47 protein-coding genes (1 of these 47 running past the window's edge) are annotated in these 57,671 nt (G+C 64.3%); 24 read left to right on the top strand and 23 right to left on the bottom strand.

Annotated elements, in window-relative coordinates:
- The 3 genes from WBR68_RS12895 to WBR68_RS12885 form a co-directional block, all read right to left on the bottom strand.
- Positions 1-1,496, bottom strand: the beginning of a protein-coding gene (locus WBR68_RS12895) for a c-type cytochrome (RefSeq protein WP_230694437.1). It extends 1,648 nt beyond the left edge of the window; 1,496 of the gene's 3,144 nt are visible here — the first part of the coding sequence; it begins with the start codon at positions 1,494-1,496; the stop codon falls past the left edge of the window.
- Positions 1,493-2,062 (bottom strand): (2Fe-2S)-binding protein, encoded by a 570-nt coding sequence (locus WBR68_RS12890; protein WP_050445662.1) that lies wholly within the window; start codon positions 2,060-2,062, stop codon positions 1,493-1,495. Before WBR68_RS12890 ends, WBR68_RS12895 begins: the two co-directional genes overlap by 4 nt.
- A 94-nt stretch (positions 2,063-2,156) precedes the next feature.
- Positions 2,157-3,314 carry an FAD-dependent monooxygenase gene (locus WBR68_RS12885; protein WP_230694436.1) on the bottom strand — a complete coding sequence of 386 codons (1,158 nt, stop codon included), beginning with the start codon at positions 3,312-3,314 and terminating at the stop codon, positions 2,157-2,159.
- A gap of 270 nt (positions 3,315-3,584) precedes the next feature.
- Between WBR68_RS12885 and WBR68_RS12880 the strand changes: the two genes are divergently transcribed.
- From WBR68_RS12880 to WBR68_RS12855, 6 genes are read left to right on the top strand one after another with little or no spacing between them, the layout of a single operon-like run.
- A complete protein-coding gene (locus tag WBR68_RS12880) occupies positions 3,585-4,361 on the top strand; it encodes a maleate cis-trans isomerase family protein (protein ID WP_050445660.1) in 777 nt (258 codons plus the stop codon).
- Entirely contained in the window at positions 4,358-5,194 is an 837-nt protein-coding gene (locus WBR68_RS12875) for an alpha/beta fold hydrolase (protein ID WP_230694435.1), read from the top strand. The genes WBR68_RS12880 and WBR68_RS12875 overlap by 4 nt, the downstream gene beginning before the upstream one ends.
- Before the next feature lie 39 nt (positions 5,195-5,233).
- A complete protein-coding gene (locus WBR68_RS12870) occupies positions 5,234-6,307 on the top strand; it encodes a 2,5-dihydroxypyridine 5,6-dioxygenase (RefSeq protein ID WP_127185894.1) in 1,074 nt (357 codons plus the stop codon).
- Positions 6,304-6,990 carry an isochorismatase family protein gene (locus tag WBR68_RS12865; RefSeq protein WP_230694434.1) on the top strand — a complete coding sequence of 229 codons (687 nt, stop codon included), beginning with the start codon at positions 6,304-6,306 and terminating at the stop codon, positions 6,988-6,990. The genes WBR68_RS12870 and WBR68_RS12865 overlap by 4 nt, the downstream gene beginning before the upstream one ends.
- 41 nt (positions 6,991-7,031) lie before the next feature.
- Complete coding sequence (locus tag WBR68_RS12860; RefSeq protein ID WP_230694433.1) at positions 7,032-9,338, top strand: xanthine dehydrogenase family protein molybdopterin-binding subunit; 2,307 nt, start codon at positions 7,032-7,034, stop codon at positions 9,336-9,338.
- Positions 9,339-9,352: 14 nt separating this feature from the next.
- Positions 9,353-10,387 (top strand): XdhC family protein, encoded by a 1,035-nt coding sequence (locus WBR68_RS12855; RefSeq protein ID WP_230694432.1) that lies wholly within the window; start codon positions 9,353-9,355, stop codon positions 10,385-10,387.
- Here WBR68_RS12855 and WBR68_RS12850 read toward each other — a convergent pair.
- Genes WBR68_RS12850 through WBR68_RS12840 form a run of 3 tightly spaced genes read right to left on the bottom strand, consistent with a single transcriptional unit; the run spans position 10,384 to position 13,545 of the window.
- On the bottom strand, positions 10,384-10,929 hold the full coding sequence (locus tag WBR68_RS12850) for a GAF domain-containing protein (protein WP_230694431.1): 546 nt from the start codon (positions 10,927-10,929) through the stop codon (positions 10,384-10,386). The genes WBR68_RS12855 and WBR68_RS12850 overlap by 4 nt on opposite strands.
- On the bottom strand, positions 10,929-12,281 hold the full coding sequence (locus tag WBR68_RS12845) for an MFS transporter (protein WP_050445653.1): 1,353 nt from the start codon (positions 12,279-12,281) through the stop codon (positions 10,929-10,931). Before WBR68_RS12845 ends, WBR68_RS12850 begins: the two co-directional genes overlap by 1 nt.
- Positions 12,282-12,315: 34 nt before the next feature.
- Positions 12,316-13,545, bottom strand: a complete 1,230-nt coding sequence (locus tag WBR68_RS12840) for a metal-dependent hydrolase family protein (RefSeq protein ID WP_230694430.1) — start codon at positions 13,543-13,545, stop codon at positions 12,316-12,318.
- A gap of 210 nt (positions 13,546-13,755) precedes the next feature.
- On the opposite strand from WBR68_RS12840, the gene WBR68_RS12835 reads away from it, so the two are divergent.
- A complete protein-coding gene (locus tag WBR68_RS12835; RefSeq protein ID WP_230694551.1) occupies positions 13,756-14,706 on the top strand; it encodes a LysR substrate-binding domain-containing protein in 951 nt (316 codons plus the stop codon).
- Positions 14,707-14,715: 9 nt separating this feature from the next.
- Here WBR68_RS12835 and WBR68_RS12830 read toward each other — a convergent pair whose 3' ends face one another.
- Positions 14,716-15,846: an FUSC family protein gene (locus tag WBR68_RS12830; RefSeq protein ID WP_230694429.1), complete on the bottom strand. Its 1,131-nt coding sequence runs from the start codon at positions 15,844-15,846 to the stop codon at positions 14,716-14,718.
- A gap of 165 nt (positions 15,847-16,011) precedes the next feature.
- Here WBR68_RS12830 and WBR68_RS12825 point away from each other — a divergent pair, with 165 nt between their 5' ends.
- From WBR68_RS12825 to WBR68_RS12815, 3 genes are all read left to right on the top strand, one after another.
- Complete coding sequence (locus tag WBR68_RS12825; protein ID WP_127185901.1) at positions 16,012-17,028, top strand: amino acid ABC transporter substrate-binding protein; 1,017 nt, start codon at positions 16,012-16,014, stop codon at positions 17,026-17,028.
- Positions 17,029-17,214: 186 nt separating this feature from the next.
- Positions 17,215-19,350, top strand: coding sequence for an ATP-dependent helicase (locus WBR68_RS12820; protein ID WP_230694428.1), 2,136 nt, complete (start codon positions 17,215-17,217; stop codon positions 19,348-19,350).
- A gap of 187 nt (positions 19,351-19,537) precedes the next feature.
- Positions 19,538-19,819 carry a peptidylprolyl isomerase gene (locus WBR68_RS12815; protein ID WP_050445647.1) on the top strand — a complete coding sequence of 94 codons (282 nt, stop codon included), beginning with the start codon at positions 19,538-19,540 and terminating at the stop codon, positions 19,817-19,819.
- A 93-nt stretch (positions 19,820-19,912) separates the two neighbouring features.
- On the opposite strand, the gene WBR68_RS12810 is transcribed toward WBR68_RS12815, so the two are convergent.
- From WBR68_RS12810 to WBR68_RS12795, 4 genes are all read right to left on the bottom strand, one after another.
- Positions 19,913-20,653, bottom strand: a complete 741-nt coding sequence (locus tag WBR68_RS12810) for an ATP-binding cassette domain-containing protein (protein WP_127185903.1) — start codon at positions 20,651-20,653, stop codon at positions 19,913-19,915.
- Between the two features lie 62 nt (positions 20,654-20,715).
- Positions 20,716-21,678, bottom strand: coding sequence for a sugar ABC transporter substrate-binding protein (locus tag WBR68_RS12805; RefSeq protein ID WP_050445645.1), 963 nt, complete (start codon positions 21,676-21,678; stop codon positions 20,716-20,718).
- Between the two features lie 18 nt (positions 21,679-21,696).
- Entirely contained in the window at positions 21,697-22,638 is a 942-nt protein-coding gene (locus tag WBR68_RS12800; protein WP_127185904.1) for an ABC transporter permease, read from the bottom strand.
- A gap of 145 nt (positions 22,639-22,783) precedes the next feature.
- Entirely contained in the window at positions 22,784-24,397 is a 1,614-nt protein-coding gene (locus WBR68_RS12795) for a xylulokinase (protein WP_230694426.1), read from the bottom strand.
- A gap of 216 nt (positions 24,398-24,613) precedes the next feature.
- On the opposite strand from WBR68_RS12795, the gene WBR68_RS12790 reads away from it, so the two are divergent.
- From WBR68_RS12790 to WBR68_RS12780, 3 genes are read left to right on the top strand one after another with little or no spacing between them, the layout of a single operon-like run.
- Complete coding sequence (locus WBR68_RS12790; protein ID WP_230694425.1) at positions 24,614-25,549, top strand: 3-keto-5-aminohexanoate cleavage protein; 936 nt, start codon at positions 24,614-24,616, stop codon at positions 25,547-25,549.
- A gap of 44 nt (positions 25,550-25,593) precedes the next feature.
- Positions 25,594-26,793 carry an ABC transporter substrate-binding protein gene (locus WBR68_RS12785; RefSeq protein ID WP_050445641.1) on the top strand — a complete coding sequence of 400 codons (1,200 nt, stop codon included), beginning with the start codon at positions 25,594-25,596 and terminating at the stop codon, positions 26,791-26,793.
- Between the two features lie 40 nt (positions 26,794-26,833).
- Positions 26,834-27,637 (top strand): SDR family oxidoreductase, encoded by an 804-nt coding sequence (locus WBR68_RS12780; RefSeq protein WP_230694424.1) that lies wholly within the window; start codon positions 26,834-26,836, stop codon positions 27,635-27,637.
- Positions 27,638-27,675: 38 nt separating this feature from the next.
- Here the strand turns inward: WBR68_RS12780 and WBR68_RS12775 are convergent, their stop codons facing one another.
- The 6 genes from WBR68_RS12775 to WBR68_RS12750 all read right to left on the bottom strand — a co-directional run bounded on the left by WBR68_RS12775 (position 27,676) and on the right by WBR68_RS12750 (position 34,981).
- Positions 27,676-28,605: a LysR family transcriptional regulator gene (locus tag WBR68_RS12775; protein ID WP_050445640.1), complete on the bottom strand. Its 930-nt coding sequence runs from the start codon at positions 28,603-28,605 to the stop codon at positions 27,676-27,678.
- A gap of 4 nt (positions 28,606-28,609) precedes the next feature.
- Positions 28,610-30,082 carry a DUF1254 domain-containing protein gene (locus tag WBR68_RS12770; protein ID WP_230694423.1) on the bottom strand — a complete coding sequence of 491 codons (1,473 nt, stop codon included), beginning with the start codon at positions 30,080-30,082 and terminating at the stop codon, positions 28,610-28,612.
- A gap of 141 nt (positions 30,083-30,223) precedes the next feature.
- A complete protein-coding gene (locus WBR68_RS12765) occupies positions 30,224-30,787 on the bottom strand; it encodes an ureidoglycolate lyase (RefSeq protein ID WP_050445638.1) in 564 nt (187 codons plus the stop codon).
- Positions 30,784-31,023, bottom strand: a complete 240-nt coding sequence (locus WBR68_RS12760; protein WP_050445637.1) for an Arm DNA-binding domain-containing protein — start codon at positions 31,021-31,023, stop codon at positions 30,784-30,786. Before WBR68_RS12760 ends, WBR68_RS12765 begins: the two co-directional genes overlap by 4 nt.
- A 74-nt stretch (positions 31,024-31,097) precedes the next feature.
- Positions 31,098-31,619 (bottom strand): DUF6708 domain-containing protein, encoded by a 522-nt coding sequence (locus WBR68_RS12755; protein WP_230694422.1) that lies wholly within the window; start codon positions 31,617-31,619, stop codon positions 31,098-31,100.
- A 278-nt stretch (positions 31,620-31,897) separates the two neighbouring features.
- Complete coding sequence (locus tag WBR68_RS12750; protein WP_230694421.1) at positions 31,898-34,981, bottom strand: T6SS effector BTH_I2691 family protein; 3,084 nt, start codon at positions 34,979-34,981, stop codon at positions 31,898-31,900.
- Between the two features lie 421 nt (positions 34,982-35,402).
- On the opposite strand from WBR68_RS12750, the gene WBR68_RS12745 reads away from it, so the two are divergent.
- Positions 35,403-35,783: a cupin domain-containing protein gene (locus WBR68_RS12745; RefSeq protein WP_230694420.1), complete on the top strand. Its 381-nt coding sequence runs from the start codon at positions 35,403-35,405 to the stop codon at positions 35,781-35,783.
- Between the two features lie 3 nt (positions 35,784-35,786).
- Here the strand turns inward: WBR68_RS12745 and WBR68_RS12740 are convergent, their stop codons facing one another.
- Positions 35,787-36,956, bottom strand: coding sequence for an MFS transporter (locus WBR68_RS12740; protein ID WP_230694550.1), 1,170 nt, complete (start codon positions 36,954-36,956; stop codon positions 35,787-35,789).
- A 455-nt stretch (positions 36,957-37,411) separates the two neighbouring features.
- On the opposite strand from WBR68_RS12740, the gene WBR68_RS12735 reads away from it, so the two are divergent.
- Positions 37,412-40,504, top strand: coding sequence for a WG repeat-containing protein (locus WBR68_RS12735; RefSeq protein WP_230694419.1), 3,093 nt, complete (start codon positions 37,412-37,414; stop codon positions 40,502-40,504).
- A 2-nt stretch (positions 40,505-40,506) separates the two neighbouring features.
- Positions 40,507-43,386, top strand: a complete 2,880-nt coding sequence (locus WBR68_RS12730; RefSeq protein ID WP_230694418.1) for a WG repeat-containing protein — start codon at positions 40,507-40,509, stop codon at positions 43,384-43,386.
- Positions 43,387-43,433: 47 nt separating this feature from the next.
- Here WBR68_RS12730 and WBR68_RS12725 read toward each other — a convergent pair whose 3' ends face one another.
- Positions 43,434-44,294 (bottom strand): isocitrate lyase/PEP mutase family protein, encoded by an 861-nt coding sequence (locus WBR68_RS12725; protein WP_230694417.1) that lies wholly within the window; start codon positions 44,292-44,294, stop codon positions 43,434-43,436.
- 102 nt (positions 44,295-44,396) lie between these two features.
- Here WBR68_RS12725 and WBR68_RS12720 point away from each other — a divergent pair, with 102 nt between their 5' ends.
- On the top strand, positions 44,397-45,293 hold the full coding sequence (locus WBR68_RS12720; protein WP_050445632.1) for a LysR family transcriptional regulator: 897 nt from the start codon (positions 44,397-44,399) through the stop codon (positions 45,291-45,293).
- 213 nt (positions 45,294-45,506) lie between these two features.
- Here WBR68_RS12720 and WBR68_RS12715 read toward each other — a convergent pair whose 3' ends face one another.
- The 3 genes from WBR68_RS12715 to WBR68_RS12705 all read right to left on the bottom strand — a co-directional run bounded on the left by WBR68_RS12715 (position 45,507) and on the right by WBR68_RS12705 (position 48,023).
- Positions 45,507-46,322 (bottom strand): siderophore-interacting protein, encoded by an 816-nt coding sequence (locus tag WBR68_RS12715; protein WP_050445631.1) that lies wholly within the window; start codon positions 46,320-46,322, stop codon positions 45,507-45,509.
- Positions 46,323-46,352: 30 nt separating this feature from the next.
- On the bottom strand, positions 46,353-47,066 hold the full coding sequence (locus WBR68_RS12710; protein ID WP_205736942.1) for a PadR family transcriptional regulator: 714 nt from the start codon (positions 47,064-47,066) through the stop codon (positions 46,353-46,355).
- 84 nt (positions 47,067-47,150) lie between these two features.
- Entirely contained in the window at positions 47,151-48,023 is an 873-nt protein-coding gene (locus WBR68_RS12705; RefSeq protein WP_127185919.1) for a helix-turn-helix transcriptional regulator, read from the bottom strand.
- A gap of 193 nt (positions 48,024-48,216) precedes the next feature.
- On the opposite strand from WBR68_RS12705, the gene WBR68_RS12700 reads away from it, so the two are divergent.
- Positions 48,217-49,656: an MFS transporter gene (locus tag WBR68_RS12700; protein WP_230694416.1), complete on the top strand. Its 1,440-nt coding sequence runs from the start codon at positions 48,217-48,219 to the stop codon at positions 49,654-49,656.
- A gap of 2 nt (positions 49,657-49,658) precedes the next feature.
- Here WBR68_RS12700 and proC read toward each other — a convergent pair whose 3' ends face one another.
- Complete coding sequence (proC, locus tag WBR68_RS12695) at positions 49,659-50,465, bottom strand: pyrroline-5-carboxylate reductase (protein WP_230694415.1); 807 nt, start codon at positions 50,463-50,465, stop codon at positions 49,659-49,661.
- A gap of 304 nt (positions 50,466-50,769) precedes the next feature.
- Between proC and WBR68_RS12690 the strand changes: the two genes are divergently transcribed.
- From WBR68_RS12690 to WBR68_RS12665, 6 genes are all read left to right on the top strand, one after another.
- Positions 50,770-52,197, top strand: coding sequence for an FAD-binding oxidoreductase (locus WBR68_RS12690; RefSeq protein ID WP_230694414.1), 1,428 nt, complete (start codon positions 50,770-50,772; stop codon positions 52,195-52,197).
- Positions 52,198-52,287: 90 nt separating this feature from the next.
- Positions 52,288-53,370 carry an ABC transporter substrate-binding protein gene (locus tag WBR68_RS12685; RefSeq protein ID WP_230694413.1) on the top strand — a complete coding sequence of 361 codons (1,083 nt, stop codon included), beginning with the start codon at positions 52,288-52,290 and terminating at the stop codon, positions 53,368-53,370.
- 60 nt (positions 53,371-53,430) lie between these two features.
- Entirely contained in the window at positions 53,431-54,510 is a 1,080-nt protein-coding gene (locus WBR68_RS12680; RefSeq protein ID WP_230694412.1) for an ABC transporter ATP-binding protein, read from the top strand.
- A 4-nt stretch (positions 54,511-54,514) separates the two neighbouring features.
- Complete coding sequence (locus WBR68_RS12675; RefSeq protein WP_230694411.1) at positions 54,515-56,290, top strand: ABC transporter permease subunit; 1,776 nt, start codon at positions 54,515-54,517, stop codon at positions 56,288-56,290.
- Positions 56,291-56,323: 33 nt separating this feature from the next.
- Entirely contained in the window at positions 56,324-57,229 is a 906-nt protein-coding gene (gene dapA, locus WBR68_RS12670) for a 4-hydroxy-tetrahydrodipicolinate synthase (RefSeq protein WP_050445622.1), read from the top strand.
- An 18-nt stretch (positions 57,230-57,247) separates the two neighbouring features.
- Positions 57,248-57,619 carry a hypothetical protein gene (locus WBR68_RS12665; protein ID WP_230694410.1) on the top strand — a complete coding sequence of 124 codons (372 nt, stop codon included), beginning with the start codon at positions 57,248-57,250 and terminating at the stop codon, positions 57,617-57,619.
- The last annotated feature ends 52 nt before the right edge of the window (positions 57,620-57,671 follow it).

The raw sequence follows: 57,671 nt of genomic DNA, 5'->3' as shown, positions 1-57,671 counted from the left end.
GGGACCAAGCCGTCGCGGCTTGCGTCGCCGCGCAATGCGATCGCTGTCTCGGCGTCGCCCTGTTGCGATGGACTCGTCCAATCATCAAAGGCCGGCGGCCCTGCCAGCAGACGGCGGGCGTTGGCCAGCAGCCACGGGGTTTGCTGTTCGATCTCGGCCTGCATGGACGCGCTTTGCGCCGATTGCAGGTGCTGGCTGTCGTGGCCGGCGACCACGCGCGTGACGTCGACATGGCCGGTCTGGGGCTGCACCGATACCTCGGCCACCCAGGCGCTCCACACCATGCGGGCGGCGCCGTCGTCATCGACACATTGCACCTGTGCGGTGGCGAAGCCGGTGCCATGCAGCAGGCCCGCGCGCGGTGCAGCGTCGGCGTGGGCGTCGGCGTCGGCGCGCGACGTTGCACGGTCCACGACTTGGCGCGCCAGGTCTCGGCCTTTGCCTTCCGGCAAGTGTTCCAAGCGCCACGCGATGGGATCTTTATCTTGGGCCAGCGCCGCTTCATGCCACTGGCTTTCTTGTGCAAAAACTTGCGCGGCGTTCAATTCGTCCACACTGGCGCGCAGCGGCGGCAGCGCGCGTCGGGACGACGTTACCGATGTGCCGCATACCGTCGCATGCGCCGATGCGCTGGCTTGTCCGGGTTGGCTCAATAGCCGCGCCAGGCTCGGACGCACCGCCCACGCAGCGTCGGACAGCAGCGCCGCAACGCAACCATCGGCAGCCGATACCGTTTGCGGCGTCAAGGCAGAGGCGCTGGAGGGAGCCGCATTCGAGACAGCGGCGTTAGACGCATCGGGTTCGGCCGTCGCGCCAGTCACCGGCACACACAGCACCAACTCGTCGGCAGCATGCGACTGGCAGGCCACGCACACCGGCCGGCCCACGGCTTGCGACAGCAGCGCGGCGTCGGCGGCGGCATCCATCAAGTCCAGCGGGTGCACCGCGTCCTGGCTTTCCGCGACCACGCCTTCACCCGCGCCATCCACCGTCACACTGATCGTGTCTTCCGCTTGTTGCAGCAGCGCCGCCAGTTCGCGGCGGATCTGGGCTTGCGTGCCGGGCGTGCATGCCGGCAGCCACACACTGGCGTGTCCGCTCAACACCCATGCCGTCACCCTTGCGCCGGCACGCGGCTCGGACGAAGGCAGGCGCATGCCATAACGAAGCGGGTCCGGGTCGGCCGCATCCGCACGCGAAGAGGGAACGGCGTCCGGCGCTTGCCACACAGGCGCCAAGGCCATGGCCGCTTGCCGTGCGTGTACCAGCGACACCGCCACCACACCGGCAAAGTGCGTGCGCTGCACCGCCATCACCACGCCGGCCAGCGCGCGTGCCTGATCCAACTGCACGTGCCGCAAGACACTGCCGCGATACCGCGCGCCATCCCACAGCACACCCGGCGGGCGCAACGCCACGCCGTGCAGCAGGTCGGCGGGCAAGGCAGCGGGCAAACCCGCGTGGTGGCGCGGCGACGCCAAGGTGTTCGAACTCATCGCGTGGATCCGCCGTCGGCAACACCCACACCACCCCCACCCGCCGCTTGCAAGCCGGGCGCACGAACACCCTCCGCTCGCAAGCGAACCGCTCGCAACGCCGCCTGCATGATCTCCACGTGCGTGCCGCAGCGGCACAGATTGTGGTGCAGTTCGCTGCGCAGCGCTTCTTCCGTGGGGTTGGGGTTACGGCGCAGCAGCGCTTCCACCGTCATGATCATGCCGTTCAGGCAGTAGCCGCATTGCGCCGCCTGGCAGTCGATGAACGCCTGCTGCGTCGGACCGGGTTGTTGCCGCGTGCCCAAGCCTTCCAGCGTGACCACGGCACGCCCTTGCGCTGCCCGCACCGGGATCACGCAAGACCGCGCGGCCACGCCGTCGATCAACACGGTGCATGCACCGCATTCGCCCAAGCCACAGCCGTACTTCGGGCCGTTCAGCGCCAGGTCATTGCGCAGCACGTGCAGCAGCGCGGTGCCGGGGTCAGCGGCCACGTCGCAGTCGCGTCCGTTCACGCTCAGGCGGATCGGAGGCGGGGTGCTGCTTGAATTGACGGTGGATCCCATGGCGTGTGGCGCGTGTGCGGATTTTGAGAAGTACGAAGGTTGCCGCGACACGGGACTAGGGGCAAGCCCCCATGCCCGCGCGGCGGACAGGTCGTCAGGCGGCGGCGCGCGTTTTAGGGTCTACCAGCGGTTCCTTGAACACGTCATAGCCAAAGCACCAGGATGGGTCCTCATTGGTGCGCAGCCAGGTGTTGTCGTGCGAAATGCGTTGCACCTTGCTAGCGCGTTCCGCGCGGTTCGCCTCGTACAGCGCAAATGCCAGCTCGTGATTATTCACGCCCACTTCCTTGAAGCAGCGCGCCAGCATGGCGCCGTCTTCAATGGCCATGGCCGCACCTTGCGCCATGTGCGGCTTCATGGGGTGGCAGGCGTCGCCCAGCAACACCAGACGGCCACGGCTCCAGAGCGGCAAGGGGTCACGTTCCAGCAGCGACCACTTGGTGACTTCAACCGTGGCGTCGATCAGCGCCTGCACGGTGGGGTGCCAGCCGCTGAACGCTTCGCGCATTTCATCCTTGCTGCTGGGCAGCCAGCGGTCGTTCAAGTCCCAGTGTTCCACCGGCACGCCGGTGACGTAGTAGAGCTCGTCGGCCTTGCTGGTGACGAAGTAGACCATCATGTGGCGGTCATCGCTCCACCATTTGACGCAGGAATCAAAGGGCAGCATGCCAGGCTTGGTCTGCGGCGTGGGGAACACGGCGCGGTGCGCCAGATAGCCCGCGTACTTGGGCAGCTCGGGCCCCAACAGTTCTTCACGGATGCGGGAATTGACGCCGTCGGCGCCGATGACGATGTCGGCCTCTTCAGAGGTGCCATCGGCAAAGTGCATCACGACCACGTCGCCGCGATCTTCCACGCGGGTCAGGCTCTTGTCATAGGCCAGCACGCCCTTGGGCAAGGCGTCGATCAGCAAGGCGTGGAAGTCGCCGCGGTGCACGGTCAGGTACGACGCGCCGTATTCCTTGACGGCGTAATCGCCCAGCGGAATCTGCGCCAGGATATCGCCCGTTTCCCAATGACGGCTGTACCAGAAATCCGGATGCGAGCCTTGTGCATTGAGCGCGTCTTCGATGCCGATGCGCCGCAGAATCTTCATGACGTTCGGCCCCACATGGATGCCGGCCCCCAAGCGCGAAAAGCCGGGCGCCTGCTCGTACACGCGGACGTTCAGCCCTTCCTTGAGCAGCAGCGCGGCGGTGGCGGCGCCGCCAAGACCCGCGCCGACGATGGCGATACGAGGGGATGTAGACACGGAACTTCTCCTTGCTGGATAGTGAAAGACTGGAAAGCGAATTCTTGAAAATTATGAAGTACACGCTTAATTTATGGATACAGAAATTTTCTATCCAAGCGTAAACCCCAAGACACATCACCAAAATAGTGCATATTTTTCACATCATTAGGTGAAAACCACTACGGAAACCGGGCTGGTCATCTGCGTCGCTCTTTGCAAGAATAGAGCGTATACGCTTCTTTTGAATTTATCGAAAACCCTAGGCCCGCCCCTTTTCAAGGCTTCTCCATGACGAAGACATTCCGAATCGGCCAGATCGTTCCCAGTTCCAACACCACGATGGAAACCGAAGTGCCCGCCATGCTGACGGCGCATTCATCGCTACGCCCCAGCGACCGCTTCACCTTCCACTCCAGCCGCATGCGCATGAAGAAGGTGCAAAAGGAAGAGCTGGCCGCCATGGACGCCGAAAGCGACCGCTGCGCGCTGGAACTCAGCGATGCGCGTGTCGACGTGCTGGGCTACGCCTGCCTGGTGGCCATCATGGCCATGGGGCGCGGCTACCACCGCGTGTCGCAAAAGCGCCTGACCGAGCGCACCGCTGAAAATGGCGCGTCGGCGCCCGTCATCACCAGCGCCGGCGCGCTGGTCGACGCGCTGCACGTCATGGGTGCCAAGAAGATTGCGCTGGTGGCGCCCTACATGATTCCGCTGACCGAACTCGTCATGGATTACATCGCCGCCGAAGGGTTTGAAATCGTGGACTGGCGCGCGCTGGAAATTCCCGACAACCTGGACGTGGGCCGCCACGACCCCGCCAAGCTGCCCGGCATCGTCGCCGGCATGAACGTAGCCGACGCCGATGTGATCGTGCTGTCCGCCTGCGTGCAAATGCCGTCGCTGCCCGCTGTCTCGCAAGTGGAAGCCGAAACCGGCAAGCCCGTCCTCACCGCCTCCATCGCCACCACCTACGCCATCCTGAAAGAACTGGGCATGGACCCGGTGGTACCCGGCGCCGGCGCCCTGCTCTCGGGCGCTTACCCCTATTCCAGGAACGCACAATGACCCAAGCCGCCAGCACCTACCTTTATGGCGGCCACGTGCACGCCAACGGCATCCGCCAGCACTACCTGCGCTATGGCGGCACGGCGGGCGAACGCACCGGCCGCCCCGCCATCATCCTGATACCCGGCATCACCAGCCCGGCCGTTACCTGGGGCTTCGTGGCCGAACATCTGGGCCGCCAGTTCGACACCTATGTGCTGGACGTGCGCGGCCGAGGCCTGTCGGCATCCGGCCCCGAGCTCGACTACGGGCTGGACGCGCAAGCGGCCGACGTCACGGCGTTCGCCCATGCGCTGGGGTTGACGAACTACGCGCTGGTGGGCCATTCCATGGGCGGCCGCATCGCGGTGCGCGCCGCGCGCGGGCAACCCGAAGGCCTGACGCGCCTGGTCATCGTGGACCCGCCCGTCTCCGGCCCGGGCCGCCGCGCTTACCCGGCCAACCTGGCGTGGTACGTGGATTCCATCCGCCAAGCCACGCACGGCATGACCGCCGAAGACATGCTGGCCTTCTGCCCCACCTGGACCGAAGCCCAGCGCCAGTTGCGCGCGCAATGGCTGCACACCTGCCATGAACCGGCCATCGTGCAGAGCTTTGAAGACTTTGGCCGCGACGACATCCACGCCGACCTGCCCAGCATCAAGATTCCGCTGTTGTTGATGACCGCTGAAAAAGGCGGCGTGGTCGGCGACGACGACGTGGCCGAATGGCAGGGCCTGGCGCCGCAGACGCAGCACGTACGCGTGCCAGGCGCGGGCCACATGATTCCGTGGGACAACGAAGCCGGCTTCTACGCGGCCTTTGGCGACTTCCTTGGCAGCAAGGTCGACTGAAACACCACTTCCTCAATCCGCTGATTCAAGGAGCCCGCCATGTCCGTCAGCGATATCGATTTGATCCACGCCTGGAAGCAGGTGCTGACGCTGTCACGGCTTGAAGCCGGGCAGATCGTCACCGTGTTGACCGGCGCCGACACGCATCCGCAAACACTGCGCTGCGCGATTGCCGCCGCCACTGACCTGGGCGCGCGCGTCAACCGGCTGGACCTGCCGCCCGTCAACGCCGAAAAATCCATCAGCCGCGACGCGCTGGCCTACCTGGGCGCCACCCCGCTGACGGGCAACCCCGCCGCCATCGCGGCGCTGAACGCCAGCGACCTGGTGCTGGACCTGATGACGCTGCTGTTCTCGCCCGAGCAGCACGAAATCTTGCAGACGGGCACCAAGATCCTGCTGGCCATCGAGCCGCCCGAAGTGCTGTGCCGCCTGGTGCCCACCGAAGCCGACCGCGCGCGCGTGCAGGCTGCCGCGCGTCGGATTGAAGCGTCCAAGCAGATGCACATCACGTCGGCGGCCGGCACCGACCTGCGCTGCGAACTGGGCGAATTCCCCGCCATTTCCGAATACGGTTTCGTGGATGAACCGGGTCGTTGGGACCACTGGCCCAGCGGCTTCGTGCTGACCTGGCCCAACGAAGGCCAAAGCAATGGACGCGTGGTGCTGGACCGGGGCGACATCCTGCTGCCCATGAAAGACTACGTGACCGACCCGATCGAACTGGTCATTGAAAACGGCTATGTCACCCGCATCAACGGCGGCTTGCAGGCCGACATCCTGAAGGAATACATGGCGGCGTACGAAGACCCCGAAGCCTATGCGGTGTCGCACATCGGCTGGGGGCTGCAACCGCGCGCGCAGTGGTCGATGCTGGCGCACTACAACAAGGAAGCGCACATCGGCATGGACGCGCGCGCCTTCGAGGGCAATTTCCTGTGGTCCATGGGCCCCAACAATGAAGCGGGCGGCAGCCGCACCACCGCCTGCCATATCGACATCCCCATGCGCCATTGCAGCGTGGCGCTGGACGGCCAGGCGGTCGTGACGCGCGGCGTGGTGCAAGACGAATCCGGCCTGGCGCACGCCGCCCGCCGCAAGGACAGCAAATGAACGCCTCAACCCAAACCATACCCGCCGACGCCGTCACGGGCGATATCTCCGCCTATTCGCGCCAGGGCTTCGGCACGCCGCTGCCGCTCAAAGCGCCCTTTGGCTTGTTGATCGTGGACTTCGTGAACGGCTTTGCCGACCCGGCCGTGCTGGGCGGCGGCAACATCCCGGAAGCCATCGCGCAAACGCGCCACTTGCTGGCCCATGCGCGCGCGCAGGGATGGCCGGTGGCGCACAGCCGCATCGTGTTCTCGGACGACGATGCCGACAGCAATATCTTCTGCCTGAAAGTGCCCGCCATGCTGGCTTTGAAAGAGCACAGCCACAACAGCGCCATCGTGCCCGAGCTGGCCCCCGCGCCCGGCGAATACGTGGTGCGCAAGAGCACCCCATCCGCCTTCTTCGGCACCATGCTGGCGCCGTGGTTGGCGCAGCGCGGTGTGCAGACCTTGTTGGTGGCGGGCTGCGTCACCAGCGGCTGCGTGCGCGCCAGCGTGGTGGACGCCATGCAGGCAGGTTTTCGGCCGCTGGTGGTGTCCGACTGCTGCGGCGACCGCGCCCTTGGTCCGCACGACGCCAACCTGTTCGACATGGCGCAGAAGTACGCCGCCGTCATGCCCTTGGACCACGCACTGGCCGAGACCCGCGCCTTGGTGGATGCCCCAGTGCCGGCCGCCCGGTAACGGCGACATAATCCTCCACCGGCCCGAAACCTGCTTCCTTCATGACCCTGCCCCCGCCCCACCACCTGCCTGGCGCGCTGCTCGCCCACCCCGACGCCTTGCTCGTGGTGCGCGAGCCCTCGGCGCCGCCCAAGCCGGCGCCGGGTCAGCCGGGCAGCGCGTCGGACTACGTACAGGCCACGCCCGAGATCTTCATTGCCATCGTGCGCGATGCGGGCCTGGTGGCGGGCGACACGCCATCGCCCGGCTGGCGCGTGCTGGCCTTCAACGGCCACGTGGACCTGGGCACCGGCATCCGCACGTCGCTGGCGCAGATCGTTGCCGAAGAGCTGGACGTGCCGCTGTCGCGCCTGGACATGGTGCTGGGCCACACCAGCGCCGCGCCCAACCAGGGGCCGACCATCGCCAGCGCCAGCATCCAGATTTCCGCCGTGCCCTTGCGCCGCGCTGCCGCACAGGCGCGCGAGCATTTGCTGATGCTGGCGGCGCGGCAATGGAACCTGCCACGTGATGCAGTGCAAGTGCGCGATGGCGTGGTGCGGCCTGTAGTGCAGCCAACCCCCGACGACGACACACGCCAACTGCATTACGGCCAGTTGCTGGCCGGCCAGCACATCCGGCTGACCCTGGCCCCGCCCGATCAAGCCGTTCCGTTGAAACCCGCCAGCGAATACCGCATCGTCGGGCAAGGCGTGGCGCGCGTGGACATCCCCGCCAAGGCCACCGGCGAACTCAGCTTCGTGCATGACGTGCGCGTGCCCGGCATGCGACATGGCCGCGTGGTGCGCCCGCCGCATCCGGGTCGAGACGCCGGCAGCTTCATCGGCCATTGCCTGATCGATGTGGATCGCGATTCCGTCGCGCACCTGCCCGGCAACGTGCAGGTAGTGGTGCAAGGCGACTTCGTTGGCGTGGTGGCCGACCGTGAAGAACAGGCGATTACCGCGATGCGCGCGCTGAAGGTGCGCTGGAATCCCGTGCCGCCCGCACCAAAATTGGATGATGTGGCCGCCGCCATCCGCGCCAACCCGGCCCAAGCCCGGCCCCTGATCGAAGATGGCGATGTGGACGCCGCCTGCGCGCAAGCCGCCACGCACCTGCGCCGCAGCTACGTCTGGCCCTATCAAATGCATGCGTCCATAGGCCCCTCTTGCGCCGTGGCCGACTTTTCTGACGGCCGGCTCACCGTGTGGACCGGCACGCAGAATCCGCACATGCTGCGCACTGACTTGAACCGGCTGCTGAATCTGGGTGAAGGCCACATCGACCTGGTCCGTCTGGAAGCCGCCGGCTGCTATGGCCGTAACTGCGCGGACGACGTCTGCGCCGACGCGGCGCTGCTGTCCATGGCGGTGGGCGCGCCCGTGCGCGTGCAACTCACGCGCGAACAAGAACACCAGTGGGAACCCAAGGGCACCGGGCAGTTGATGGACGTGGCCGCCGCCATCGACGCCCAAGGCGAGCTGCTGGCGGTGGACTTTGCCGTGCGCTACCCTTCCAACGACGCGCCGCTCTTGGCGCTGTTGTTGACGGGCGTCGTCTCCGGCGAGCCGCGCACGCTGGAAATGGGCGACCGCACGGCCGCGCCGCCCTACCGCTACAAAACCCGCCGCGTGGTCTGCCACGACATGCCGCCACTGGTGCGTTCGTCGTGGTTGCGCGGCGTGTCGGCCTTGCCCAATTCCTTTGCGCATGACTGCATGATCGACGAACTGGCTGAGGCCGCAGGCGCCGACCCGGTCGACTATCGCTTGCGCAACCTGGACGATGCGCGCGCCATCGCGCTGATCGAAGCCACCGCCGCGCGGGCGCCGTGGAGCCCGGGTGCGCGTGGCAGCCGTGGCAAACCGGACGCCGATGGCCGCTTACGAGGGCGCGGCATCGCCTACGCGCGATATGTACATAGCAAGTTTCCCGGCTTTGGCGCCGCCTGGGCCGCCTGGGTCATCGACCTGTGCGTGGACCCGGCCTCGGGACGCGTGCGCGTGGAACGGATCGTGGTTGGCCAAGACACCGGCATGATCGTCAACCCGGACGGCGTGCGCCACCAGATCCACGGCAACGTCATCCAGACGCTTAGCCGCTGCTTGCTGGAAAAGGTGGTCTTTGATGAAGCGGGCGTCGCCAGCCGCGAATGGGGCGGCTACCCCATCATCGGCTTCAAGGATGTGCCCGCAATCGATGTGCTGCTTATGCCGCGCCAAGACGAGCCGCCCATGGGCGCGGGGGAGTCCGCATCCGTGCCCGGCCCCGCCGCCATCGCCAACGCCCTGTTCGACGCGACTGGCAAGCGCTTCTATGAAGCGCCATTCACACCAGAAGCCGTGCGCGCCGTGTTGCTGGCCTGAGCGATACCGCGTCCATGACCGACATCAATATCCTGGTGCTGCGCCAAGCGCTTGACTGGCATCAGGCCGGCATGCCGGTGTATTTATTCACCGTGGCGTGCACCTGGGGCTCGTCTCCCCGCCCCGTCGGTTCCATCATGGCGATGAACGCGCAAGGCGCGGTGGCGGGGTCCGTGTCGGGCGGCTGCATTGAAGACGATCTGGCCGAACGCATCCGGCATTTGCATCACGGCAAGCGCGCGCCCGAAATCTTGCGCTACGGCGTTCAAGCCGACGACGCCCGGCGCTTCGGCATTCCGTGTGGCGGCACGATTGAGTTGGTGATGGAGTGCATCGACGCGCATAGCCTGCTGGCTGAATTGCTGGACGCCTGCATCCAGCGTCGTTGTGTGACGCGTACGCTGGATCTTTCGTCAGGGCAGGTGACGTTGCAGGCGCAGCCGCCCGGCCGCGCGTTCAGGCAGGCCGACGCCACGCTGTCGGACACCACGCTGATCACCTGCTTCGGACCCACCGCGCGGCTGATCGTGATTGGCGCGGGCGACACCAGCCGGTATCTGTGCCAGATCGCCTTGACGCTGGGGTTTGAAATCATCGTCTGCGACCCGCGTGAATCGCATCAAGATCAACGCGCACAAGAAGATTGGGAACAAGCCGGCATCACGTTCACCCGCGAAATGCCCGACGACCTGATCCTGCGCCTGCGCCCCGACGCACGCACCGCCGTCGTCGCCCTGACGCATGACCCCAAGCTGGATGACCTGGCGCTGATTGACGCCTTGCAGTCCGATGCGTTCTATATCGGCGCAATCGGGTCCCGCAAGAACAGCGACAAGCGCCGTGCGCGCTTGCGTGATTACTTCGATTTAAGCGAGGCCGAGCTGAACAAGCTGCACGGCCCCGCCGGTGTCTTCATCGGCAGCAAGACGCCAGCCGAGATTGCCTTGTCGATCATGGCCCAAGTGGTGGCCGCGAAAAATGGGGTGGACAAGCCACCCCTGCAAAACGTCGCCGACGGCAAGACGCGGCTGGTGCGGGAAAGCGCCTAGACGCTATCCAGCCCCGCCCGGTCCACCGCTGCCGCCGCTGCTTGCGCATCCTGCATTTCCTCGATGAAGACCGGCGTGCACAGCCCGGCAATCAACGCCGCCAAGTCCCGATCAGCGTGGTCATAGGCCTTTCGGCCGGCCAGCAGGTTCAGCGATCCAATCACCCGGCCCTGATAGCGCACGGGAATGTTGAACGCGGAATGCAGCCCGCGCTCGATCAGCATCGGTGCTTCGGAAAACACCGATCGCACGTCGTCCTCATTGCTGGCCACATACAACTGGCCTTCTTCCAGCACATGGCGCGACCACGGCCCGTTGCCCGTGGCCTTGAAGCCGCCCAGCGGGCTGACGCTTTCATCAGAGGTGTACAACCGCTTCATCAGCCGGTGTTCTTCCAGATACAGCAAGGCGGTGAATAGCTGGTGTCCGAAGGCCTCTTCCAGCAAGGCCGATACCACCTGCCACTGCGCGGCGCGGTCACCGGCTTGCGCCAGGGCGCGCGCATGCGCCGCCCAAGGCGCCAACGTGGATGCTTGCGTCATCAGTGAATCGCCTCAAGCACCACGCCGCGCGTGTTCTTGCCGAAGAACAGAATGCCCAGCCCGCCCACCATCAAGATGGCAGTCATCATGGCGAACACACCCGCGAAACCCAGCACCGGATACGCCACGCCAACGATTGTGGGCGATGCAATCGACCCAATCCGCGCAAAGGCCGATGCCGCGCCCATGCCGGTTGCCCGGATCGACGTGGGATAGATTTCGGCGGTGTAGGTGTACTGGCCGGCAATCACGCCATTCATGCCGAACGACAACAGCATGCTCAGCATGATGATCTGGTGCTCGCCGCTGGCCAGCGCCAGGCCCAATGCCGACAGGCACGACAACAGCATGTACGCCAGAATCGTGTACTTGCGGCCGATCTTGTCGTTGAAGTACGCGGCGGAGAAATAGCCGGGAATCTGCGACAGGTAGATCAGGATGGTGTACGAAAAGCTCTTGGTGATGGTGAAGCCGCGCTCGACCAGCAAGCTGGGAATCCACACCAGGAAAGCGTAGTAGCAAAACAGCACGGTGATCCAGAACACCCACACCAGCACCGTCGTGCCCAGATAGGTTTTGGAAAACAGGGACGTCAGCTTTTCCATCGCGCTTTGCGGGTTTTCCGCGGCGGTGGCGGCGCGGCGCGTGGCAACGGGCTTGGGCAAGGGGCGGCCCAGCTTCTGCTGCACTTCGGCTTCAATGGCCGAGCAGATGCGGTCGGCTTCGGCGGTCTGGCCGGTGTGCTCCAACCAACGCGGCGATTCGAACAACGACTTGCGCCACCACAGCAGGAACACCACCGGCACCGACGCGATGATCATGATCCAGCGCCAGCCGTCGTCACTCATCGGCACGATGAAGTAGCCCAGCAACGCCGACATCACGAAGCCGAACGAGAAGAAGCCCGCCAGCGCGCCCGTGAAGCGGCCACGGTATTTGCTGCTGACGAACTCCGCCAGATACGGCGCAATGATGGCGCCTTCCGCGCCCATGCCGATGCCCGCGATCATGCGCAGAATGTAGAACTCGTGATAGTTGCGGGCAAAGGCGTTGATGAAAGTGGCCACGCAGAACAGCAGCAAGGCCCACATCATGATCTTCTTGCGACCATAGCGGTCGCCCAGAATGCCCGAGAACAACGCGCCCACCAGAAAGCCCACGTAGGTGCTGCTGGCGATCCAGCCGATCTGGCCGGTGGACAGGCCCCATTGCGTGCGCAACGACGGAATGATGAAGGCGATGATGCCGGCGTCCAGCGCTTCAAACGCCAGGCCCAGGCCGCCGATCAATAGCAGCCTGAAATGGAAGCTGGAAAACGGCAGCCGCTCCAGACGATCCGATACGGAATACATGGTGAAGATTTCCGGAAGTAAGAGTGAAAGAACGTCAGCAGGCGTTCTTGTGCAACAAGCCGCGATTCATGATCAGCTTGATGGAGTCGGGCTGGGTCAACAGCGAGATATCGTCCAGCGGGTTGCCGTCGATCAGCAGCAGGTCGGCATGCGCGCCCACGCACACTTCGCCTAGCAGACCTTGCTGGTTCAGGATTTCGGCGCCGATCAAGGTCGCCTGCTGAATCACCTTGGCGTTACCCAGCACGCGGGCGCGCAGGGTCAGTTCATCGGCTTGCATGTAGTGGGTTTCGCCCAGCAGGTCGCTGCCGTAACCCATCTTCACGCCGACGTCGTCCAGGATCTCAAGCGCCGTCAGGCCTTGCGTGCGCACCGTGGCAATCTTTTTCACCGAGTCCAGCGGCAAACCATAGCGTTCGCCGTCGTTGGCCAGCCCTTCGTAGGTGATCAGCGTGGGCACCATGTAGGCGCCGTGTTCTTTCATCACCTCGGCGGCCTCGCGGTCGACCAGGTTGCCGTGTTCGATGGTGCGTACGCCGCAGCGCACGGCGCGCATGATCGCGCGCGGCGTGTAGGCATGCGCCATCACATAGGTGTTTGCGTTGCTGGCCTCTTCCACAATGGCCCGCAGCTCGGCTTCGGAAAAGCCCAGGTTCTGGATCGGATCATTGGGCGATGCCACGCCGCCCGACGCCATCACCTTGATCTGCGTCGCGCCCTTCAGGATTTCTTCGCGCACCGCCAAACGGCAGTTGTCCACGCCATCCACCACGCGGCCGATGTTGCCGATCTTGACCGAGCACGGGCAGGGGTCCAGTTCGTCGTTACGCTGGCGGAAGTCGCCATGGCCGCCCGTCTGCGACAGGGCCTTGCCCGCGCAGAAGAGGCGCGGGCCGTCGATCACACCGTCCAGCACGGCTTGCGCCAAGGCCCAATCGGCCCCGCCGGCATCGCGCACGCTGGTGAAGCCCCGGTCCAGCATGCCCTGCATGATGGGCAGTGCGCGCAACAGCGCCAGGGCATTCGGCAAGGCCGCCACGCGGCCCAGGTTGAAGGACGACGCCACCACGTGGACGTGGCAGTCGATCATGCCCGGCATCAGCGTCATGCCCTTGGCGTCCACCACCTCGGCGTCCGGCACGCTCAGCTCGTCGGCGCTGATGCGAGTGATCATTCCGTCTTCGATCAGCACATTGGCCGCGTCTTCGAGGACCAATGATCGGGTATTCAAGATCTTGCAATTCTTAACAACAACCGGCTTCATAAATAAATCACGCTATCTGTTCAACATGCAGGAAATTCAGCATGGCGAACTCTACCGGTACAATCCAAACGTCCGATACCGGGTCTCCCCTTAGGCGTTCGACACAAATTCGAACAGCCTTATGAGCTTTACTCATACCCCCCGTTTTATTCTCCGCCGCCCCGCATTCCGCTACCCGCCATGAGACGCCGCTGCCCCACCCTTTCTGAATTGAATGCGTTTACCGCAGCGGCGCGCCACTTGTCGTTTTCCAAGGCGGGCAAGGAACTGTTCGTAACGCAAAGCGCCATCAGCCGGCACATCGCCACGCTGGAAAGCTATCTGGGACACGCGCTGTTCATCCGCGCCACCAACGGGCTGCAACTGACCCGCATGGGCGCCACCTATCTCAGCCTGATCCGGCCCGCGCTGCACACGCTGGAAAGCGCCACGTCGCAAGTCATGGCCACGCAGCAGTCCGCCAAATCGCTGAACGTATCGGCCGCGCCCACCTTCGCCGCGCAGTGGCTGTTTCCCCGCTTGAAGACCTTTCGCGAGTTCAATCCCGATATCTCGATCAACTTCGTGCGTTATAGCGTGGCGGATTACAAAAGCACCGAACTGGATTTCGATGCCTCCATTCAATATGGCTACGGAGATTGGCACGATGGCGACGCCAAGTATCTGACCGGGCGTGAAACCCGTTTGGTGTGTTCCCGCGAGTATCTGGAACAGCACCCCATCGCCAGCCTGGAAGACATCAAACAGTGCACCCTGCTACAGCACATTGAAATTCCGCTGTCTTGGGAATATTGGTTTTCCACCTATCTCGGCGATTATGACCGCGCGCGATTCGGCCCCGGGTTCAATCTGTTTTCGATGATTATCCAGGCCGCATCGTCGGGCTTTGGCGTGGCCTTGATGCCGCATTGCCTGATCGAAAAGGAATTGGCCACGGGGCAGTTGGTGGACGTGTTCGACCGCACGTTTGAAAGCCCGCTGGGTTACTACCTGTGCGCGCCGAACTGGCGCAGCAATATGGAAAGCTATGACCGCCTGAGCCAATGGCTGTCGCATGAGTGTTTGCATGCGGCGGCGTTGGAAGGCATGCCGGCACAAGCGGCCAAGCCCGCTTTGGATTGCCCTTATTGCGTGGCGGCTCCAGTCGGCTCGCCTGACTAGTTCACTGGCTCAGTTCACACGATTGGGCAAAACCGCACGCATCCATCGGCTTAATCGCGGCCGAATGCGCTGGTTGTGCAACAGCACCGCACCCAGCACGCCGATGAACGCGCCAATCACCGTATCCACAAAGCGCGCCTCGATCACTTCCGCCGGATAGCCCTGCCCCAGATGCGGCGCTTCCGCCAGGAAGATGGTCAACGGGGTGATCAGCGCCACGGCGCTGGCATAGTGCCGAACCACCAGGGTCTCAATCCCAAACGACAGCGCCATCATGACGGCGGCCAGCGTCCACACGTTCAGCGGCAAACTCAACAATGCCCACGCCACGCACAAGCCCAGCGCCGTACCCAGTATCCGGTGCAGTTGCCGGTTCCACGCCGCCCAAAGGCTTGCCCCCTGGATAATCGCCAGGCAACTGACCGGCACCCAATACGGACGCGGCAGTTGCAGCAATTCGGCCACTAATAAAGAGATACCGACGAACAGGCCGATGATGACCGAGTCATACACCACAAAATCGAACGTGGGTTTGGGCAAGGGTGTATCGGGCGGCGGCGGCGCCACGCGCGTCATGTGCAGGCTATACGCAAACGCCACCAGGCAGGCCACCAGGCAACCCAACGCCACCATGCCTACCCGCATGGGCACATCCTCGATGCTGCCGGGCGTGTACGCGGCAATGGCGGTTGCCATGATGAAGAACAAGCTGCCCGGCGGCCCCAGCCGATAGCAGCGGCACACCATGTTCACCAGCATCGCGATCAGGGTCAGCGCCGCGATCGTGGCCGTGGGCCAAAACTGCGTCAGCGCGCCGACCGCATAGCAGGCCACCATGCCAAAGGACGCGGCCAGCAGCATCATCATCCGTTGCTGCAAGGACGCGTTGGGCAGGCTAAGAAACACCATGCCGCCCAGGCTGGACATCAGGCCATAATCCATGCGGCCAAAATACGCACCCACCATCAAGGGCAGGCCGGAAGACAGGGCCGCCGCCAGCGGCATCTCCCAGCGTCGGTCACTGGCATTGACGCGGATCAGTTCACGCCAGGTGCCCTGCACCTGCTGCTTGACGAAGCCGCGGCTCGACCGGCGTTCGCCGCCGCCATCCGTATTTTCTGCCTGCTCTTTCTTGTTCATCCATCGCCCCTCTATCGGCCTGGCAGCGATTATCTCTCCAAAATTCCGCCCAGTGGATTTAACGGGAATTCCCTGATATTCCCGCCCAGGCGCCGTGGCTACCATTCCGCGCACCTTGGCCTACCGGCCGACAGAATACCTATGCGCCCATCGCGCGGAGACACCATGAAAGCACTCAAACACGTTGCGGCAGGCACCGCCTTATTTCTTTCGTCCTGGGCCGCCACGGCCGGCGTGACGTTCGACAGCGTCAAGAGCAAGGGCTTCGTCCAGTGCGGCGTCTCGACCGGCGTGGCCGGCTTCTCGGTCAATGACAGCAAGGGCGGCTGGGTCGGCCTGGACGTGGACCTGTGCCGCGCGCTGGCCATCACCATGTTCGGCGACCCCGCCAAGGCCAAGATCATGGCCGTCAGCGCGGTGCAGCGCTTCACCGCCTTGCAGTCGGGTGAAGTCGACGTGCTGCCGCGCAACACCACGCTATCGCTCACCCGCGACACCACGCTGGGCTTGATCGGCGTGGGCGTCAACTTCTACGACAGCCAGGGCATCATGGTGAACAAGTCCCTGAACGTGAAAAGCGCCAAGGAGCTGGACGGCGCCACCGTGTGCGTGCAGCCGGGAACGACGTCGGAACTGAATCTGGCCGACTGGTTCCGTTCGCAGAACATCGTCTTCAAGCCGGTGGTGGTGGAGCGCCTGGACGAGATCATCCGCGCGTTTGCAGTTGGACGCTGCGATGCCTTCACCGGCGACAAGTCGCAACTGGCGGCCGCGCGCAGCAATCTGGACAACCCCGGCCAGTACGACATCCTGCCCGAGAATTTCTCGAAGGAACCGCTGGGCCCCATGGTGCGCCAGGGCGACGAGCAATGGTTCAACGTGGTGCGCTGGACCCTGTTCGCCATGCTGGAAGCCGAGGAATACGGCATCACGTCCAAGAACGTGGACGACATGCTGAAAAGCACCAACCCCAACGTGCAGCGCCTGCTGGGTGTGACGCCCGGCATGGGCAAGAACCTGGGCGTGGACGACAAATGGGCCTACAACATCATCAAGCACATCGGCAACTACGGCGAGAGCTTTGAGAAGAACCTGGGCCCCAGCAGCCCGCTGAAACTGTCGCGCGGCCTGAACGCGTCGTACCGCGATGGCGGCTTGATGTATGGGTGGCCGGTGCGCTGATTGGCTTGGGCTGGCTCCGGATTCGACCCCACGCTTGACTCCGGGCTTGCTCCCCTTTTTTCGGCCCGAACGGCCGGCGGGCGCTTCATGCGCCGGCCGGCCGTTTTCATTGGCCGGGCCGGCTGATGGAATCGGTACACTGGCGGCTGCCCCTGCGACATTCCTGCTCGCGCCTTTTCCGCCTAGATGACCACAAACTCCCCTGCCCCCCAGTTCTTTCCCGCCGGCTTCGTTCCCACCGAAGAACAGACCCGGATCCAGACCTCGCGGAGCCGGACCAGCCTAGTCATCGCCAACGCGGGCGCCGCCAAGACCACCACACTGGCCCTGCGCATCGGCGAAGCGCTGACGCGCGGCCTGCCGCCCGAAGACATCCTGGCGCTGACCTTCACCGACGAAGCCCGCCAGGTGCTGCAAACGCGCTTGGTGGACGTGGGCATCGCCTACAGCACGGCGCGGCGCGTGAACGTGCTGACGGTTGAAGAATACGCGCAGCGGGTATTGGCCAAGGTTGAAGACGGCAAGCCCGAGAGCCTGCCGTCCACGCGCGAACAACAAAGCTACGCGCTGTTTGCGCTGGAAAACGTGGCGGCGAATAACCCGCAATACGCCGATCTGCTGGACATCCGCACCCACAACACCGCCGTCAGTCAGTTCCTGGACAACCTGCTGAAGCTCAAAGCCACGATGCGGATCGCGCCGGATGACGGAGCCGATGCGCTGTTCATTGCAGAAAGCGCGGGCGTGACCATCACCGACTATCTCTGGGCCGTTGAATACGAAAAGCAGCGCGTGGATGTGTTCGGCTACGTCGACGCCCGGGGCTTTTTCGACGCCACTTACGACTTGGCGCGCCTGCTGCGATCCGCGTCTGACCCGCGCGACGTGCTGACCCCCTACAAGCTGGTGCTCGTCGACGAATTGCACGACATCAACGAAGCGTCGTTCTGCATTATCGAAGCGCTGTTGAACGTGGACGTCACCTACTTCGTGGGCGTGGGCGACAAAGACCAGGTGATCTATTCCCACCTGGGCGCCGACGAATCCTTCCTGCAAACCCGCATCCGCGCAAGCTTCCCCGATTGCGCGAACTTCCCGCTGACGATGACCTATCGCCATGGCCCGCACCTGGCCTACGCGATGGAAGCCTTCAAAAATAAACCGGTAGATTCCAACCTGCCGCTGCGCACCGAGATTCACGAAGCCACCTACGCCGACACACCGGGCGACTGCGGCGCGCAGGTCGTCAAAGCCATCCTGCAATGGAAGCAGGGCCGCAAGCCGCTGAACCAATGCTGCGTCTTGCTGCGCGACGCGCATCAGTCCATCGAAATCGAAAACGCCCTGATGAACGCCGGCGTGCCCTACCGCACGGCGACGATGAAGAGCTACCTGCTGCGCGAAGAAATCCTGTTCCTGCGCGGCATGCTCGCCATTGCGCTGGACGACTTCCACCACGTGGCCGCACCCGCCACGCGCGAGGCTATCGTCGACGCACTGACCACCTTCGCCGAAGTGCCGCTGACGCCCAAGGAACTGCAAGAGGCGCAGACGACGCTGGCGAAAGAACCGTCCGCGCTAAAGCACTTTTTTACCGGCCAGATCCAGCGCGTCGGCAGCCCCGCCGCCCGCGCCCGCATCTCGGATGCCGTGGAGCAACTGCGCGAGCTGTCCACCGACACCCCCGCCTACCTGGCGCTGGAATCCGTGCGCGACCTGATGGACATGGACAAGGTCGCCAAGCGCCTGTACGTGCATCCCTACGAGGCGTCCGTCGTCACCCGCTCGGTCAACGGCTTCATCGCCTCGGCAAAGATGTCGGGCAAGACCCTGCGTGAATTCTCGGAATGGATCGGCGCGGCAGAAGCCTTCGTCGGCGCACGGCCCGGTAAGAACACGGTCCAGATGGATTGCATCGTGAACGTCAAAGGCAAGGAATTCGAACACGTCATCCTGCCATTCATGGACGCCGACGCGTTTCCCGATCCGCTGCGCAAAGCGGGGGAAGAAGAGAATTTGTTCTATGTGGCGGCAACACGGACAAAGTCGCGCCTGACCTTGGTGTCAACAGAAGACGCCGCGCGCCGCAGTGCGTTCATCGCGCGGATGCAGTTGGCGGCGACGCAGAAGCGCGCGGATACGGCGCTACGCCGAAACATGGCCGCGCCGGTCAAGGCGGTGGGGCATCGCGATTTGAAGGTGGCGTATGCGAACCGGGATGTGGTGAAGGCGCTAGGGGCGCAATGGGATAAGACGCGCAAGGTTTGGTATGTGCCTAGCGGCGTGGATCTGGAGGCGTTTCGGGAGTGGTTGGCGGAATGAAGGAGCGGCGAAGGGATGAGCGACAGATCAACGAAGCGACGGCGCGGAGTTTTGACCTAGAGGCGACGTAACGGAACGTTAATGCCCGCAACATGGCCGACTTGAAAGCCAGTTTATGATGGCACCGTAGTGAGCACGCCCAAATGCGTTACTCTCCCCTCCCCAATCTATTCCGCAAGGAGCCCTCATGGCACAAGCCTCCGCCCGTCACATCCTCGTTTCCACCGAAGCCAAGTGCAACGAACTCAAGACCGCCATTGAAAACGGCGCTGACTTTGCTCAAGTCGCCAAGGAAAACTCCAGCTGCCCGTCGAGCCGTGACGGTGGCAACCTGGGCACCTTTGGCCCGGGCCAGATGGTCAAGGAATTCGATACCGTCGTGTTCAGCGCGCCGGTTGGTGAAGTTCAAGGCCCGGTGAAGACCCAGTTCGGTTATCACCTGGTTGAAGTGACCAGCCGCCAGGACTAAGTCCCGCCGCTACATGCAAAGAGGCCGCCGCCAGGGGAAACCCGGCTGCGGCCTTTTTGCGTCTGATGCGTGAGTTCAGGGACCCCGCGCCGATCAATCTTTGCCTGTCATCACCCGGTGAGCCAGCGCGTCGGCGTCCAGGCCGGCGATATCGCGTTCGATCACCTTGACGCCACCTTTCAGGATGGCGACCCGATCGGCCAGCGCGACCACGTCGGCCATGTTGTGGCTGATCAGGATCACCGTGCGTCCTTCTTCACGCAGCTTGCGCACCAGGTTCAGGACCAAGGCGGTTTCCTTGACGCCCAAGGCGGCGGTGGGTTCGTCCATGATGACCACGCGGGCGTCCCAGCGCAACGCGCGGGCGATGGCGACGGCCTGGCGTTGGCCGCCCGACATGCGTTCGACGGGTCGATCCATGTCGTCGATGGGCACCGACAAACGCTGTAGATAGCCGCGCGCCTGTTCGGCCATGCGGCGCTTGTCCAGCACGCGCAGCGGCCCCACGCGCCGAACTAATTCGGCGCCCATGAAGACGTTTTCCCAGATGGACAGGCGGGGCGCCAGCGCCAGGTCTTGGTAGATGGTGGCAATGCCCTGCACCAGCGCGTCGTGCGGCGAGCGGAAGACGACAGCGCGGCCGTTCAGGCTGAGTTCGCCACCCGTGGGTTCCTGTGCGCCCGAGATAATGCGGATCAGCGTGGATTTACCCGCGCCGTTGTCGCCGCAGATGGCCATGACCTTACCTTCGGGCACATCCAGGTCCACGCCTTTCAGTGCCTCGACGGCTCCGTATGATTTGCGGATCTGGCGTAGCGACAAGGCGGCGGTCATGGGGGGCATGCTGGCTGGGGTCATCGGGGTCATGCTGGCTGGGATTACACGCTGGCCCGCATTCACTTCGCGGCGGGTTGCAGAAACTTCTGCACGTTGGACGCATCGACCAGTACGGAATCCATGAACAGATACGGGCCCGAGGCCACCTTCTCTTTGGGTTCCTTCTTGACGACGATGCGGTCGATGGACTCGATGGCGCTGGTGCCCAGTTGCTCGAACGGAATCATCATCGTGGCAGTGATCAGGCTGTTGGGATCAGCAATGCGGCGATAGGTTTCGGGGCCACCGTCCACCGACACCAAGGTGATGTCGCCCTTCTTCATGCCTTGCGATTGCAGCAGGTCGTCGATGACATAGGCTTGCCCGTCAAACGATGCCCATACGCCCTTGAACTGGCCTTGGTGGCGCAGGAACAGGGCTTGCATGCCGTTGCGCACGTCGTCGCGCCAGCTTTGGGTGCGGGCCATGCTGAACTTGGCCAGGTCTTTGACGGCGGTGTTCTCCGTCAGCACCGCGTCCAGCATCTTGCCGCGGATGCGCGTGCCCGAATTGCCGTCAAAGCGGGCCGACAGGATGTTGCCCTGATAGCCCATCTTGCCCAGCAGGTACAAGACCGACTGCGCGCCCGTGGCGTATTCGTTGACTTCCACGTCGAACAGCATGTGCGGGCTGGCGCCGGACATCACACCCACCACCGGAATGCCCTTCTCTTTGGCGGCCTGCAACTGGGCATCGGTTTCCACCGGCTTGCCCATCGCGATGACGATGGCGTCGACCTTCTTGTTGACCAGCGTGTCCAGTTGCTCGGCCAGCTTGGGCAGCGAGCCTTCGGCGTTCAGTTGCGTGACGGTCCAGCCTTTGGCGCGCGCGGCCTGCGCGGCGGCGTTGGCCACGCGGGCGTGCGTTTCGGACGACATCTGAAAAGCGACGATGCCAACGTCAAAGGCGTGGGCGGCGCTTGCCGCCAGCGCCTGCACGGCGAAGGCGCTGGCCAGCAAGGTGCGCTTGATCAATTGCTTCATGGTGGTTTCCCCTTTGGATCAGAATTTGAACGCCGCTTTCTTCAGCACGGCCGACGACACCGCAACGGATGCAATCATGATGAAGCCCAGTACGATGTCCTGCACGTAGTACGGCGCGCCCATCAGGACAAGGCCATTGCCCAGCACCTTCAGGATCAAGGCGGCCACCAGCGTGCCGACGATATTGGCGTGGCCGGGGTTGAACATCGTCATGCCCAGCAGCACGGCCGCGATGGCGTACAGGAAGTAGTCACCGGCCATGTTGGGCGCGGCGGACGACAGGCTGGACGTCAGCAACACGGCGGCGATGCCGGCGCATACACCCGACAGCGCCAGCCCGATGCTTTTCATGGCGCGGATGTTGATGCCGGCCAGGCGCGCGGATTCTCCGGCTTCGCCCGTTGCCGTCATGCGGGCGCCGGTACGCGTCCACTTGATGAGGAAATACGCGACGAGCACGATGCCCAACATCCACAGCACCAGCGCCGGGATGCCGAAAGGCTTGGCGCGGGCCAGGTCGGTAAAGGCGGTAGGCCAGCGGCCCACGTAGGACACGCCATCGGTCAGCATGAAGGCGAAGCCCCGCGCCATGGCGGCCATGCCCAAGGTGGCAATCAGCGACGGAACCCGCAGGCGCGTCACCGCGATGCCATTGGCCAGCCCGCACAGCAGGCCGACTCCCAGGCCCGCCGCGATGGCGACCACGACCGGTTGGCCCGTATGCACCATCGCGCCCGTGACGACCGCGGCCAGGCTGGCGACGTCGGCCACCGACAGGTCCAGTTCGGCCGTTACCAGCGCCAGCGTGAAACCGATGGCGATGATGGCCAGGAAGCTGGTTTCCTTGGCGATGTTCAACAGATTATTGGGCGCCGCGAAATTAGGGGCGGCGATTGCGAAGAAGCCCACCAGGGCCAAACCTGCGATTGCCGTGCCGTACTTTTCCAGGATGCCGCGCATCGACTCAACCCTTGCTGCGTTGGTGTTCGTTGTAGTGCAAGGGTTATCCACCACCTGCCGGGCGTTCGCGCCCTGATGGCGTAGCAGTTTATACCCGCGCAGTGCTGGACAGGGCCGCTTTGCCGTTGTGACGCACTTAGGGTTTTTACGGCAAGCGCGTGCTGGCCAAGGCGTGCGACACCGGCGTCAAGGCGGCTTCGGCGGCGCGAAACTGGGCGTACAGACGGTGATAGGCGTTGCGGCGTGTTGCGTCGGGATCGTAGCGGCGCGCGGGTCGCGCAAGCGCGTCCTGCGCCTGTGCGAAGCTGGCGTAGCGGCCCAGCGCGGTCCAGGCGGCGGCGGCTGCGCCGATCACTCCGGGCTGATCCGCCTGCCCGACCACGACCGGGCGTTCACAGATATCGGCCTTGACCTGGCACCAGTGCGGGTTGGATGCCGCCCCGCCACCAAAACGAATTTCGGCAACCGGCGCACCCAACGCGGTTTCCGCGCGTTCCAGCACCGTGCGGTTCAAGAAGGCCACGCCTTCCAGCACCGCCCATGCCAGGTCGCCGGGACCATGACGGCGGTTCAAGCCGAGGAAGGCGCCGCGCAATTGCGGGTCCCAGTAAGGCACGCGTTCGCCTTGAAGATAGGGCAGGAACAAGGCCGGCTGCGGGTCACGCGGCGCGTCCAGCAAAACGTGCATGGCGTGGCCGACACGGGTCATGCCGCCTGCGTGTTCGCCTGCGTGTTTGTCTGTGTGTTCGCCCGCATCTCCGCCTGCGTCCGACGCGCCAAACCGGCTCACCCCGCCCAGCAAGGACAGCAGCCACGCGACGGTGTCCGCGCCGTTCTGGCCCGGACCGCCGATCTGGTGATTGCCGTTGCCCCAGTTCACCGTCATCAGGCCCGCTGCCTGCACCGGTTCCGCGCCAACCGCGCCAAACACTTCAGTGGTGCCCGAGATGTTGTACGCGTACCCCGTCCGCAAGGCGCCCAGCCCCGCCACGGCCGCCCAGGTGTCATTGGAGCAGGCGATCACGCTGCGTCCCGCCAAGCGCGCCAGTGAACCCGGCAGACCCGCCTGCACCGGGCCGACAACAGCCAAGGGGTCCAACAGCGGCGGCACCCAGGCGGGGTTGGCACCCATGGCCGTCAACAGGTCGGCTTGCGCCCCGTGCGCGCTGCCCGCCGCCGCCAGCCTGGCCATCGACACCGTGTCGCTGGCGGCCCGGCCGGTCAGGCGGAAATTCAGGTAGTCCTTCGGTTCCAGCACGACGCGCACGCGCGCTGCGTGCTGTGGTTCGGCGTACAGCAGCCACGCAACCCGCGCCCAGGGGTGGAACGCGTTGATCTGCGCGGTTTCAGGGTGGCCGGCAGGCGCACGCGCCAACCAGTGCGCCACGTCCGCCGCCGTGCGCGTATCGCGCCAGGTGATGGCGGGTCGAATGGCGGCGCCTTGCGCGTCGATGAAGACTTGCGTGCGGGTAACGCCGCAGATGGCAACGGCGGCAATGGCGTCAAAGCCGGCCCCTGCCTGCTGGGCCAGGGTGTCGCACAGGGTTTGCAGCCCGCGCCACCAATCGTCTGCGTCGATCTCGTCCCAGCCGGGGTGCGGGGCCGTGCCCGCCGGGCTGTCGATGGCGCAGGCATGGGCAATGCCGCCGTCCGCATCCACCAGCGCCGCCCGAAAACGGGTGCCTCCCAAATCCACGGCCAGCACGTAGTCATGGGTAAATCCTGGGGATTGGGAGTCGGAGTGTGGGCGGTCTGACATAGCGGCCGATTGTATTTCAGCGTGGGGTTTCCCCGGCACTTTTCTGGCCCCGGTTGGGCGACGCGGGCGGGTACAGCGCACGCTGCGCCGCAGCACCGGAAACCCTATCAGTTGATAATTTCTGTTCAGGTGACAAGGGCAAAGCCCTGCGACAGAATGGGCCGCACCCGGAGGAGACAGCCGGGGCCACGATAAAACGTCATACATCCCAGGCCCATGAAAAAATCCAAGAGCAATGTGATCATCACGTGCGCCATTACCGGTTCGGTGCATACGCCGTCGATGTCGCCCCACCTACCCGTCACCCCCGACCAGATCGCGCAATCGGCGCTGGATGCCGCCGAGGCGGGCGCGGCCATCGTGCACCTGCACGCGCGCGATCCGCAGACAGGCAGGCCCACGCAGGACCCGGCGCTGTACGCGCAGTTTCTGCCGCGCATCAAGGCGCAAAGCGATGTGGTCATCAATATCACGACGGGCGGTTCACCCGTGCTGCCGGTCAGCGAACGCATGCTGCCGGCCGCGCAATTCAAGCCGGAGGTTGCGTCGCTGAACATGGGTTCGATGAATTTCGGCATGTACGAATTGCTGGAGCGCTTCAAAGAGTTCAAGCACGACTGGGAACGGCCCTATCTGGAAAGCAGCAACGACCTGGTGTTCAAGAACACGTTCAAGGATATTGAGCACATTCTGTCGTCGTGCAATGACGACGGCACGCGCTTCGAGATCGAGTGCTATGACATCGGGCACCTGTACACGGCGGCGCATTTTGTGGACAAGGGGCTGTTGAAGCCGCCGTTCTTGATCCAGTCCGTGTTCGGCATCCGGGGCGGTATCGGCACGCATCCCGAAGACGTGATGATGATGCGCCGCACGGCTGACCGGCTGTTTGGCGATGACTACCGCTGGTCGGTGCTGGCCGCGGGGCGCAAGCAGACCACGCTTGCCACCATGGCGGCGACGATGGGCGGATTTGTACGCGTGGGGCTGGAAGATTCCTTGTGGGACGGCCCGGGCGAACTGGCACTGTCGAATGCGGATCAGGTGCGCCGCATCCGCCGCATTCTTGAGGACTTGTCGCTGACCATCGCCACGCCCGACGAGGCGCGCGAGATTCTGCAACTGAAAGGCCGGAACAACGTCGCGTTCTGACGACGGCACGGCATCCACAATCAAACCCCAGGCGGGAGACAAACATGAAGAAAATCTTGAACGCGGCAGTGGCATCGGCCTTGCTGGCAATAGGCGGCGCAGCCGTGGCGGACGACAACGTGATCCGTATCGGCTTCATTACCGATATGTCGGGCCTGTCGGCCGATGCCGACGGCCCGGGCGGGGCCGAAGCCATCAAGATGGCGGTGGCGGACATGGGCGGCGAGATCGCCGGCAAGAAGATTGAAGTGCTGGTGGCAGACCACCAGAACCGCGCCGACATCGCGTCGTCGCGCGCACGCGAATGGCTGGACCAGCGCGGCGTGGACATGTTGATCGCAGGCGCGAATTCGGCCGCCGCGCTGGCGATGGCGAAGGTGGCCGAAGAAAAGAAGACGCCGTTCTTCGTGGTGAGCGCGGGCGCGTCGGAACTGACCAACGCGCAGTGCACGCCGTACACGGTTCACTACGTGTACGACACGGTATCGCTGTCGCGCGGCACGGCGCGCGCCATGCTTAAGGAAGGCAATAAGGACTGGTACTTCCTGACGGTGGACCACGCATTCGGCCACGCGCTGGAACGCGATGCCTCGGCCGTGGTGCAAGCGAACGGCGGCCAGGTGAAGGGTCGCGTGCGCCATCCACTGAACGCGGCGGATTTCTCGTCATACATCCTGCAGGCGCAGGCATCGGGCGCCACGGTGTTGGGCCTGGCCAACTCGGCCGCCGACACCAGCAACGCGGTCAAGGCCGCGGCCGAATTCGGGCTGACCCCCACGATGAAGATCGCGGGCCTGCTGGTGTTGATCACCGACATCCACGCACTGGGCCTGGCGGCCGGGCAAGGCATGTACCTGACCACCGCCTGGTACTGGGACCAGGACGATGCGTCGCGCAAGTGGGCGGCACGCTTTGAAGAGCGCATGAAGAAGAAGCCATCGATGCTGCAAGCGGGCGACTACTCCGTCACCACCACCTACCTGAACGCGGTCAAGGCCACCGGCACGACCGACGGCGAGACCATCATGAAGTGGGTGAAGGCCAACCCGGTGAACGACTTCTTCGTAAAGAACGCGACGGTGCGCGCGGACGGTCTGCTGGTGCACGATATGTATTTGATGCAGGTGAAGAAGCCGGCGGAATCCAAGGGCCCGTGGGACTACTACAAGCTGATCGCAAAGATCCCGGGCGATCAGATTTACACGTCGCCGCAGGAATCGAAGTGCTCGTTGATGAAGCCCTGATGTTGAAGCCACGATGTCCAACTACACCGAAGGAAACCGCATGCCCCCGCAAGACCTGACCGCCCTGCCGGTGGACCTGAGCGGCCGCCGCGTCATCGTTACCGCTGGCGCGGCGGGCATTGGCGCAGCGCTGGCCGACGCCTTTGCCGAGCGCGGCGCACACGTCCATGTGTGCGACGTGGATGAAGGCGCGCTGTTTGAATGCCGCCATGCCCACAGCCGCGCCGACGTCAGCCGCCGCGAAGACATCGACCGCTACATGGAAACCGCGCTGGCGCACCTGGGCGGCCTGGACGTGCTGGTGAACAACGCCGGTATCGCCGGCCCCACCGCCCGCATCACCGACATCCAGCCGGACGAACTGGCCGCCACGCTGGACATCAACCTGGCGTCGCAATTCCACACGGTGCGGCATGCCGTGCCCGCGCTGCGCGCATCAGGCGGCGGCGCCATCATCAACATCAGTTCGGTGGCAGGACGCATGGGGCTACCCTTGCGCACGCCCTATTCCGCCTCGAAATGGGGCGTGGTGGGGCTGACGCGTTCGCTGGCGGTGGAGCTGGGCGTTTACGGCATCCGCGTCAACGCCCTGCTGCCCGGGCTGGTGGCCGGCCCGCGTATCGACCGCGTGATCGCCGCGCGAGCACGCGCGATGGGCCTGACGGTGGAAGAAGAAACCAAGCTGGAATTGGCGGGCGTCAGCCTGCGACAGTTTGTACAGGGCGCCGACATCGCGAACATGGCGCTGTTCCTGGCCAGCCCGTTTGGCGCGATGATCAGCGGCCAGGCGATCAGCATCGACGGCGATCTGCAGTCCTTACCCTGGCAGCCACCGGCCGATTGATTTCCCGCGCGTCGCGTGATGGAACACCGGCGTGGGGGCTAGGCGATCAGTTGGATCGTGTCCGCAAAAACACCGGTGCGGCGCGCCTGGGCCGTGGCGTACAAGGCGCCCAGCAGCCGCTCGGCCAGGTCCTGGTTCTGAGCTTCCTTGCGAGTGATCAGCACAAATTCAAACCACTGCCTTGACGCCAGCGGCACCGCGACGATGTCGGGGTAGACGGACACGATGTCCGACGCCGATATGGCGTTGACCAGGCTGACGCCTTTCACGGCGCGCACCGTGCCGGGCACCAGCGTCATGTGCGCCTGCATGCCGGAGTCCAGCGCATCGGAATCGGCAATGTCGCCTTGCGCCACCACGTAGTCGGACCACAGCGGCTTGACGAAAGATTCGGGCGGAATGTCCGCCACCGCCACCACGTCGCGCCGCGCCAAGGGGTGGTCGCGGTGCGCGATCAACATGACGTCGGTGCGCAAAAACGTCGTGAAGTTCACGCGCGGACTGTCGCGGCCCACTGCGCCCAGGCCGAAGTCGGCCCGCATGGTTTCCACCGCGCTGATGCATTGCACTGATGATTCCACGTCGATGGAAAACGGCCGTTTGCCGTGTTCGTCCAGGTGGCGTTTCACGGCTTCGGGCGCATAGACCAGCGCCAACGCGGGCGACGACGCCACGCGCAAGCCGCGCCCGCCGAACTTTTCAATGCTGTGCAGCGCCTCGTCGATGCGTACCAATTCGTCCAGCACGAACTTGGCTTCGGTATACAGGTATTGCCCGGCTTCGGTGGGTCGCAAGGTCTTGTGCGACCGGTCAAACAACTGCACGCCCGTGGCGGTTTCCAGCCGCGACACCGCATGGCTGATCGCGGGTTGCGTCAGGCTCATGACTTGCGCGGCCTGACGCGTGGACCCGGTCATGACGACCGTATAGAAAATGCGCAGGTCGTGAATGTTGAAGTTGCGTTTCATGCCGCTATTGCGCCACCCGCTGTATGTCCGGCGTGACCCATTTGCCGTCCAACAGCGCGGCCTTGGGCCAGTAGTAACGCAGAGTCACCATGAACGGGCCAGGCGGCGCGGGCAGCCAATTGGACTCCTTCCCCTTGCCCGGTGATTGCGACTGAATGTAGATCGTCAGCCCGCCATCGCGATCTTTTTTCAGCGACGGCAGCATGGGGGAATTGATGAGGTACCGGTCGATCGGGTTGGGCGCCAGCAATTGTTCGGGCAACCGGTACATCGTCATGGACCAGAACGCAGTCACCGGCGGCAGGCTGCGCGGCGCAAAACGCAGCGTGTACGCATACCGGCCATCCAGTTCCTGCCCCCTGCTGTCTTTTTCCAGGACGGGGGATAGCGCTTCGTCGCGGCTATTGCCGCCGATGCCCATCTGCGTGCCAGTCGCGCGCGCCAGATAGTTGTTCTTGAGCGTGGCGCGGCTGCCGAACAGCCCATCGGTCTTGCCGCCCAGCGCCGCGCGGTTCTTGTCGATATCGTTTTGCGCCGTATGCATGCCTTCCTGCAAGGCGCGGCGCAGGCGCGGGTCCAACTGGTCAACGGGATAGGGTTGGCCGGGTTTGATGCCGATGCTGGCAAACCGTTCGCGCAGCCATTTCTCGGTGGGATGCGTGGGCGCAAACTGCAACAGAAAGGCCAACTGGTTATAGAACTCCAGCGATGTGCGCATCTGCTGCGGCGGCACGGGCGCAATCCAGTCGATCGCCGTGGGCGCGGGCGGCGGGCGGCTTTTGGTAAAGGAAGACAAGGGCTGAATCTTGTAGCGAGCCTGGATGCGCTTGACGTTGTCCAGGTCAGCCGCATTGAACAATTGCGTGCGGCCCACCACGTTGACCAATTCGGTTTCCGATTTGAATACTTTGCTGATGCCGCGCGGCACCTTGCCGTCCCAACGTGGCCCCACCACCAGGAAGCTGCCGCCGCCGTTGCCGGTTTCGCGGCTGCCGATATAGGCGAAGTTGTAGGTGTACAGGTCCATCAATTGCAGGACAAAGTAGCGCCGCTTCTCGATAGGCGGCACGCTGATCACGACAGGTTCGGCGCGCAGGTCCAGCATGGCGAAGGAATAGGGCGTGTCCGCATTTGGCGTGACAAACGCGGTGTCCGCGGGTGTGAAGACGCGTGCGATATGGCTGAAGGTGTTGGGCGGGCCTTTGTATTGCGGGTTGGCCTTGTCCAGGTTGAAGGCCACCATGGTCTGGTAGCTGGCCACCATGGGCGTGCCATACAGATACGCTTCGCTGGCGATGCTGCGCGCCTGCTGCGCGGTGACGCCGTTGATGCCAACGGATTGCGAACCGGTCGCTTCATCGGACGACGTGAAGCTGCAACCCGCCAGGTTTACGCTAAGCGCGGCAGCGGCCAACAGGCCCGCAAGGCGGCGCAGCGCCGTGGACGCAAACCCGGTGCTACGTTGACGATCGCGCATAATTTGCTCCAACACCTGCATGTTGTTGGCACCGCCCGGTTGGCGGCAGGGTCGCGGTCAAAGACAGCAATTCCGCAGGCGATTCTGGCATATTTCGCGTCGATCCGCGCCGAGTTGATCCGCCCCCCCGGGCCACCGCGATCAGGCGTCGACTGCCTGCTCCCGATCCTCCAGGCTTTCCAGTTGCCTGGCCGTGATCGCCACGATGGCGCTTTCGGTGGCGCGCGCGTCGGTGTTCAGGTGCTGAATCAGGTCCACCGTGGTGGAACGGCGGGTCAGCATCAGGCAGGTGACTTCGGCATCCGCCACGCGCGTGGCATGCCAGCACCCTGGCCGCATGCAGATGCCCTGCCCTTGCGGTACACGAAAGGCGGCAAGCGTAGCCAGGTCGGGGCTGCCGTCAGGATTGCTTTGCGCCACCACCTGAATGATGGTGCCGGTCAGCGGCACGATGGCCTGCTGCGTCAGCAAGTGCTTTTCCAGGCTGGCGATTTCCGTGGACGGGCTGCGGTAGTTCACCCACAACAGTTCGGCATCGCCGCCCGCACCGGTGTTGAACACGTGCTCCTGCCAAAAGTCGGTGGCAGGGTTCGAGAACAGCGGCACGCCATTGCCGTCCGGCATCGGCTTGCCCAACATCCAACCGTAAGGCGTAAAGGCGTCGGGCGTCAGAACATTGACTTCCAAGGGCTTGTTGCTAGTCATGCGGAACCCTGTGATGGCGTGGGCGGCGCGCCGCGTTTGGGAAACTCGGCGTGGTAATCGAAATCGCCGCGGGCGATGGCTTCAAGAATGGCAGCCCGCCGATCGGCGGCGCGCTTGAGGTTGGCGGCCGTGGGCTTGACGCGGATGCGCTCGACACAATGCCGGCCTTCATAGAAAAAGCCGATCTCGATCGACGATTCCGACGCGGGTCTGACCCCATCGAACCCCTGGCTCATCGCCTTTCCCGTGGTGATTGCTGATGGGCGACATGATATCGCTTCGAAGAGACGGGTGTAACCCTGCAATGCCGTCAGGGCGCGCTGCGGGACTCAGCGTCCATCGCCTTTGGCCAAACCACCCGAGGCGCCCACCGCAACGCCAGGTTGTACGCCGGCACATCGTTCGCATCGCGCGGTTCGATGTCGCACGGCGGCAAGGCTTGCGGGCCTCGTTGCATATAGGTGCAGACGTAAGCCCAGAGGTTGTCCAGGTCTTGGTTGTAGGTGCTGAGGTGGAAGCGTTCGATGACATCGTTGGTGTTGGGTTTGACGATGGCGAGGGACACGCCCCACTTGATCAACAAGCCACCGCCGGAGGTGACGCCCCATTGCTCCCAGACTTCCGCGCGGGCATCGTCCCAGGGGTAGCTGGCGGTGGTGACGTACCAGCGGGTGAACGGGTTCCACCAGACCATGTGGAAGCCGTAGACGTAGATGCGGCGGCGGGCGCGGTTGAAGCGGATGGGGAGGTCGCGTGGCTGCGTTACTTCGATTCGATAGAGCAGCACACTCAACCACGCAAAAAGCGCCGTCGTGAATAGGGCTACGAACATCAGTAAAAGCTCCGTAGCTGTGAACCTTTCGTCGCCTCCTCCCAGAAGCTGGAAAAAAATTTCGGGCGCCCCGAAAATTGCCAAGTAAGCCGTATACGGAATAGCTAAAAGAAGGAGACCACGTATGCTCGAAGATCGTCGAGACAACTCCATGAATATCTCATCAACATGATTGGCCGCATCCTCACACAGGCTCGGCATGACCGCTGCTGGATCCTCCGGTCCTGACAAATCCCTTCGCCACCCAGCGCAGGGCGGATTGAGTTTTGATCGGGCCACTACGCTTCCTCTGTCATGTTGATGCGGGCGTAGCCGGTAAGGTCGTCCTTGTCGGGCCAAAAGGTGATCTCAATCGTGGCGCTCTTAATGCTGTGCAACGGCCCCAGCCAGTATCGACAACTCAAGATGGGAGACTCTCGGGTCGGCAAGCACTGATGATTCACAGTCAGATGTCTAAACACCTCCAGGCCGGGAGCTCCATGCCCGCTGTTGTGATGCATGGAGGCCAGAACCCCTTCCGACAACGTGGGAAGACGTCGACCGCTTCGTTCGATGCCAAACCGTTTCAAAAGAAGCTTGAATTCGAAGCTCGACCTCGAAGGATCGAAGCCGGGGAGCACGATTCGATAGCCAAGTTCTGTTCCCGATTCGATTCCACCCGTTGCCTTAATCTCCAAAATATCCGCCGTCAAAAGCGTATCGGCATCCATTGCGCGCTTGGCGGAATGAAAGCCTAGGGTCGCGTCCATGCCGATGAACGCAGCATTCAGTGCTGACATTGCCGCATCCATTTGATCGGCAGTCGCCCAGCGACGCTCTTGCTCGGCCCTACCGAAGTAGGAGCGACGAGTCCATAGTTCCAAACTATCTGACTCCAGCTTCTTGGCGATTTTCCCGATCAAAAATGCGGCTATTCCTAATGCAATGCCGATACCTAGGGGCCCTAACAATGCGCCGCCCGCTACCGCGCCTAACCCGCTAAAAATGGCACCGCCGGTAGCGAGGAAGCCGCTAAGCCGATACGCAAATGGAGCGCTAGCATCTCCCTCGGCCTCAGCGCGATTCGCCGCCGCAAAACTCCCCACCCCGTCCGCCACCCCTGCCCCATACAACGCGGCCATCGCTTCCGGATGACGTGCACCAACGGTCTCCCGCGCCGCATCCAGAGTGGTTCGCACACTGTCATGCAGGAAGTACAAGCTAAGCAGCGATAGCGCGCCATAGCCCGACCCGACCGACAAGCGCTTCAAGCTCGTCAGCCCATTCTTCGCGAACTCCTGCGCATGCGCCGCGCTTAGTTCCAGGCCTTTCAGCAGTTGCGCAGCCGGGACTTCCAGGTTCTTCATACCGACCGAGATCTTTCGCATTGCGCCGTTCGACACCTTGCGCGCCGCCTCTTCTGCTTGGCGGACTACTCCTTCCACCTGGCGCGCCACATTTCCTACTTGATCACCGGCTACTTTCTCAAAGGCGTTGATTCGCTTCCGGATGTCTTCCGCGCTGCCTTCCATCCACAGCGTCACGTCAATCAGCGTATTGCGCACCGCTGGGTCCGGGATGCTGATCAAGCCTGTGAACACAAACGCGCGTACGCGCCGGCTGGCGTCTTGTTGCAGGGACTCGCCGGCGCGTTGCAGTTCTTCCGCGCAAATGGACAGCAATTCCCCCACCGTGAGTTGAATGACGACCTGTGTCATCTGAGCCTTGCGGTACAGCCACGCACCGCCCACGTGAACCGCATCGACGGCGGCTTTGGAACTGGCGCTCAAGTGTTGATTCAGGCGCTTGCTGGCGCCGTGCATGGCCGTCAGAAGTTGGTCGGCGGCGTCTGCCGCGCGGCCTTCTCGCCATGCACCGATTTCTTTGCTGCTGATGATGCTTTTGACGGCGTCGAAGTATTTTTTCCCAGCGTCGTTGGCAACCGCCCCGGCGCCAAACAGAGGGATAAAGGTGGTTTGCAAATCGGTCCGATGGCCGTTCAAGGCGATATAGGCAGCGCTGTTCGGATCGCTTAGCAACGACCGCCACGCCGTGCCGGTGGGCCCCAGCGTTTCGGGTTCCGCCGACACGGCATCGGACGCGGGCATCGCATCCGTGATCCCACCGTCCAAACACGCACCAACCGTAATCAAGCGCAGCAGACGCGACCGTTCATCGGTATCGGAATAATCCATTGCCACGATGCGCTTCCACGCCGCGCTGCCCACCACCTGCGCCCAATCCTTGCCATACGCATCGATATCTTTTTCAAACCGCTTGATGTCCCGGTCATACCGCGCCTGAAAGCTCGCCCGGCCATGGCGGCGCGGCTCAGCGGGGGGATTGGTTTCCCAGTAACGTTCTTTCAATCGTTCAACGCGATCGGTGATCTTGGCTTGCACACGTTCTTGCCGTTCACGCGCGGGGTCCCGGAACACGGGCGGCGTGCCGGACTCGCTGGGCATGATGGCAAGCAAGGGCGTAGGGCTATCCATCGTCTCGGCGTCGGCCTGCACGGCGTACATCTGTTGAATCGCCAGCAGGCATTGCGAGGTCAGATACGCGTAACGTCGTTCCGGCTCTTCGGACCACAATCGCTTCTGCGTGTAGGCGGCCAAGCGGACGTTGTTGAGCTCTTCGGCCATGCCTATCGGGTCGGGCAGGACCAGCCCGCTCACACCTTTCGGTAAGCGATGCTGCCGTTCCATCAGCGTTAGATAGTTCCGCATGCCCGTGGCTTGCGCCACGCGCGATGACCAGCCGTGAACACTGCCGAAGTCATCGACACCGCTGACATACTCCGCCACGTGTTTGTTCAACGGATGCTGATGTTCCAGCGCCAGCGCGGTGCCACCCGCCGTGGGATCGTCCCGCAGCTTGGGCAGATCCACGATGACAAACCGTTGCGGGTAATTGGCATTCAAACCCTTGCCTGACTTGTACGCATCCAACACGTCCGTCGGCCAAGGGTCTTGCGAGTATGCGATCCAGGCCAGCTTGTACTGATCAATGTCGATACCGATGAACGACGCGGGCAGGTCGTGCGCTGCCTGAACGCAGCGCTCGGCCAATGGAGCAGGCTCGGCGCGCGCCATCTCGTAAGGATTGAAATGCCGCATATGGCCCGCATCGGTCACTTGATAGGCGTGCCATACCCTGCGGTCCAGCAGCACATACACATAGCCCTTGCGCATGATGCGCAGCGATTCTTGCAGACCAGGATGCGTCAGCGCACCCCTTGCGCGCAAGAACGGACTCTTGCCCACCGCCGCCGGGCGCAGCAGCAGAATCGGTACGCCGTTGCGTTCGCAGGCGTTGCAACTACCGGCTGGCAGCGGCAAGGTTTCTTCCACGAGGTCGATAAGCGTTTGGCTGAGCGTCATGCGAACACTCGACGGCCAAGGGTTTTGCTGGCAATGCAAAACGTTGTGAGGGTGGGCATGACGGGCTCCGTCGTCGTGTCGGCCGTGGCGGCCGGGTTGCCTCTCGAACGAGGCGCTAGCCGGACTAATGCAACATCCATGCCATGCATCACGTTCGGTCAATAACCTCCATGAAATCAATGGCTTGCCATACCACTAAGACACTTACGACGGAACTCTCAGATCCGAATCCCCGCGAAACCGCCGTTTTTCACCAGAAAACGGGCCAGTTTTGACCCGATTAAAAAATATCGCTATTGAATCAATGGCTTGTGGCGGGTCAAAATTGGCCCGATCGGGTCAAATCTGGCCCGATCAGGGTCCACGCTGGATCGTGCCTTGAAGAATGACCACACGCCCCTCTTGCCTAAGGATTCGAACCATGGCTCTTGATCTGTCATCGCACTATGTTTTGCTGGACGCCACCGGCGCCGCTTCAACGGTCAATGGCGGGGATGCGTTCTGGTCGCAGTCGCCTGACGAGCTGGACAAATTTGGCCGGGGCTGGCTGGTGTCCGAATACACCTTCGCCAATGACTGGCCGCAGTGGGAAATGCACCCCGAGGCCGACGAGATCGTGCGCCTGATGTCGGGCGCTGCGGAGTTGCATCTGGAATGGCCGACGGGCAATCAGGTTGTAAAGATGCTGGCGGACGACGCCTATGTGATCCCCAAGGGCGTGTGGCATACCGTCAAGGTCATGGAGCCCTGTCGCATGCTGCACATCACAATGGGCGCCGGCACGCAGCACCGGCCTGTATAGGGCTTAACCGGGCGCGCCGACCGTACGCACACGCAGGATCTCGCGGTCGTCGATGGGCCAATGCAACACGGCGGACACGACCCCCAGCACCATCGCGCCCAGCCAGATCAGGTCATACGACCGCGTGGCCTCGAACACCACGCCGCCCAGCCACACGCCCAGGAACGACCCTAGCTGATGGCCGAAGAACACGAAGCCGAACAGCGTGGTGAGGTAGCGCACACCGAACACCTGCGCGATCAGGCCGTTGGTGAGCGGCACGGTGCCCAGCCAGACAAAGCCCATGATGGCGGCGAATGCGTACACGGTCCACGCGGACAGGGGCAACAGCAAGAACAGGGCAATTGCCGCCGTGCGCAGCAGGTAGATACCAGCCAACAGGTACTTGCGGCGATGCCGCGCGCCCAACACGCCGAACACGTAGGTGCCCATGACATTGGTCAGCGCAATGATGGCCAAGGCCGCCACCGCGTCGGACGCGCGCAGCCCCTTATCCATCAGATAGGCGGGCAGGTGCGTGCTGATGAACGCCAGTTGAAACCCGCAAGCCAGGAAGCCCAGGTTCAGCAGCCAGAAGCCGGGCCGCGTGAACGCTTCGCCGATCGCGTCGCGCAACGACAGGCTGGCGTCCTGCCCATTGGCGCCGCGCGCCGCGCTGTCGGGCTCGCGCAGCGGCCGCGCCAAGGGCAGCATGACGGCCATCAGTACCGCGAACACCAGCAACGCGCTGACCCAGCCCCATCCCCCGATCAGCCCCTGCGCGGCGGGCACCATCGCGAACTGCCCCAGGCCGCCCGCGGCGCCGGCCACCCCCAGCGCCCACCCCCGGCGCTCGGGCGGCACCAGCCGGCTTAGCGCGCCATAGATCACCGCGAACGCGGTGCCGGACAGCGCGATGCCGATGCACACGCCCGCCGTCAACATGAAAGCCATGGGTGTGACCGCATGCGCCATGCCGACCAGGCCCAGCGCGTAGAACACCAGCCCGCCCGCGATGACCTTGGCCGATCCATAGCGGTCGGCCACCATGCCGGTAAACGGCTGCGCGAGGCCCCAGGTAAGGTTTTGCACGGCCAGCGCCATCGCGAAGGTGTCGCGGCTCCAGCCCCGGTCCATCGACACGGGCAAGAGGAACAAGCCCTGCACGTGGCGCACGCCCAGGGCCAGGCCCATGATGATGCCGCCAGCCAGCACCAGCAGCCACAAGCGTGAGGGGTCGAGGGATGAAGCGGCGGGACGTGAAGCGGCGGGATGTGATGCAGCGGGCTGTGACGCAGCGGGCTGTGACGCATCGCCGGGGCAAGCGTCTGGGCAAGACGGGGCAAGGGGCGCTGGCATGGTGAACCTCTCTGGTCGCGCGATGGGCCTCGGCACGGGAAACATCGCGGCTCCATTACAGAAGGGCCGCCACGTGGCTTCAAGCGATTATTTTTTGCCCGCTGCATGCGGGGCGGGAATGCGAAAAACCGTCGCTTGTTAACGCTTCGTTTTCTATCGTTACATTTACCCTTTCGTCGCCCCCTACGGCTGGTTACAGTGCTGCCTTCGCATATTCTGGCAAGGCATACGACCATGTGGCACGTCCGGCTTGGCTCTCCTTTTTTCGCGGCCCACGTCCGCGTGTTCGCATGATGCGCACCGCGATCAAGCCCTTGGCGCTGGCCCTGGCGCTGGCCTTGCCCGCCCTGCCCGATACGGCGCGCGCCGACTCCTGGCTGGACCAATGCAGCACCAGCTATTACGGCCGAAGCGAGGACACGGCCTGCCATCAGTCCTTCAGCGACGGCCTGGCGGCCGTGCTGACCGGGTCGCGCAGCGACGAAGCCGGCGCCTGGGGCTATATCGACAAGCAGGGGCGCATGGCCGTCACGCCTGCCTACGAGCACGCATCGCCGTTTCAGAATGGCTTGGCCGCTGTCAGCCAGGGCCACTTGTGGGGCTACATCGACACCAAGGGCCAGTGGGTCATCAAGCCGCGCTACACCAGGGCCTCGGGCTTTAACGCCGAAGGCACGGCGCTGGTTGAAGACGGAGAACTTAATCTGCTGATCGACCGGCAGGGCAAGATCGTCAAGACCTTTCCGCTGGGCACCCGCACATGGGGCTTCATGCCCGGCCAGAAGCTGGCGTCGATGGAGCTGCCCACGCCGCCGCGTCTGATCAACACCGCAACGGGCGCGGCCACCGCGCTGCCCGAAGGCGTGATGATGCTGGACGCGCCGTCAGCCGGCTATTTGCCGGCGCAGTTGCGCGGGTCACGCTATTCCGGCTGGTGGGGTTTGCTGGACGCGCAGGGCCGCTGGGCCGTGACACCGGATGTGCTGCGTTCGCGCGAAGCGCCCATGCGCGACGGCGACGTCGTGGCCGTGCGCCGCGAAAAAGATTGGACCTTCGTGAACCCGCGCGGCGAAGCGATTTCGCAAGCCAGTTACGAGCGCGTGCAGTGGTTGGCGTCCGGCCTTTGGCTGGTGGCGGACGAAGACGGCAAGTCCACCTTGCTGGACGGCAGGCTCAAGCCGGTGCATACCTTTTCCAAGCCGTACATGGGGGTGCAGCAGCGCGACGGCTGGCGCTATCTGTCCGACGCATCGACAACGCTGTTGATCAGCCCTGACGGCACGGTGCAAAAACTGGCGATACGCGACGGCCGCGTCGACATCGTTCAGGGCCGGGCTTGGGTTTATGGCATGCCGGTCGATACCGCCGCCAGCGCTGGCGGCATGAGCGAGGCCGCGAGCGACGCCACAGACGACGAACCACCGGTGGCGGTGGAAGCATCGGACGGCAACGTGGACATCGCCACTGACGCCTACGCCTCCGACGCGGTGGCCGACTCGGTCGGAACCTACGCGGCAGACGCCTCCAAGCCCGCATCGGACGGGGCGACGGCGGCGGCCGCGACCGTCGTGACAGACGCCGCCGAAACGGCCGACGCTGGGCAAGCGGCCGCCAACGCGGAAGTGGCCGACACGCTTAGCGCGGATGAGGCGTCGTATGCCGCCCTCGCGGTCAACGCCGAAGCTTCCCTCATGCAGGTGTACGCCGCCAACGGCAAGCCCTTGCTGGATGCGGATATCGCCTTGCGCCTGCGCAGCTACGACGTCAGCGCATTTTCTCCCGGCAAATCCGCCCAGCGCGGTTCCGACGGCCAGACCATGCCGCTGGCGCTCTTGCGTGACCTCAACGGCGCACGGCCCCTGGCCATCCTGACCGCCACGGGCAAGATCGTGTCGAACCCGCAATGGGAGAACATCAACACCTATGACGTGACGATGCCGCTGGTGGTGCGCGCCACGAACGATAAGGTGGGCGCCATCGACAGCCAGGGCGAATGGGCCGTGCCGCCTGAATATGACGACTTGCGCACGTTCAAGGGCCCCTACACCTGGGCGCGTACCCGCGACATGATGCGCAACGACGCTCTGCTGATCGATGCACACGGCAAACCAGTGAGCCTGCCTGACGAGGTCAGCGCGACGGCGTCCGAGCTAGAGGGCGAGCTGCTGGTCTACCGCGCCGCGGACGACAACCGCCAACGCCGCTGGGGCCTGTGGAACATCCGCTTGGGCGCGCCCGCGCTGAAGCCGGAATTTGATCGCATCGAAGAATTCGACGGCGACTGGGTTCGCGTGCAGGACAAGGGCCGTTGGGGCGTCGTCAACCGCCAGGGCCAGTGGGTCGTGCCGGCCACGCAAGACAGCGCCTACAACATGGACTACCTGGGCAACGGCTTCATGCTGGTGAACGAGCCGGAAGGCAAGGGCCTGGCCGGCCGCTACGGCGGCAGCCCGTATCGGATGGTCAACCTGCGCACCGGCAAGCGCAGCGACATCATCTACGGCAAGCCAGACAAGCTGCAAGGCGACCGCTACATCGGCGAACTGGCCGACGGCAGCGCCGTGCTGTTCGACGCGCAGGGCCGGTCCACGCAGATCTCCGACGGCCAGCCCGAAAGCAAAGCGCAGCATGGCGATTGGCTGATCATCCGCCAACGCGAACGCGAAGGCGCCATCAACGCGCGCGGCCAACTGCAAGTGCCCGCGCTGTATGGCGAATTCAACCCCTTCTTCGTGCAGCCCGAGGGCTTGGCGCGCGTCAACCTGGGTTCGGGCTACCGCGTCATCAACCAGCAGGGCAAGACCGTGCTGGAAAAGTACGGCGACGGCTTTCCGCTGGCGTCCATGCAGCGCGTGCTGTTCGAGGACGATCGCGCGTCCACCTCCGTGCTGACGGACCTGCAGGGCCGCGAGGTCGCGCGCCTGTCCAACCGCTTTCCGGTGGGCTACCAGCGCGCCAGCGAAGGCGTGGTGCCTTACAGCGAAAACTACGGCAAGCAAGGCTTCCTGAACGCGGCGGGCAAGCGCATCGTGGGCGCGCACTTCAGTGAACTCGGTGCGCTCAAGCACGGTCTGGCCCGGGCGCAACGCCTGGACCGCACGGGCAAGCTGTACGGCTACATCGACCTGAGCGGACGCTACGCCATCCCTCCCGCGTTCACGTGGGCGCAAGATTTTCAGGACGAACGCGCCATGGTGTCTCGCGACCGCCTGGTCGAATTCATCGACACACGCGGCAAGACCACCACCACCTTCGGCGTGCTGTGCGACCAGATTGTGATCTTCGACGCGGAAGAAAACCTGAGCTGGCCGCGCGAGGCCCTGACCTGCCCCGACGCCACGCGCATCGATCCCCCCGCCCTAGACACCGCCAAAGCAGAATGACCATGACGTCACGTGTGATCCGCACCACCCGTATCGCCTGCGCCCTGGCCGCGCTGGGCGCATCCCTGTCCGCGCACGCCCAGATGGGCCATGTGTTTTGCGTCGACGAAGCCCGCGCGCGCAACGACGCCGCCGTCGACGACATCTCGTACCACACGCCCTACTCCAACGGCTGCATCCGCAACCTGGCGGACGGACGCGCCGCCGTGCTGCTGCCGTCCGCGCTGGAGCCGATGCGCCGCGTGCCGTCGGACGAATCCCTGCGCCGCCATGCCTGGGGCTTTCTGGACCAGAACGGCAGGCTGGTGATCCGCCCGATATTTGAGAACGTGCGCGACTTTCGCCATGGGCTGGCCGCCGTGCAGTGGCAAGGCAAGTGGGGGTTCATCAACCCACAAGGCCGCATGGCCGTGCCGCCGCGCTACGACAGCGTGGGCGACTTTGCCGAAATCGGGCTGGCCGTGGCCACGCTGGGCGGACGTCATGTGTTCATCAACCGCCAGGGTGAAACGGTGGGCGAGCCGCTGGACGCCGGCATCGAAAGTTTGGTGATTGAAGACGGCGTGCCCGCGCGGGCAACGGTGGCCTACAAGCTGGAATACCGGTCGCCAACGGGCGAACGCCGCTTCGCCAAGCCCGGCGTGAAAGTGACGCAAGCCTATGGCCAGGGGTTTTTCATCGCCGACAACGGCGAGTATCGATACGGCTTGGTCGACCGCGACTGGAACTGGGTGATTGAACCCATTTACGACGATATCTCGGTCAATCGCGACGGCATGCTGGCCGTGGCTTATGGGCCGGACGGCGTGGTGCTGCTGGGCACCGACGGCAAGGCGATCGGCGCGGACCAGCACTACGAATCGCTGAACCCCGTGGGCCGCAAGTTCTGGAGCGCGCAGTTGGGCGATCGCAAGGGCTATGCGGTGCTGGACACCGCTGGCCAATTGGTCGTGACCATGACGTCGCCTGAAGCCCAGGCCTCGCAACGCTTTGGCGACGTGATCGTGTACCCGTCGGGCGACACGATGATGGCCCTGGTGCCTGGCCAGCCCAAGCCGGTTCCGCTGGGCGCGGGCCTTGCGCCCAGCGTCGATGAAGCGGGCTTCGTGCTGTTCAGAGGCGACGCTGGCGTCGGCCTGCTGACGCCCAAGGGTGCTTGGTTGCACGGCGCCACCGCGCCCGCCTGGTTGGCGCAGGCCGGCACGATGGAAGTGCACCAAGGCCGGCTGTGGATCAAGAATCAGGAACGCGGGCTGCTCAATATCGTCGACGCCGACGGCCAGGTATTGCTCAAGCCTGAAGCCGTCGAAGCCGTGCAGAACATGCAACTGAAGGCCCTGGCCGTGGACTTGCCTGGCGCGCCCTTGGGCCTGCTGGGCCAGTCGCATTGCCAATGCGGCCCGGCGGGCGCCGGCCTGCTGCTGGCGGATGGCAGCCTGGTGACCGACCCGTCGTGGACGGACCTGACGATGCTGGAAGCCGGCGCGGACCGCGACAGCGATGCGCCAATATCCATCGACGGCCTCAAGCCGGAACAACTGCGCTACGCCGCGACCACCGCCGACGGCATACGCCTGCTGGATGCCCGTGGCCGCGTGATGGACCTGCCGGCGCAGCAATACATTGGCGCGTTTCACCAGGGCTATGCGCTGGTGTACGCCAAGGGCGTGAACAAGATGATCGACCGCAACGGCAAGCAGTACGCCTTGCCGGCCGATGTGTTCGATTCGCAAGTGGTGGCGCCGGGTGTGATGCGCTACGTCAAGACCGCCAGCGCCGATGCCCCGTGGGGTCTGTACGACTTCGTGGCGGGCAAGGAACTGGCCGCGCCGGCGTTTCAGGAGATCGGTGCGTTTGAGAGCGGGCGCGCGGTCGCGTCGCTGGGTGTTGGCCGCGTGGGCGTGATCGATCTGCAAGGCAAGTGGACCGTGCCGGCGCGCCATCATGCCGTCGAGCGCGTCAACGACACCTTGTGGAAGGTGACGCAGGCGAGCCCTCAGGACGACGACTACGCCCGCCCCGTTGCGCTGTTCAACAGCCAGGGCCGCGCGCTGACGCCCTTCATCAGCCGGCTGCAAATTGGCCAGACGGAAGACGGCGCCGTCACGGCCGAGAGCGATCAGCGGCGTTGGATCTTTTCTGCAGACGGCGCCAATGCGCAAGACCTGGAAGACGCGCTCTACACGCGCCTGGGCGACTGGCTGGAAATTCGTCGCACGCCCCGTCACGGCTATTTGAACGAGCTGGGCAAATGGCAGATTCCACCCAGCGCCGCCACCGGCTCGGTGTTCCAGGGCTCGCCCGCGCGTGCATTGGCCGCCGATGCAAGCGGGGCGCGCCTGATCGACCCGGCGGGCAAGACGGTAGTGACGCTGCCCGCGGGTGAATGGCAGTGGCCGCAAGGTTCACCGCAACTGCTCAGGCATTACGAGGTGGGCGGGCGGCTGCGGACGGACTATGTCGACACGAGCGGCAAGACACGGCTGACGGCCGAGGGCGTCACGTCGGCGTTTTCGGAAGGCCAGGCGGTGTCGCTGCTGCCCACCCGCGCAATGCGCGCGTTGAATACCAAAGGCGCGCTCACCGGCCCCGCGTTCAATGCACTGGGCACGCTGCGCGACGGCTTGGCGCCGGCCCTGGCTGACATGAACATCGGCTTTGTCGACCGCCAGGGCCAGTTTGTCATTCAACCCAACTACAGCACCGTCATGCCGTTCCTGAACGAGCGCGCGGTGGTGTCCACGATGGACTACTCGGAACTCATTGACCCGGCCGGCCGTGCGCTGGCCCGCGTGGAGATGATCTGCGGCGTGCGCGCGCTGTACGGTAGCGCGGGGCAGCGCTTATGGCCCAACACCATGCCGGCGCGCTGCGACCGCTAGGGCTGCCGCGCGCTTGAAGCGCGGCTTGAAGCGCGGGCGTTGGACGCCTATTCCGTGTCCAACGCCAGGTAACGCTGGGTCTGCACGATGGCTTCGCGTTCCTTGAAGCTGGTCAGTTGGTCGGCCCGCGCGCTGCTGTCGCCGGTTTGCTTGATGGCGGCCAGCGTGGCCTGCATGGCGTGGATGGCGGCGCGCTGCAGGTCCGACGGAATGATGGCCAGCCGGTAACCCATGGCCGCCAGATCAGGCAGCGGCACCAGCGGCGTCTTGCCGCCATGGAACATGTTGATAAGCTTCAAGCCTGGCAGGCGATCGGCAATGGCGCGGATTTGCGCCAGCGTTTCAGGCGCTTCCACGAAAAGCATGTCGGCGCCCGCCTTCAGGTAACGCTCGGCGCGCGTGATAGCCGCATCAAACCCTTCGACGGCGATAGCGTCCGTGCGCGCAATGACCAGCGTGTCGGCGTCGCTCAATGTTTGCCGCGCGATGTGGACCTTGCGGCACATTTCTTCGACGTCTACCAGGCTCTTGTCGTCCAGGTGACCGCAGCGCTTGGGAAACGATTGGTCTTCAATATGAAAGGCCGCCACGCCCGCGCGCTCCATGATGCGTACCGTGCGCTCAACATTGGCGGAACCGCCGAAGCCCGTATCCGCGTCCGCCACTACCGGCAGCCCGCTGGCGTCCACGATTTTTTCCACGCGGTCCATCACTTCGGTAAAGCTGAGCAGGCCAATGTCCGGGTAGCCCGCCGCGCGCGCAATGGCGCCGCCGCTGGCGTAAACAGCGTTGAACCCTGCCATGGCCACCAGCCGCGCGGACATGCCGTCATACGCGCCGGGCGCCACGACAATGCCATCGGCCAAATGTTGGCGCAGCAAGGCGCCGGGTTTCAGAGGAGATTTCATGCGGGTTCCTGGAAGCGGGGATGGATGCGTGCATGATCGGCTTGCAGGTCTAGAATGTCCAATATATGGAAAGTTGATAATCAGTATTTAAAAGGTATCGATATGGAACTGCGGCATCTGCGGTATTTCGTGGTGACGGCCGAGGCGCAGCACTTCACGCGCGCGGCGGAAATCCTGGGCATGGCGCAGCCACCGCTGAGCCAGCAGATTCGGCAGTTGGAACAGGAAGTGGGCACGCCGCTGTTCGACCGAACGGGGCGCGGGGTGGTGCTGAATGATGCGGGTCGCGCGTTCCTGGCTTGCGCGCAAGATATCCTGCGGCGTGCGGAAACGGCCGTGCAGACCGCCCAACGCGCTGCCCGGGGCGAAGTGGGGGAACTGGCGCTGGGGTTTACGGAGTCGGCCTCGTTCAATGGCGTGGTGACGGAAGTGATCCGACGCTATCGCCAGCAGTATCCCGACGTTGAAATGACGCTGTCGCAAGGCGATAGCGAGACGCTGGTGGCGCAACTGCGCGATGGGGCGATAGACGCAGCCTTCGTGCGGCCACCGTTCGCGCTGGACGGCGGGCTGACGTTCACCCAGTTGACCGAGGAACCGCTGGTGGTGGCGTTGCCGCTGGGCCACGCGCTGGCGCGCCGCAAACGCTTGGCGCCAAAGGATCTGACGCAGGAACGCTTCATCCTGTATTCGCGAAAATCTGGCTACGGGCTAAGCGCGGACATCATGGCGGCGTGCCGCCAGCACGGCTTGAACCCCATGATCGGCCAACGCGCGCCGCAGTTATCGTCAGCGGTGAACCTGGTGGCGGCAGGCATGGGCGTGGCCGTGGTGCCGGCATCGCTGCGCCCCCTGCGCCCCGACGGCGTGGTCTACCGCCCCTTCGCCCTGGACTGGCCCCGCGCGGTGCTAGGCCTGGCGGTACGCGCGGAAAATCCCCGCGGCCGTATAGAAAACCTGCTGCGCCTGGCCCGAGAAAAGCCAAGGCCAACCCCGTAGGATGGGTGCAGCGCGAGGGGGCCGAAAAAAGAACGCAGACGCCGTTCGCGCGAAACCCATCAAGCAACGCCCCAATTCTTATCGAGCCCAACGCAAGAACCCCCACCGCAAGATGGGTTCCGCGCGCTAACCGCTTCGGTTTTTATCACGCCCCTGCCGCGCTGCACCCATCCTACGATGGGACGGACGCAGGATGGCACGAACGTAAGATGGTCACCCCTCATGCGACTCGTGCACCGCCACCGCCCCACGCTTCCAATAGCTCGCGGCGCGAATACGGGATTTATCGATCGCATGCCGTGACACCATGATTTCGCGCACGGTCTTGGCCACGGCGGATTCGGCGGCGACCCAGACATAGCCTTCCCCATCAGGCAACGTCAATTCACGCGCCGCATCCAGCAGCAGCGTGCTATATCCCGGCGCGGTGCCATTACGCGGCAACCAGCGCACCGACACATTCGCCGACGACGCCAGCGGCATCTCATTCTCGGCAGACGGCACTTCAATCAACACCAGCGCTTGCGCCTTTGCAGGCAGTTCCTCAAGCCGGCGGGCAATCGCAGGCAGCGCGGTTTCGTCGCCGATCAGCACATGCCAATCAAACGCCTTGGGCACCACGAACGAGCCGCGCGGCCCACCAATGCCCAACTGCTGACCCGGCTGCGCCTGTTCGGCCCACATGCACGCCGGGCCGTCGCCATGCAGCACAAATTCAATCTCCAGCTCACGACGCTCCGCATCAAAACGGCGCGGCGTGTAGTCGCGCGCGGCCGGCTTGGGCACACCGTCGGGAAACGTCACGCCATCCGGACCGACGCTGGGCAGCGCCGGGGGTTGTGTCGGATCGGCGGGAAAAAACAGCTTCACGTGGTCGTCAAACGAGGCAGACACAAAGTCCTGCAGGTCGTCGCCGGTAAAGGTAACGCGGGCCAACAGCCCCGCGACGCGCTCAACGCGCTGGACGGTCAGTACGCGCATTTTCAAGTTGTGGCGCACGCGCTCCACGGTCAGATCACTACGATTCATCAAAGCTCCAGATTCTGGGAAAGTGCGGGATCAAGCACAGGGCTTGCCGTTGATCTCGTCGGTGGCGCGCGCCAGGATGGCCGCGATGCGGCGTTGTTCGGCGGGTGACGCGTCGGTGCGTTCCATGAGCGCGCGGCGCATCGCATGGCGGGCTTCGACGAACTCGGGCACCCAGCCCGTACGCGCGTCCTCGCCGTCCGGCCCCAGGCTGCGCGGCTCGCCGCTCCATGCCTGCCGCATCCAATCCATCTTGCGGGCGATGTGCTTGAAGCGGTTGAACATCATCGACACGCGCTCGCGATTCGCGTCCAGATGAGCCCGGCCGGGATCCGCCAGGTGGTAGCGCTTCTTCGCGCCGTCTTGCTCGACGTTCGCGTAACCCAGCTCTTCCAGATAGGTCAGCGCGGGGTACACCATGCCGGGGCTGGGCGTGTAGAAGCCATTGCTAAGCGTGCCGAAGGCCTTGATCAGCTCGTAGCCATGGCTGGGGTTCTGTTCCAGCAAGCCCAGCAGCATCAACTGCAAGTCATCCGCGGACACGCGGCGGCCGCGTGTAAAGCCACGGCCATCGCCGCCAAAACCGTCGGCGTCGCCACGCCCCCCGTCAGGTGGCCCGGAAAACCAATCACCCCCGGCACTGGCGTGATGGGGGTGATGGGCGTGATGGGCGTGATGGTGATGGTGATGATGGCCACGGTGCCCGTGGGCGTGGGAATGGAAGGAATCGACGTCGTGCTGGTGCATGGAATGCCTCTTACGATGTATCTAAAGATATAGATCTTACGATACACCCGCAAAATTCCCGCCGTCAACCGGAAGCTTGTATCGCTAGGCGACGCCCCCCGTGTCGGAACCCGTGGCCAACCAGCGCGCAAACGCCGCCGCCCGGGGTTCGTCGGGCGCCGCCGCGTAAACGACCAGGCGCAGATGACGGCTTTCGTCGACGGTCAGCGTGGCGTGTTCCAACGCCACATCCCCCAGCGTCTCCACGTGCAGCTTGCGCTGGCCCATGCATGCGCCGTGCACGTCATGCTCGCGCCACCAGGTCTTGAAATCCGGCGATACGGCTTCCAGCTCGTCAACCAGCTCGGCAATATCCGGCACCCCGCTTGCGCTGGCGAAGTCGCGGCGGAAGGTGGACAGCATGGCGGGAGCCTGCGCGGACCAATCCACGAATAGCTGCCGCATGCGGGGCTCCACAAACAGCATCCAGAGCAGGTTGCGACGGCCCGGCGGCTGGGCCGAAAAATCGAACAAGCGATCTGCCGCGGCGTTCCACATCACCACGTCCCAACGCAGGTTCAGGATGTAGGCGGGCCGCGAGGGCAGGTCGTCCATCAGGCGGCGCACTTGGGGCGGCACCGTGCACCAGGTGCGGCCGGGTTCGGCGGGCGGACGCTGATGCGCAAGCAGATAAAGATGGCGGCGTTCGGCTGCGTCCAGCTTCAGCACGCGCGCCAGGTTTTCCAGGAAGGTGGCCGACACGCTGATGTTGCGGCCTTGCTCAAACCACGTGTACCAGGCCAGGCCCACGCCGGCCAACGCGGCGACCTCCTCGCGGCGCAACCCGGGCGTGCGGCGGCGGCTGCCGGCGGGCAAACCCAAGTCCGACGGGTTGAGGCGTGCACGCCGCAGGCGCAGGAATTCGGCCAGGTCGGGGCGCGTGCGGTCCAGGCGTTCAGGGGTGGGGTTTGGAGTCATGAAGGGGCGCGAATCGGGTTTGGTGGACGGGGCTACTGCGGGCTGATTACTGCTGACGGGTTGCGGCTGACGGGTTACGGCTGGCGCGCTGCTGTTCCCCGGGTATTGCCTGTAGTAACAGCATAAACAGCTAAATTGTATAAGGCTGCGAGCCCGCCCAGAATAGCGCCGATTCCAATCCGATAGCGCTGACATGACCTCGAACGCCCTGCCTTCCCCCCTTACCCGCCCCACCCCCACCCTGGGTCCGCTGGGTCTTGCTGTCCTGTTGTCAGGCGGCTTCATCACCATCTTCGATTTGTTTGTGGTGAACGTCGCCATCCCCAGCATGCAGCGCACGCTGGCGGCCAGCTTTTCGCAAATCAACTTCATCATTGCCGCCTACGAAATGGCGTATGGCGTGCTGTTGATCGCGGGCAGCCGTCTGGGCGACCGCCACGGCCGGCGCCGCATGTTCATGCTGGGCATGGCCGGTTTCGCGCTGGCCTCGGCGATGTGCGGACTGGCGCCCAGCGCCAACGCGTTGATCGGCGCGCGGGTGCTGCAAGGCGTGGCGGCGGCCCTGCTGTTTCCGCAGGTTTATGCGTTGATCCGTGTCAGCTTCGACGGGCAGGCGCGACGACGCGCGTTCGGCCTGATGGGCATGACGCTGGGGCTGGCCGCCATTGCCGGCCAGGTGCTCGGCGGATGGATCGTGCATGCCGACCTGTTTGGTCTGGCGTGGCGCACCATCTTCCTGATCAACGTGCCGCTGGGCTTGCTGGCCTGGCGTCTGGCGCGCCACATTCCCGAATCCCGCGAACCTTCCGGCGCGGCCATGGATTGGCCCGGCGCGGCGTGCGTGGCGGCGGGCCTGGCCTTGCTGCTGCTGGCGCTGATCGAGGGGCCGGCGCGGCACTGGCCGGCCTGGTCTGTCGCGTGTGGCGCAATGGCAGTGCTGCTGTTGCTGTCGTTCGTGCGCCTGCAACGCGCCGTCAAAGCGCGCGGCGGCGCCCCGCTGGTCGACATGGGCTTGATGACACAGCCGCGCTTTGCGGTGGGGTGCCTGTTGGTGATGCTGGTGTTTTCGACGGCCAGCGCCATGTTTCTTTGCTACGCGATGCTGGTGCAAACCGGCTTCGGGCTGGACGCGTTGACGGCCGGGCTGATATTCGCGCCGGCAAGCGTCGGCTTTGTGGCCGGCTCCATGGCCGCGCCGCGCCTGATGGCCCGCTTCGGCACGCCCGCCATTACGCTGGCCGCCCTGCTTTACGGCGGCGCCACCGCGACATTGATGGTGCAGGTGGGCATGGCCGGCGCGGCCTTGTCGCCCTGGTCGCTGGTGCCCGCCTTGGTGTGGTTGGGCGCGGCGCAGGGCGCGGTCAATACGCCGCTGGTCAACGTGGCGCTGGGCTTGGTCGAAGACCGTCACGCCGGCATGGCCGCGGGCGTGGTGTCGACCTTGCAACAAGTAGGCGCGGCGCTGGGCGTCGCGGCGGCGGGCATGCTGTTCGGCGGCGCGCTGCAAGCCAATGCCGACGCCAGCGCGCCCGAACGCTACGCGCAAGCCTTCAGCGCGGCCATGCAGTTCAACGTCGCGGCGATCACGGCGGCGGTGCTGTTGCTGTGGTGGTTGAGCCGCAGGGGTTTGTAGCCTTAGCCCGCCGACAATTCGCGCGCGCGCGCTTCGGCCTTGCGCACCGCCTGCGTGATCGCATCGGCCACACCGGCATCCCGCATGTGCGACAGCGCCGCGTAGGTGGTGCCGCCCTTGGACGTGACGCGCTCTTGCAATTCCGTCAGCGGCACCGCTTCGGCGGCCGCCAAGCCCGCCGCCCCCCGAAACGTGGACACGGCCAGGCGGCGTGCGTCGTCCGCCGAAAAGCCCAGTTCCAACGCGCCCTTTTCCAAGGCCGCCATGAAATGGAACACGTAGCCGGGGCCGCTGCCCGTGACGGCGGTCACCGCATCGATCATGGCTTCGGTATCGGTCCAGATGCGCTCGCCCACCGCGGCGAACAGAGCATCCACCCGATTGCGATCGACCTGGGCGCAGGCCGGCGTGGCGTACAGGCCCGTCATGCCCAGACCCACCTTGGCCGGCGTATTGGGCATGGCGCGTACGATGCGCGCGTGCCCGCCCAACCATTGCGACAACGACGCCAGGTCCACCCCGGCGGCGATGCTGATCACCGTGGCGTCAGGCGGCAGGAATGCTCGCACCTGGCCGCAGGCTTCTTGCAACCCTTGCGGCTTGGTGGCCAGCACACACATTGCGGCGTCGCCGATATCAGCACCCACGCTTTCCCGGCAGGCCAGGCCGCGCGCGATGAGCGTATCGCGCGTCGGCGCGTACGGCTCCACCACCAGGAAATCTGCCAGTTCACGGCCCTGTCCGAGCAAGCCGTCAATGATGGCGGAGGCCATGTTGCCGCCTCCGATGAATACGATTTTTTCGCGCATAGGGATGGGGTCCAAGGAAGGTTGCCAGCCAGGAAGGCAGCGGGTCAGCAGTAGATTGCATAACGCACGATATGATTGTATTTCGATCATTTTGGCGACTGCAATCCGGGCGTGCCATTAGACGACGAGGCGGGCCTTGCTGCACCACCAGCCCGTGTCCTCATGCCGAAGTCCCGCCTAGGACATACCCTAAAATCAATTGATATACGATTAATCAAATCGAAAAGCGATTTAATCGATCGTATGCTGTGCCTCAATGCACTCGGGTTCCCTTGAACCCCGAGCTTCATTCGGGACCACAGACATGACCAACGGCATCACCCTGCTAGACGCGTTGACCCAGGCCCTGGGCGCCGACGCCATCCTTCATACCGAGGCCGACACCGCGGGCTACACCGAAGACTGGCGCGGCCGGTACAAGGGTCCGGCGCTGTGCGTCGCCCTGCCGGGCAACACGCAGCAGGTGGCCGATATCGTGCGGCTGTGCAACGCGCACGCCACGCCGGTACTGCCCCAAGGCGGCAACACCAGCCTGTGCGGCGGCGCGGTGCCAAACGCGACCGGCAAGCCGCCCGTCATTGTGAACCTGGCCCGCATGCGCCACGTGCGCCGGGTCGACGCCGCCAACAATTCCATGGAAGTCGAAGCGGGCTGCGTGCTGGCCACGGTGCAGGACGCCGCCGCCGCAGAAGGCAGGCTCTACCCGATCAGCCTGGGCGCCGAAGGCTCCTGCCAGATAGGCGGCACCATCGCCACCAACGCGGGTGGCACCGGCGTGCTGCGCTACGGCAATACCCGCGACAACATCCTGGGCCTGGAAGTGGTGCTGCCAGACGGCGCTATCTGGAACGGCCTGACAGCGCTGCGCAAGAACAATACGGGCTTCGACCTTAAGCACCTGTTCATCGGGGCCGAGGGCACGATGGGCATCGTCACCGCCGCCGTGCTCAAGCTGCATCCCCTGCCCACCCGCCACGCCGTGGCCTGGATGGCGCCGGACAGCCCGCAAGCGGCGCTGGACATATTGGGCATGTTCCAACGCAGCTGCGGTTCGCGTCTGTCGGCCTTTGAAATGATCGACAGCAACCAACTCGACATCGTGATGGCGCACGTGCCGGGCCGCAAGAACCCGCTGGATGGCACGCACCCGTGGCATGTGCTGATTGAACTGTCCGACACCGGCAGCGGCGAAGAACTGCAAGACCTGTTGCAGCAGACGCTGCTGCAAGCTTCTGAACGTGGCCTGTTGCACGACGCCGTGCTGGCCAGCAACGACACCCAGCGCGCCGCGCTGTGGGAAGTGCGCCACAGCGTGTCCGAAGGCAATAAGAAAGCGGGCGTGGGCCTGACCACCGACAGCGCCGTGCCGGTCGCAAGCGTGCCGCGCTTTATCGACGAGGCCACCGCCGCCGTGCGCCGGCTGGTGCCGGACTTGCCCGTGCTGATCGTGGCGCACCTGGGCGACGGCAACGTGCACTTCATTCCCTTTTTCACGTTCGACGCCTGGAACGCCCTGCCCGACCGCGACGCGATGGCCGCTGATATCCGCCGTGCCGTCAACGATGTGGCCGACGCGCTGGGCGGCACCTTCAGCGCCGAACACGGCGTGGGCCGCACGTCGCTGGCCGAAATGGCGCATTACAAGTCGCCGGTTGAACTGGCGATGATGCGCGCGCTGAAGTCCACCTTTGATCCCGCCAATTTGTTCAACCCCGGCCGCTTGCTGCCCTGAGCGGCGGTCTTTGAGCGGCTGTCCTTGATCTGTTTTCTTGATTCGCCGTCCTTGATCCGTAGTCCCTGACCCGACCCGCAGGAGTCTTCCATGAAATCCATCCCCCACAACGCTTCGCGCCGCAACGCGCTGAAATCCGTCGCCGCCGGCGCCGCCGCCCTGGCCATGCCCATGATCTGGACGCCGTCGCGCGCGGCCTCCAAGCGCATCGTAGTGCGCGATGACGGCGGCATCTACAGCAAGGCGTATGGCGCCGTGTTCTACAAGCCGTTCTCGGAAGCCACCGGCATCCAGGTGGTGGGCGTGCAGGCCAACGCCGAGCCCACCGCGCAAATCCGCAGCATGGTCGACACCGGCAACTACACCTGGGACATGGCCAAGATCAGCCAACCCGCCATCCTGATGCTGACCGAAGGCGGCAAGGTCTATCTGGAAAAGCACGGCCTGGAATCCGACCCGGTCGTGGCCACCATTCCGAAGCAATACATGTCGCCCTTTGGCGTGGGCAACAACGTCTACACCACCGTGCTGGCGTACCGCACCGACGCTTTCAAAGGCCGCCGCGCGCCAGAGTCGTGGGCCGATTTCTGGAACGTGAAAGACATTCCCGGCCGCCGTGGCCTGCGCAAGCATCCGTTCGACACCATCGAAGAAGCCCTGATGGCCGACGGCGTGCCCACCGACAAGGTCTACCCCTGCGACATCGACCGCGCCTTGGCCAGCCTGGACAAGATCAAGCCGTCGGTCGACGTGTGGTGGAACACGGGCGCGCAGGTTGAACAGATGCTGGGATCGGGCGAAGTCGACATGATCGCCACCTGGGTGTCGCGCGCGCAATCGGCCATTGCCAACGGCGCGCCGGTGCAGATCGTGTGGGACCAGAACATCTGGGGCTGCGACAACTGGGCCATTCTGAAAGGCTCGCCCAACGCCGACGCCTGCCGCGAGTTCATCAAGTTTGCGTCCGACCCCAAGCGCCAGGCGTCGCTGGTGGAATACTTTGCGGCCGGCGTCACGCAGCCCGCCGCCTTTGACTACATCAAGGCCGACGTGGCGCGCAACTGCCCCACGCACCCCGACAACATCAAGACCGGCTTGCACATCAACGCGGCGTACTGGCTGGACAAGCAGCGCGACGTGCTTGAGCGTTTCAACGGCTGGGTCTTGCAGTAAGTCGTCAATCGCGCGCCACGCCCGTGGCGCGCACCGGGCATCTTTAACGTGTTGAACACCATGTCTTCTTCCAATCTGCAAATCTCGGGCCTGGGCAAACGCTATGGCGATTTCGTCGCGCTGGCGCCCACGCACCTGGACGTCGCCCGTGGCGAATTCCTGACGCTGCTGGGTCCGTCCGGCTCTGGCAAAACCACCCTGTTGAGCCTGATCGCCGGCCTGGCGCAGCCCGACGAGGGCCGCGTGCTGATCGACGGCGCCGACGTCACCCATGGCGCGCCGTATGAACGCGATATCGGCATGGTGTTCCAGAACTACGCGCTGTTTCCGCACATGAGCATCGAGGAGAACATCGCGTTTCCCTTGAAGATGCGCAAGGTGCCGGCGGCCGAAGCGCGCCGCCGCGCGCACGAGGCGCTGGAAATGGTGCGCCTGCCGCACGTGGCCACGCGCCTGCCGCGCGAGTTGTCGGGCGGCCAGCAGCAACGCATTGCGCTGGCGCGCTGCATGGTCTACCGCCCCGCCATCATCTTGATGGACGAACCGCTGGGCGCGCTGGACAAAAAGCTGCGCGACCAGATGCAGTTGGAGATCAAGCGCATCCACCGCGAGCTGGGCACCACCATCGTGTACGTCACGCATGATCAGGAAGAGGCCATGACGATGTCCGACCGCATCTGCCTGATGAACGGCGGCGCGATCGAACAACTGGGCACGCCGGCCGATCTGTATTTCCGCCCGCGCACCTTGTTCGTGGCCGATTTCCTGGGCGAATCGAACCTGCTGCAAGGCGAGGTCACGGCAGTGGACGGTGACACGCTGACCGTGAAGCTGGCGCATCAAGGCGTGACCGGGCAAGCGCTGTCCAACGGCGCCCCCATCAAGGCCGGCCAGAAGGTCACGGTGATGCTGCGCCCGCAGAACCTGCGCGTGGGCCTGACCGGCCCCGGTCTGACCGGCAAGCTGCTGGACGTGATGGTGACCGGCAGCTTGACCAAGCTGTACCTGGATTCCGGCGTGCCCGACGCCGCGCCCATCGTCGTGGCCTACCCCACGCAGCGGCAGGCCGAGCAGTACGCCATCGGCCAGCCCTTGACCGTTAGCTGGCAAGCCGCCGACGCGGTGGCGATTGCGGAGTGAACGCATGACACCCCTTGCCCCCCCTCGCAAGCGCATGAGCCCCGGCCGCCGCCATTTCCTGATGGCGGCGCCACTGGTCGTGCTGCTATTGGTGCTGCTGATCTATCCGGTTGGCCAGTTGCTGTTGTTAAGCGTGGTCGACGACCAGGGCTTCACGCTGGCGCAGTACCACCGGCTGTTCGAATCGTCGGTGTATATCAACGTGCTGCTGATCACGTTGAAGATCTCGTTATGGACTACGTTCTTCTCGGTGGTCGCGGGCTACCCGGTGGCCTATCTGATTTCCAGCCTGACGGCCAAGCGCAAGACCTCGCTGTTGTTCTGGGTGCTGCTGTCGTTCTGGACCAGCTTCCTGGTGCGCACCTTTGCGTGGGTGGTGCTGCTGGGCCGCAATGGCGTGGTGAATCAGTTGCTGCAAGCGCTGGGCATCCTGGATGCGCCGGCCAACCTGCTCTACAACTTCGGCAGCGTGCTGGTGGGCATGGTGCATGCACTGATGCCGCTGGCGGTGCTGACGATGCTGTCCGTCATGGAGAACATCGACCGCAACCTGCCGCGCGCCGCGTCCACGCTGGGCGCGCGCCCGGGCACCGCGTTCTGGAAGATCTATTTCCCGTTGTCGATGCCGGGTGTCGCGGCCGCGGCTATCATGGTGTTCGTGACCGCCATCGGCTTCTTCATCACGCCCGCGCTGCTGGGCGGGCGCAAGGAAACGATGATCACGCAAATCATCATCGACCAGGTGCAGCAGACCATGAACTGGGAGTTCGCCGGCGCGGTGTCGGTGCTGCTGCTGGTGGTGGTGCTGGTGGTGTTCGCCATCTATGACAAGGTGCTGGGCCTGTCCACCATGACGGGCGGCGCGTCTACCCGCGTGCGCGCGTCCGGCAAGGAAAGCCTGTCGCGTCGCGCGGGTGATGCGGTGCTGACAGTGCTGGCCAACGTGTCGGATGCGCTGTTCGCACTGCTGCCCAAGCGCATGCGGCGTTCGGTGTCGGGCACCGGGCAGTCGCGCACGCTGTGGTGGATGGTGCTGATTGTGCTGGCGTTTCTTAGCGCGCCGGCGTTCCTGATGATTCCGCTGTCATTTGATTCCGGGTCCGGGTTGACGTGGCCGCCCAAGGGCTTTTCGCTGCAATGGTACGAGCAGATGTTCACGTCGCCCGTCTGGATGCAGGCCATTACGCGGTCGCTGATCGTGGGGGTGGGCACGGGCTTGCTGGCGATGCTGATCGGCACACCAGCCGCCTTCCTGCTAGTGCGCGCCAACATGCGCGGCAAGTCGGCGATGCTGGCCTTCGTGCTGTCACCCATCGTGGTGCCGCGCATGATCATCGCCGTGGGCATGTTCTATTTCTTCGCCCGCGTGGGTCTGGTGGGCTCGATGATCGGACTGATCCTGGCGCACACGGTGGTGGCGGTGCCGTATGTGGTGATCACGATGATGGCGGTGCTGCGCAACTACGACACGCGGCTGGACCTGGCGGCGCAAAGCCTGGGCGCGGGGCCGTGGTCCACGCTGCGCTTCGTGACGTTCCCGATTCTGGGTGCGGGACTGATGTCGTCGTTCCTGTTCGCGTTCGCCACGTCGTTTGATGAATTGACGATTGCGCTGTTCGCCTCGGGTGGTCTGAACGCCACGCTGCCCAAACAGTTCTGGGACGAGGTGACGCTGCAGATTTCACCCGTGATTGCGGCGGTATCCACCTGCTTGTTTATTTTCATTGCCGCGCTGATCTGGCTGGCCGACAGGCTGCGCCGCCGCAGCCTGGCCAACTGAACCCGGCGCGATTGTTTTTTTAGGAACTCCAACATGCTGAACGCAACCCATCTGCGCGGAATCTTTCCCGCGATCCCGACGCCGGTCAACGCCGACGACACCATCAACGTTAAGGCGGCCCAGGCGCTGGTGGCCTACCTGCTCAAGCAAGGCATCGACGGCATCGTACCGTTGGGGGGCACGGGCGAATACGGCGCGCTGGCCCGCGCCGAGCGCATCCGCATGTGCAAGCTGACGGTGGACGCTGTCGCCGGCCGCGTGCCGGTAATACCCGGCGTGCTGGACCCCGGCTTTCATGATGCGCTGCAAGCGGGCAATGAATTCGCGGATGCTGGCGCGGATGCCTTGATGGTGCTGACGCCGTACTACACGACGCCGACGCAAGCGGGCATCCGCGATTATTTCCTGCGCTATGCGGACGCGTCGCCGCTGCCCGTGATGATCTACGAAATTCCGTACCGCACGCGGATTGCGATTGCGCCGGAGGTGCTGCATGAGCTGTCGCGCCATGAAAATATCATCGGCATGAAGGCGTGCAATACCGACATGTATCACTTCCTGCGCACGGTGGCGGGGGTGGATGAATCGTTCGCGGTGTTCAGTGGGGAAGATACCTTGCTGCCGGTGCATCTGGCCGCCGGCGCAAAGGGTGGAATCGTGGTAACGGCAAGCCTGCTGCCGTCGGCGTGGAAGCAGGTGTATGCGTTGGCAAAGGAAGGTCGCACGAGTGAGTCGATGGCGCTGCACCGCCGCTTGATTCCGATGATGAACCTGGCGTTTGCGGAAACAAATCCGGGGCCGATGAAGTCGGTGATGGATTTGATCGGGGTAGATGCGCCCGAGGTGCTAGATCCGCTGGTGGCCCCGGCGGAGGGGTTGCAGGCGAAGCTGCGTGAGGAGTTGGCGCCGCTGTTGGAGGAGTTTGAGGGGGTGAAGTAGGCGAGGGGGTCCGCGCGCGTGGCACTTCGGCAAGCGCTGCCTGATGGGTTGCGCGCGATGGGTGTTGGCGTTCTTGCGGTGATTTTGTCGCGCTTCACCCATCCTACGATGGCTTCGCGGCATGCGCTGCCTGATGGGTTGCGCGCGGTGGGTGTTGGTGTTCTTGCGGTGATTTTGTCGCGCTTCACCCATCCTGCGATGGCTTCGCGGCATGCGCTGCCTGATGGGTTGCGCGCGGTGGGTGTTGGTGTTCTTGCGGTGATCTTGCCGCGCTTCACCCATCCTACGATGGCTTCGTGGCATGCGCTGCCTGATGGGTTGCGCGCGATGGGTGTTGGTGTTCTTGCGGTGATCTTGCCGCGCTTCACCCATCCTTGTATGTTTTCATAGCACTTACCGATCTTGCTTCGGGGGTGCTGGGGATCGGGACGCACCCATCCAT

The organism is Achromobacter sp. JD-1, assembly GCF_038594925.1.
GTDB lineage: Bacteria > Pseudomonadota > Gammaproteobacteria > Burkholderiales > Burkholderiaceae_B > Achromobacter > Achromobacter spanius_C.
This window is presented reverse-complemented; position numbering and strand designations above follow the sequence as displayed.

Coding starts and splice junctions, on each gene's coding strand:
- WBR68_RS12890 (WP_050445662.1), bottom strand. CDS start 2,062: ATGGGATCCACCGTCAATTCAAGCAGCACCCCGCCTCCGATCCGCCTG.
- WBR68_RS12880 (WP_050445660.1), top strand. CDS start 3,585: ATGACGAAGACATTCCGAATCGGCCAGATCGTTCCCAGTTCCAACACC.
- WBR68_RS12875 (WP_230694435.1), top strand. CDS start 4,358: ATGACCCAAGCCGCCAGCACCTACCTTTATGGCGGCCACGTGCACGCC.
- WBR68_RS12870 (WP_127185894.1), top strand. CDS start 5,234: ATGTCCGTCAGCGATATCGATTTGATCCACGCCTGGAAGCAGGTGCTG.
- WBR68_RS12865 (WP_230694434.1), top strand. CDS start 6,304: ATGAACGCCTCAACCCAAACCATACCCGCCGACGCCGTCACGGGCGAT.
- WBR68_RS12860 (WP_230694433.1), top strand. CDS start 7,032: ATGACCCTGCCCCCGCCCCACCACCTGCCTGGCGCGCTGCTCGCCCAC.
- WBR68_RS12855 (WP_230694432.1), top strand. CDS start 9,353: ATGACCGACATCAATATCCTGGTGCTGCGCCAAGCGCTTGACTGGCAT.
- WBR68_RS12850 (WP_230694431.1), bottom strand. CDS start 10,929: ATGACGCAAGCATCCACGTTGGCGCCTTGGGCGGCGCATGCGCGCGCC.
- WBR68_RS12845 (WP_050445653.1), bottom strand. CDS start 12,281: ATGTATTCCGTATCGGATCGTCTGGAGCGGCTGCCGTTTTCCAGCTTC.
- WBR68_RS12840 (WP_230694430.1), bottom strand. CDS start 13,545: ATGAAGCCGGTTGTTGTTAAGAATTGCAAGATCTTGAATACCCGATCA.
- WBR68_RS12830 (WP_230694429.1), bottom strand. CDS start 15,846: ATGAACAAGAAAGAGCAGGCAGAAAATACGGATGGCGGCGGCGAACGC.
- WBR68_RS12825 (WP_127185901.1), top strand. CDS start 16,012: ATGAAAGCACTCAAACACGTTGCGGCAGGCACCGCCTTATTTCTTTCG.
- WBR68_RS12820 (WP_230694428.1), top strand. CDS start 17,215: ATGACCACAAACTCCCCTGCCCCCCAGTTCTTTCCCGCCGGCTTCGTT.
- WBR68_RS12815 (WP_050445647.1), top strand. CDS start 19,538: ATGGCACAAGCCTCCGCCCGTCACATCCTCGTTTCCACCGAAGCCAAG.
- WBR68_RS12810 (WP_127185903.1), bottom strand. CDS start 20,653: ATGACCGCCGCCTTGTCGCTACGCCAGATCCGCAAATCATACGGAGCC.
- WBR68_RS12805 (WP_050445645.1), bottom strand. CDS start 21,678: ATGAAGCAATTGATCAAGCGCACCTTGCTGGCCAGCGCCTTCGCCGTG.
- WBR68_RS12800 (WP_127185904.1), bottom strand. CDS start 22,638: ATGCGCGGCATCCTGGAAAAGTACGGCACGGCAATCGCAGGTTTGGCC.
- WBR68_RS12795 (WP_230694426.1), bottom strand. CDS start 24,397: ATGTCAGACCGCCCACACTCCGACTCCCAATCCCCAGGATTTACCCAT.
- WBR68_RS12790 (WP_230694425.1), top strand. CDS start 24,614: ATGAAAAAATCCAAGAGCAATGTGATCATCACGTGCGCCATTACCGGT.
- WBR68_RS12785 (WP_050445641.1), top strand. CDS start 25,594: ATGAAGAAAATCTTGAACGCGGCAGTGGCATCGGCCTTGCTGGCAATA.
- WBR68_RS12780 (WP_230694424.1), top strand. CDS start 26,834: ATGCCCCCGCAAGACCTGACCGCCCTGCCGGTGGACCTGAGCGGCCGC.
- WBR68_RS12775 (WP_050445640.1), bottom strand. CDS start 28,605: ATGAAACGCAACTTCAACATTCACGACCTGCGCATTTTCTATACGGTC.
- WBR68_RS12770 (WP_230694423.1), bottom strand. CDS start 30,082: ATGCGCGATCGTCAACGTAGCACCGGGTTTGCGTCCACGGCGCTGCGC.
- WBR68_RS12765 (WP_050445638.1), bottom strand. CDS start 30,787: ATGACTAGCAACAAGCCCTTGGAAGTCAATGTTCTGACGCCCGACGCC.
- WBR68_RS12760 (WP_050445637.1), bottom strand. CDS start 31,023: ATGAGCCAGGGGTTCGATGGGGTCAGACCCGCGTCGGAATCGTCGATC.
- WBR68_RS12755 (WP_230694422.1), bottom strand. CDS start 31,619: ATGTTCGTAGCCCTATTCACGACGGCGCTTTTTGCGTGGTTGAGTGTG.
- WBR68_RS12750 (WP_230694421.1), bottom strand. CDS start 34,981: ATGACGCTCAGCCAAACGCTTATCGACCTCGTGGAAGAAACCTTGCCG.
- WBR68_RS12745 (WP_230694420.1), top strand. CDS start 35,403: ATGGCTCTTGATCTGTCATCGCACTATGTTTTGCTGGACGCCACCGGC.
- WBR68_RS12740 (WP_230694550.1), bottom strand. CDS start 36,956: ATGGGCCTGGCCCTGGGCGTGCGCCACGTGCAGGGCTTGTTCCTCTTG.
- WBR68_RS12735 (WP_230694419.1), top strand. CDS start 37,412: ATGATGCGCACCGCGATCAAGCCCTTGGCGCTGGCCCTGGCGCTGGCC.
- WBR68_RS12730 (WP_230694418.1), top strand. CDS start 40,507: ATGACGTCACGTGTGATCCGCACCACCCGTATCGCCTGCGCCCTGGCC.
- WBR68_RS12725 (WP_230694417.1), bottom strand. CDS start 44,294: ATGAAATCTCCTCTGAAACCCGGCGCCTTGCTGCGCCAACATTTGGCC.
- WBR68_RS12720 (WP_050445632.1), top strand. CDS start 44,397: ATGGAACTGCGGCATCTGCGGTATTTCGTGGTGACGGCCGAGGCGCAG.
- WBR68_RS12715 (WP_050445631.1), bottom strand. CDS start 46,322: ATGAATCGTAGTGATCTGACCGTGGAGCGCGTGCGCCACAACTTGAAA.
- WBR68_RS12710 (WP_205736942.1), bottom strand. CDS start 47,066: ATGCACCAGCACGACGTCGATTCCTTCCATTCCCACGCCCACGGGCAC.
- WBR68_RS12705 (WP_127185919.1), bottom strand. CDS start 48,023: ATGACTCCAAACCCCACCCCTGAACGCCTGGACCGCACGCGCCCCGAC.
- WBR68_RS12700 (WP_230694416.1), top strand. CDS start 48,217: ATGACCTCGAACGCCCTGCCTTCCCCCCTTACCCGCCCCACCCCCACC.
- proC (WP_230694415.1), bottom strand. CDS start 50,465: ATGCGCGAAAAAATCGTATTCATCGGAGGCGGCAACATGGCCTCCGCC.
- WBR68_RS12690 (WP_230694414.1), top strand. CDS start 50,770: ATGACCAACGGCATCACCCTGCTAGACGCGTTGACCCAGGCCCTGGGC.
- WBR68_RS12685 (WP_230694413.1), top strand. CDS start 52,288: ATGAAATCCATCCCCCACAACGCTTCGCGCCGCAACGCGCTGAAATCC.
- WBR68_RS12680 (WP_230694412.1), top strand. CDS start 53,431: ATGTCTTCTTCCAATCTGCAAATCTCGGGCCTGGGCAAACGCTATGGC.
- WBR68_RS12675 (WP_230694411.1), top strand. CDS start 54,515: ATGACACCCCTTGCCCCCCCTCGCAAGCGCATGAGCCCCGGCCGCCGC.
- dapA (WP_050445622.1), top strand. CDS start 56,324: ATGCTGAACGCAACCCATCTGCGCGGAATCTTTCCCGCGATCCCGACG.